The sequence below is a fragment of the Dactylosporangium salmoneum genome, from assembly GCF_039532525.1.
Lineage (GTDB): Bacteria > Actinomycetota > Actinomycetes > Mycobacteriales > Micromonosporaceae > Dactylosporangium > Dactylosporangium salmoneum.
The window spans coordinates 1-54,553 of sequence record NZ_BAAARV010000027.1 but is presented as its reverse complement, the minus strand read 5'-3'; the positions used below and the strand labels follow the sequence as shown (position 1 = coordinate 54,553).

Annotated in this window: 59 protein-coding genes and 3 pseudogenes (1 of these 62 cut by a window edge); 34 read left to right on the top strand and 28 right to left on the bottom strand. The window is 70.6% G+C overall.

Annotated elements, in window-relative coordinates:
• The 7 genes and pseudogenes from ABD352_RS18720 to ABD352_RS18690 form a co-directional block, all read right to left on the bottom strand.
• A protein-coding gene (locus ABD352_RS18720; RefSeq protein WP_344613684.1) for a sensor histidine kinase crosses the window boundary here: on the bottom strand, positions 1-51 show its beginning. It extends 294 nt beyond the left edge of the window; the window shows 51 of its 345 coding nt (coding positions 1-51); its start codon is at positions 49-51; its stop codon lies beyond the left edge, outside the window.
• Positions 52-59: 8 nt separating this feature from the next.
• Positions 60-2,228, bottom strand: coding sequence for a peptidase domain-containing ABC transporter (locus tag ABD352_RS18715; protein ID WP_344613683.1), 2,169 nt, complete (start codon positions 2,226-2,228; stop codon positions 60-62).
• Positions 2,225-2,428 (bottom strand): hypothetical protein, encoded by a 204-nt coding sequence (locus ABD352_RS18710; protein ID WP_344613682.1) that lies wholly within the window; start codon positions 2,426-2,428, stop codon positions 2,225-2,227. The genes ABD352_RS18715 and ABD352_RS18710 overlap by 4 nt, the downstream gene beginning before the upstream one ends.
• Entirely contained in the window at positions 2,425-3,399 is a 975-nt protein-coding gene (locus ABD352_RS18705; RefSeq protein WP_344613681.1) for a TIGR04500 family putative peptide maturation system protein, read from the bottom strand. Before ABD352_RS18705 ends, ABD352_RS18710 begins: the two co-directional genes overlap by 4 nt.
• A complete protein-coding gene (locus tag ABD352_RS18700) occupies positions 3,396-4,388 on the bottom strand; it encodes an MvdC/MvdD family ATP grasp protein (RefSeq protein WP_344613680.1) in 993 nt (330 codons plus the stop codon). The genes ABD352_RS18705 and ABD352_RS18700 overlap by 4 nt, the downstream gene beginning before the upstream one ends.
• Positions 4,389-4,424: 36 nt before the next feature.
• Positions 4,425-4,592 (bottom strand): hypothetical protein, encoded by a 168-nt coding sequence (locus ABD352_RS18695; RefSeq protein WP_344613679.1) that lies wholly within the window; start codon positions 4,590-4,592, stop codon positions 4,425-4,427.
• Between the two features lie 383 nt (positions 4,593-4,975).
• Positions 4,976-5,209 (bottom strand): annotated as a pseudogene (locus tag ABD352_RS18690) (MerR family transcriptional regulator); the annotation flags it as partial.
• A gap of 90 nt (positions 5,210-5,299) precedes the next feature.
• On the opposite strand from ABD352_RS18690, the gene ABD352_RS18685 reads away from it, so the two are divergent.
• The 4 genes from ABD352_RS18685 to ABD352_RS18670 all read left to right on the top strand — a co-directional run bounded on the left by ABD352_RS18685 (position 5,300) and on the right by ABD352_RS18670 (position 8,609).
• Positions 5,300-6,472, top strand: coding sequence for a HEAT repeat domain-containing protein (locus tag ABD352_RS18685; protein ID WP_344613678.1), 1,173 nt, complete (start codon positions 5,300-5,302; stop codon positions 6,470-6,472).
• A gap of 271 nt (positions 6,473-6,743) precedes the next feature.
• Positions 6,744-7,664 (top strand): ISL3 family transposase, encoded by a 921-nt coding sequence (locus ABD352_RS18680; RefSeq protein ID WP_344613677.1) that lies wholly within the window; start codon positions 6,744-6,746, stop codon positions 7,662-7,664.
• Positions 7,631-7,819 (top strand): hypothetical protein, encoded by a 189-nt coding sequence (locus ABD352_RS18675; RefSeq protein WP_344613676.1) that lies wholly within the window; start codon positions 7,631-7,633, stop codon positions 7,817-7,819. Before ABD352_RS18680 ends, ABD352_RS18675 begins: the two co-directional genes overlap by 34 nt.
• 49 nt (positions 7,820-7,868) lie before the next feature.
• Positions 7,869-8,609 (top strand): hypothetical protein, encoded by a 741-nt coding sequence (locus tag ABD352_RS18670; RefSeq protein WP_344613675.1) that lies wholly within the window; start codon positions 7,869-7,871, stop codon positions 8,607-8,609.
• 101 nt (positions 8,610-8,710) lie between these two features.
• Here ABD352_RS18670 and ABD352_RS18665 read toward each other — a convergent pair whose 3' ends face one another.
• The 3 genes from ABD352_RS18665 to ABD352_RS18655 form a co-directional block, all read right to left on the bottom strand.
• Positions 8,711-9,025, bottom strand: a complete 315-nt coding sequence (locus tag ABD352_RS18665; RefSeq protein WP_344613674.1) for a DUF4279 domain-containing protein — start codon at positions 9,023-9,025, stop codon at positions 8,711-8,713.
• A 130-nt stretch (positions 9,026-9,155) separates the two neighbouring features.
• On the bottom strand, positions 9,156-10,982 hold the full coding sequence (locus ABD352_RS18660; RefSeq protein WP_344613673.1) for a cellulose binding domain-containing protein: 1,827 nt from the start codon (positions 10,980-10,982) through the stop codon (positions 9,156-9,158).
• A gap of 237 nt (positions 10,983-11,219) precedes the next feature.
• Positions 11,220-12,560, bottom strand: coding sequence for a carbohydrate-binding protein (locus ABD352_RS18655; RefSeq protein WP_344613672.1), 1,341 nt, complete (start codon positions 12,558-12,560; stop codon positions 11,220-11,222).
• Positions 12,561-13,356: 796 nt separating this feature from the next.
• Between ABD352_RS18655 and ABD352_RS18650 the strand changes: the two genes are divergently transcribed.
• Positions 13,357-14,289, top strand: a complete 933-nt coding sequence (locus tag ABD352_RS18650) for a trypsin-like peptidase domain-containing protein (RefSeq protein WP_344613671.1) — start codon at positions 13,357-13,359, stop codon at positions 14,287-14,289.
• A 31-nt stretch (positions 14,290-14,320) separates the two neighbouring features.
• Positions 14,321-14,686 carry a hypothetical protein gene (locus ABD352_RS18645; protein WP_344613670.1) on the top strand — a complete coding sequence of 122 codons (366 nt, stop codon included), beginning with the start codon at positions 14,321-14,323 and terminating at the stop codon, positions 14,684-14,686.
• Between the two features lie 53 nt (positions 14,687-14,739).
• Here the strand turns inward: ABD352_RS18645 and ABD352_RS18640 are convergent, their stop codons facing one another.
• Complete coding sequence (locus tag ABD352_RS18640; RefSeq protein WP_344613669.1) at positions 14,740-15,342, bottom strand: LacI family DNA-binding transcriptional regulator; 603 nt, start codon at positions 15,340-15,342, stop codon at positions 14,740-14,742.
• Positions 15,343-15,398: 56 nt separating this feature from the next.
• Between ABD352_RS18640 and ABD352_RS18635 the strand changes: the two genes are divergently transcribed.
• Positions 15,399-16,319: a hypothetical protein gene (locus ABD352_RS18635; RefSeq protein WP_344613668.1), complete on the top strand. Its 921-nt coding sequence runs from the start codon at positions 15,399-15,401 to the stop codon at positions 16,317-16,319.
• Positions 16,320-16,410: 91 nt separating this feature from the next.
• On the opposite strand, the gene ABD352_RS18630 is transcribed toward ABD352_RS18635, so the two are convergent.
• Positions 16,411-17,751, bottom strand: a complete 1,341-nt coding sequence (locus ABD352_RS18630; RefSeq protein ID WP_344613667.1) for a condensation domain-containing protein — start codon at positions 17,749-17,751, stop codon at positions 16,411-16,413.
• Positions 17,752-17,915: 164 nt separating this feature from the next.
• Here ABD352_RS18630 and ABD352_RS18625 point away from each other — a divergent pair, with 164 nt between their 5' ends.
• The 3 genes from ABD352_RS18625 to ABD352_RS18615 all read left to right on the top strand — a co-directional run bounded on the left by ABD352_RS18625 (position 17,916) and on the right by ABD352_RS18615 (position 19,990).
• Positions 17,916-18,344: an RrF2 family transcriptional regulator gene (locus ABD352_RS18625; RefSeq protein WP_344613666.1), complete on the top strand. Its 429-nt coding sequence runs from the start codon at positions 17,916-17,918 to the stop codon at positions 18,342-18,344.
• A 35-nt stretch (positions 18,345-18,379) separates the two neighbouring features.
• Complete coding sequence (locus ABD352_RS18620; protein WP_344613665.1) at positions 18,380-19,585, top strand: globin domain-containing protein; 1,206 nt, start codon at positions 18,380-18,382, stop codon at positions 19,583-19,585.
• Between the two features lie 84 nt (positions 19,586-19,669).
• Positions 19,670-19,990: a GYD domain-containing protein gene (locus ABD352_RS18615; protein WP_344613664.1), complete on the top strand. Its 321-nt coding sequence runs from the start codon at positions 19,670-19,672 to the stop codon at positions 19,988-19,990.
• A gap of 21 nt (positions 19,991-20,011) precedes the next feature.
• Here the strand turns inward: ABD352_RS18615 and ABD352_RS18610 are convergent, their stop codons facing one another.
• Entirely contained in the window at positions 20,012-20,239 is a 228-nt protein-coding gene (locus tag ABD352_RS18610; RefSeq protein WP_344613663.1) for a hypothetical protein, read from the bottom strand.
• Positions 20,240-20,308: 69 nt separating this feature from the next.
• Here ABD352_RS18610 and ABD352_RS18605 point away from each other — a divergent pair, with 69 nt between their 5' ends.
• Entirely contained in the window at positions 20,309-20,596 is a 288-nt protein-coding gene (locus ABD352_RS18605; RefSeq protein WP_344613662.1) for a hypothetical protein, read from the top strand.
• A 30-nt stretch (positions 20,597-20,626) separates the two neighbouring features.
• On the opposite strand, the gene ABD352_RS18600 is transcribed toward ABD352_RS18605, so the two are convergent.
• Genes ABD352_RS18600 through ABD352_RS18590 form a run of 3 tightly spaced genes read right to left on the bottom strand, consistent with a single transcriptional unit; the run spans position 20,627 to position 22,973 of the window.
• Positions 20,627-21,670 (bottom strand): ABC transporter permease subunit, encoded by a 1,044-nt coding sequence (locus ABD352_RS18600; protein WP_344613661.1) that lies wholly within the window; start codon positions 21,668-21,670, stop codon positions 20,627-20,629.
• Positions 21,667-22,587, bottom strand: coding sequence for an ABC transporter ATP-binding protein (locus tag ABD352_RS18595; RefSeq protein WP_344613660.1), 921 nt, complete (start codon positions 22,585-22,587; stop codon positions 21,667-21,669). Before ABD352_RS18595 ends, ABD352_RS18600 begins: the two co-directional genes overlap by 4 nt.
• Complete coding sequence (locus tag ABD352_RS18590; RefSeq protein ID WP_344613659.1) at positions 22,584-22,973, bottom strand: GntR family transcriptional regulator; 390 nt, start codon at positions 22,971-22,973, stop codon at positions 22,584-22,586. The genes ABD352_RS18595 and ABD352_RS18590 overlap by 4 nt, the downstream gene beginning before the upstream one ends.
• A gap of 190 nt (positions 22,974-23,163) precedes the next feature.
• On the opposite strand from ABD352_RS18590, the gene ABD352_RS18585 reads away from it, so the two are divergent.
• From ABD352_RS18585 to ABD352_RS18565, 5 genes are all read left to right on the top strand, one after another.
• Entirely contained in the window at positions 23,164-23,580 is a 417-nt protein-coding gene (locus tag ABD352_RS18585) for a DUF6069 family protein (protein WP_344613658.1), read from the top strand.
• Between the two features lie 40 nt (positions 23,581-23,620).
• Positions 23,621-23,974 (top strand): YciI family protein, encoded by a 354-nt coding sequence (locus ABD352_RS18580; protein WP_344613657.1) that lies wholly within the window; start codon positions 23,621-23,623, stop codon positions 23,972-23,974.
• A 4-nt stretch (positions 23,975-23,978) separates the two neighbouring features.
• On the top strand, positions 23,979-25,166 hold the full coding sequence (locus tag ABD352_RS18575; RefSeq protein WP_344613656.1) for an RNA polymerase sigma factor: 1,188 nt from the start codon (positions 23,979-23,981) through the stop codon (positions 25,164-25,166).
• Between the two features lie 225 nt (positions 25,167-25,391).
• The gene (locus tag ABD352_RS18570; protein ID WP_344613655.1) at positions 25,392-26,858 is read left to right on the top strand and encodes a glutamate synthase subunit beta; all 1,467 of its coding nucleotides are present in this window, start codon (positions 25,392-25,394) and stop codon (positions 26,856-26,858) included.
• A gap of 377 nt (positions 26,859-27,235) precedes the next feature.
• Positions 27,236-27,448 carry a hypothetical protein gene (locus ABD352_RS18565; RefSeq protein WP_344613654.1) on the top strand — a complete coding sequence of 71 codons (213 nt, stop codon included), beginning with the start codon at positions 27,236-27,238 and terminating at the stop codon, positions 27,446-27,448.
• 21 nt (positions 27,449-27,469) lie between these two features.
• Here the strand turns inward: ABD352_RS18565 and ABD352_RS18560 are convergent, their stop codons facing one another.
• Together ABD352_RS18560 and ABD352_RS18555 are read right to left on the bottom strand one after the other, a co-directional pair.
• The gene (locus ABD352_RS18560) at positions 27,470-28,294 is read right to left on the bottom strand and encodes a class I SAM-dependent methyltransferase (RefSeq protein WP_344613653.1); all 825 of its coding nucleotides are present in this window, start codon (positions 28,292-28,294) and stop codon (positions 27,470-27,472) included.
• A gap of 103 nt (positions 28,295-28,397) precedes the next feature.
• Positions 28,398-28,580, bottom strand: coding sequence for a hypothetical protein (locus tag ABD352_RS18555; RefSeq protein ID WP_344613652.1), 183 nt, complete (start codon positions 28,578-28,580; stop codon positions 28,398-28,400).
• 173 nt (positions 28,581-28,753) lie between these two features.
• Between ABD352_RS18555 and ABD352_RS18550 the strand changes: the two genes are divergently transcribed.
• From ABD352_RS18550 to ABD352_RS18540, 3 genes are all read left to right on the top strand, one after another.
• Entirely contained in the window at positions 28,754-29,323 is a 570-nt protein-coding gene (locus ABD352_RS18550; protein ID WP_344613651.1) for an HDIG domain-containing metalloprotein, read from the top strand.
• A gap of 158 nt (positions 29,324-29,481) precedes the next feature.
• Complete coding sequence (locus ABD352_RS18545) at positions 29,482-29,877, top strand: DUF4247 domain-containing protein (protein WP_344613650.1); 396 nt, start codon at positions 29,482-29,484, stop codon at positions 29,875-29,877.
• Positions 29,877-30,548 (top strand): hypothetical protein, encoded by a 672-nt coding sequence (locus tag ABD352_RS18540; RefSeq protein ID WP_344613649.1) that lies wholly within the window; start codon positions 29,877-29,879, stop codon positions 30,546-30,548. The genes ABD352_RS18545 and ABD352_RS18540 overlap by 1 nt, the downstream gene beginning before the upstream one ends.
• Before the next feature lie 36 nt (positions 30,549-30,584).
• Here ABD352_RS18540 and ABD352_RS18535 read toward each other — a convergent pair whose 3' ends face one another.
• On the bottom strand, positions 30,585-30,794 hold the full coding sequence (locus ABD352_RS18535) for a hypothetical protein (protein ID WP_344613844.1): 210 nt from the start codon (positions 30,792-30,794) through the stop codon (positions 30,585-30,587).
• Here ABD352_RS18535 and ABD352_RS18530 point away from each other — a divergent pair.
• Entirely contained in the window at positions 30,787-31,002 is a 216-nt protein-coding gene (locus ABD352_RS18530) for a YciI family protein (RefSeq protein WP_425553567.1), read from the top strand. The genes ABD352_RS18535 and ABD352_RS18530 overlap by 8 nt on opposite strands.
• A gap of 93 nt (positions 31,003-31,095) precedes the next feature.
• Here ABD352_RS18530 and ABD352_RS18525 read toward each other — a convergent pair whose 3' ends face one another.
• Genes ABD352_RS18525 through ABD352_RS18510 form a run of 4 tightly spaced genes read right to left on the bottom strand, consistent with a single transcriptional unit; the run spans position 31,096 to position 34,751 of the window.
• Positions 31,096-32,277: a cytochrome P450 family protein gene (locus ABD352_RS18525; protein WP_344613648.1), complete on the bottom strand. Its 1,182-nt coding sequence runs from the start codon at positions 32,275-32,277 to the stop codon at positions 31,096-31,098.
• On the bottom strand, positions 32,274-33,611 hold the full coding sequence (locus ABD352_RS18520; protein WP_344613647.1) for an MAB_1171c family putative transporter: 1,338 nt from the start codon (positions 33,609-33,611) through the stop codon (positions 32,274-32,276). The genes ABD352_RS18525 and ABD352_RS18520 overlap by 4 nt, the downstream gene beginning before the upstream one ends.
• Positions 33,612-33,618: 7 nt before the next feature.
• Entirely contained in the window at positions 33,619-34,233 is a 615-nt protein-coding gene (locus ABD352_RS18515; RefSeq protein ID WP_344613646.1) for a M48 family metalloprotease, read from the bottom strand.
• Positions 34,230-34,751 carry a hypothetical protein gene (locus ABD352_RS18510; protein ID WP_344613645.1) on the bottom strand — a complete coding sequence of 174 codons (522 nt, stop codon included), beginning with the start codon at positions 34,749-34,751 and terminating at the stop codon, positions 34,230-34,232. The genes ABD352_RS18515 and ABD352_RS18510 overlap by 4 nt, the downstream gene beginning before the upstream one ends.
• 450 nt (positions 34,752-35,201) lie before the next feature.
• Here ABD352_RS18510 and ABD352_RS18505 point away from each other — a divergent pair, with 450 nt between their 5' ends.
• Entirely contained in the window at positions 35,202-35,579 is a 378-nt protein-coding gene (locus tag ABD352_RS18505; protein ID WP_344613843.1) for a hypothetical protein, read from the top strand.
• On the opposite strand, the pseudogene ABD352_RS18500 reads toward ABD352_RS18505, so the two are convergent.
• Positions 35,540-35,749, bottom strand: a pseudogene (locus ABD352_RS18500) (non-reducing end alpha-L-arabinofuranosidase family hydrolase); the annotation flags it as partial. The gene ABD352_RS18505 and the pseudogene ABD352_RS18500 sit on opposite strands and share 40 nt — an antisense overlap.
• 168 nt (positions 35,750-35,917) lie before the next feature.
• Here ABD352_RS18500 and ABD352_RS18495 point away from each other — a divergent pair.
• The gene (locus ABD352_RS18495) at positions 35,918-37,381 is read left to right on the top strand and encodes a sigma-70 family RNA polymerase sigma factor (protein ID WP_344613644.1); all 1,464 of its coding nucleotides are present in this window, start codon (positions 35,918-35,920) and stop codon (positions 37,379-37,381) included.
• A gap of 63 nt (positions 37,382-37,444) precedes the next feature.
• Here the strand turns inward: ABD352_RS18495 and ABD352_RS18490 are convergent, their stop codons facing one another.
• Together ABD352_RS18490 and ABD352_RS18485 are read right to left on the bottom strand one after the other, a co-directional pair.
• A complete protein-coding gene (locus ABD352_RS18490) occupies positions 37,445-38,122 on the bottom strand; it encodes a FadR/GntR family transcriptional regulator (protein WP_344613643.1) in 678 nt (225 codons plus the stop codon).
• A gap of 43 nt (positions 38,123-38,165) precedes the next feature.
• Positions 38,166-39,278, bottom strand: a complete 1,113-nt coding sequence (locus tag ABD352_RS18485; protein ID WP_344613642.1) for a C45 family autoproteolytic acyltransferase/hydrolase — start codon at positions 39,276-39,278, stop codon at positions 38,166-38,168.
• Between the two features lie 145 nt (positions 39,279-39,423).
• On the opposite strand from ABD352_RS18485, the gene ABD352_RS18480 reads away from it, so the two are divergent.
• Both ABD352_RS18480 and ABD352_RS18475 read left to right on the top strand, forming a co-directional pair.
• A complete protein-coding gene (locus ABD352_RS18480; RefSeq protein WP_344613641.1) occupies positions 39,424-40,386 on the top strand; it encodes an acetylxylan esterase in 963 nt (320 codons plus the stop codon).
• On the top strand, positions 40,383-41,327 hold the full coding sequence (locus tag ABD352_RS18475) for an amidohydrolase family protein (protein WP_344613640.1): 945 nt from the start codon (positions 40,383-40,385) through the stop codon (positions 41,325-41,327). Before ABD352_RS18480 ends, ABD352_RS18475 begins: the two co-directional genes overlap by 4 nt.
• On the opposite strand, the gene ABD352_RS18470 is transcribed toward ABD352_RS18475, so the two are convergent.
• Positions 41,278-42,882: an IS1634 family transposase gene (locus tag ABD352_RS18470; RefSeq protein ID WP_344613639.1), complete on the bottom strand. Its 1,605-nt coding sequence runs from the start codon at positions 42,880-42,882 to the stop codon at positions 41,278-41,280. The genes ABD352_RS18475 and ABD352_RS18470 overlap by 50 nt on opposite strands.
• A 377-nt stretch (positions 42,883-43,259) precedes the next feature.
• Between ABD352_RS18470 and ABD352_RS18465 the strand changes: the two genes are divergently transcribed.
• Genes ABD352_RS18465 through ABD352_RS18455 form a run of 3 tightly spaced genes read left to right on the top strand, consistent with a single transcriptional unit; the run spans position 43,260 to position 46,310 of the window.
• Positions 43,260-44,525, top strand: a complete 1,266-nt coding sequence (locus ABD352_RS18465; RefSeq protein ID WP_344613638.1) for an extracellular solute-binding protein — start codon at positions 43,260-43,262, stop codon at positions 44,523-44,525.
• Positions 44,526-44,529: 4 nt separating this feature from the next.
• On the top strand, positions 44,530-45,489 hold the full coding sequence (locus tag ABD352_RS18460) for a carbohydrate ABC transporter permease (protein ID WP_344613637.1): 960 nt from the start codon (positions 44,530-44,532) through the stop codon (positions 45,487-45,489).
• On the top strand, positions 45,486-46,310 hold the full coding sequence (locus ABD352_RS18455; protein WP_344613636.1) for a carbohydrate ABC transporter permease: 825 nt from the start codon (positions 45,486-45,488) through the stop codon (positions 46,308-46,310). Before ABD352_RS18460 ends, ABD352_RS18455 begins: the two co-directional genes overlap by 4 nt.
• On the opposite strand, the gene ABD352_RS18450 is transcribed toward ABD352_RS18455, so the two are convergent.
• Entirely contained in the window at positions 46,307-47,062 is a 756-nt protein-coding gene (locus tag ABD352_RS18450; RefSeq protein WP_344613635.1) for a GntR family transcriptional regulator, read from the bottom strand. The two genes, ABD352_RS18455 and ABD352_RS18450, sit on opposite strands and share 4 nt — an antisense overlap.
• A gap of 136 nt (positions 47,063-47,198) precedes the next feature.
• Here ABD352_RS18450 and ABD352_RS18445 point away from each other — a divergent pair, with 136 nt between their 5' ends.
• The 7 genes and pseudogenes from ABD352_RS18445 to ABD352_RS18415 form a co-directional block, all read left to right on the top strand.
• Positions 47,199-48,047: a cupin domain-containing protein gene (locus ABD352_RS18445; protein WP_344613634.1), complete on the top strand. Its 849-nt coding sequence runs from the start codon at positions 47,199-47,201 to the stop codon at positions 48,045-48,047.
• On the top strand, positions 48,040-49,005 hold the full coding sequence (locus tag ABD352_RS18440) for an ROK family protein (RefSeq protein WP_344613633.1): 966 nt from the start codon (positions 48,040-48,042) through the stop codon (positions 49,003-49,005). Before ABD352_RS18445 ends, ABD352_RS18440 begins: the two co-directional genes overlap by 8 nt.
• 86 nt (positions 49,006-49,091) lie before the next feature.
• Positions 49,092-49,520 carry a DJ-1/PfpI family protein gene (locus tag ABD352_RS18435; RefSeq protein WP_344613632.1) on the top strand — a complete coding sequence of 143 codons (429 nt, stop codon included), beginning with the start codon at positions 49,092-49,094 and terminating at the stop codon, positions 49,518-49,520.
• A 34-nt stretch (positions 49,521-49,554) separates the two neighbouring features.
• A complete protein-coding gene (locus ABD352_RS18430) occupies positions 49,555-50,595 on the top strand; it encodes a phosphotriesterase family protein (RefSeq protein ID WP_344613631.1) in 1,041 nt (346 codons plus the stop codon).
• Positions 50,596-50,606: 11 nt separating this feature from the next.
• The gene (locus tag ABD352_RS18425; RefSeq protein ID WP_344613630.1) at positions 50,607-51,272 is read left to right on the top strand and encodes a type 1 glutamine amidotransferase domain-containing protein; all 666 of its coding nucleotides are present in this window, start codon (positions 50,607-50,609) and stop codon (positions 51,270-51,272) included.
• Positions 51,269-52,009, top strand: coding sequence for an SDR family NAD(P)-dependent oxidoreductase (locus ABD352_RS18420; RefSeq protein ID WP_344613629.1), 741 nt, complete (start codon positions 51,269-51,271; stop codon positions 52,007-52,009). Before ABD352_RS18425 ends, ABD352_RS18420 begins: the two co-directional genes overlap by 4 nt.
• Positions 52,010-52,256: 247 nt before the next feature.
• Positions 52,257-54,553 (top strand): annotated as a pseudogene (locus tag ABD352_RS18415) (NAD-glutamate dehydrogenase); the annotation flags it as partial.

Sequence of the window (54,553 nt, the reverse complement as noted above, 5' to 3'; positions counted from 1 at the left end):
TCGCCGCTCTGCCCGGCGGTCGCGTCGGGCCCGGGCCGCAGGCGCGGGCACGCCCAGTCCTACACCCATTTGGGCACGGCGGCGAGGGCGCCCCACGCCCCCTGGAGTGTGGCGAGTTCCGCGTAACGGCCACCGAGGGCGAGCAGTTCGTCGTGGCTGCCCTGTTCCACGATGCGCCCGCCGTCCAGGACGTAGATGACGTCGGCGTCGCGGACGGTGCTCAACCGGTGCGCGATGACGATGCGGGTCTGCGGCAGCTCGGCCAGTTCCTGTTCGATGTACGCCTCGGTGGCCGGGTCGAGATTGCTCGTCGCCTCGTCCAGCAACAGCACCCGCGGCTCGGGCAGCAGCGCGCGGGCCAGGGCGATTCGCTGGCGCTGGCCGCCGGACAGGCCGCCGCCGTCGACGAGGAGCGTGTCGTAGCCCATCGGCATCGCCATGATGTCGTCGTGGATGCCGGCCGCGGCCGCCGCGGCGGCCACCCGGGACAGCGGCGCCTGCGGGTCGGTCAGGCTGATGTTCTCCCGCACGCTGCCGGTGAACAGCGTCGGGTCCTGGGTCACCACGCCGAACTGCCGGCGCAGCGTGCGCACGTCGAGCGTCGCCGTGTCGTGCCCGCCGTGGTACACGTGGCCCTCGGTCGGCCGGTACAGGCCCAGCAGCAGCCGGGCGAGGGTGCTCTTGCCGGAGCCGGAGCGGCCGACGAACGCGACCTTCTGTCCCGGCTCGATCGTGAACGTCAGCCCGCGCAGCACCCACGGCGCCCGCGGGTCGAACCGGAAGCTCAGGTCGCGCACGGACACCCGCCCGTCGTGGGCGGGCGCCTCCCGGCCGCCCTCCTCCGGCGCCTCGTCCAGGATGTCGTCGAGGCGGGCCAGGTGCGCGCCGGTCTGCTGCAACTGGTGCAGGTTGTCCACAATGGACGACAGCGGGGCGAGCGCCGCGGTGGCGAGCGCGCTGAGGGCGAGCATGGTGCCGAGGCTCAGCTCGCCGTGCAGGACGCGCTGGGCGCCGATGAGCAGCAGCAGGGCTGGCGCGAGGTACTGCAGTGCCCCGAGCGCGGTCTCCAGGCCGCCGCGCACCAGACCGTGCCGGGTGCCGGCGTTGAGCTGTCCCGCGAGCAGGTACGACCAGCGCTGGACGGCGCGTTCCTCGGCGCTGGCGGCCTTGAGCGTCTCGATGCCGCTCAGTGCCTCGATGAGCTGCGCCTGCGCCTTGGCGGAGGCGTGCAGCTCCCGTTCGGCGAGCTCGGCGACGCGGCGGCGGGTGAGCAGCAGCAGCGTCAGCTGGACGCAGGCGAGCGCGGCGAGGAAGCCGCCGAACACCGGGTCGCGCCACAGCACCAGGCCGAGGTACCCCAGCGCCAGCGGGGCGTCGAGCAGCGTCAACAACACGTGACCGGAGAGGATGTCCCGCAGCGCGGCGACGCTCTGGGTGCGCATCACCAGGTCGCCGCTGCCGCGCTCGGCGAAGAAGCGGTACGGCAGGGCGAACAGGTGCCGCACCACCCCGCCGGTGACGTCGTCGTCGGCGCGCGAGCGCAGGGTCAGCAGCAGCGCGGTTCGCAGGAAGCCGAGCACGACGTGTGCCACGACGGCGACCGCGACGGCGAGCGCGAGCGGGGCCAGCAGGTCGGTGGCGCCGGTGGGCAGCAGCCGGTCCACCAGGACCGCCGACAGGGCCGGCACCGCCAGGCCGAGCACCTGCAGCAGTACCGAGGCCAGCAGCACCTGTGCCAGCAGCCCGCGGTACCGGCGCAGCGCCGCGCTGAGCCACTGCCGCCGCCAGGCCGGCCGGTCCGGCTCGGCGTCGACGGGCCGGAAGTCCGGGCCCGGCTCGAAGCCGATGACGACACCGGTGAAGCCGACCTCGAACTCCTCATGGGTGAGCCGGCGCCGCCCGGAGACCGGGTCCAGCAGGTGCACCCGGCGGCGGCCCCAGCGCTCCAGCAGCACATAGTGATTGAAGTTCCAGTACAGCACCGCGGGCGTCGGCACCGCGGCCAGTTCCTCGGGGCGCAGGGAGAACGCCCGGGCGTGCAGGCCGTGCCGGCCGGCCTCCTCGACGAGGGCCAGCGCGCTCAGCCCGTCGCGGGACACCCCGAGGTCGGCGGTCATCTGCCGTACCGTCGTGGGTCGCCCGTGGTAGGTGAGCACCATGGCCAGACAGGCGGCACCGCAGTCGGCCGCCTTGACCTGTCGCAGCTCCGGCAGGCGCCGGCGGCTCACCGCGGCACCGGCCCGGTGCTCATCGCGAGCAGCACCGCGCCCAGCCCGGCGAGCAGCAGCGCGGCCGCCAGCCACAACGCCGCAAACAGTCGGCCGGGCAGGATCCGCAACCGCTCCGGCTCGACCCGGCCGGCGTCGGCGTGGCGGCGCACCGCGGCGGCCAGGAACACCCCGTCGCGGGTCAGGTTCGGCTCGCTCATGCCGGACCCCAGTTCCACTCGACGTGCGCCGCGGCCCGCCGCTCGGCCAGCCACTCGCCGAACAGCCGCCGCGAGACCGCGTCGCGGGTGGCGGGCTGCACGCCCAGCACCGCGGCGACGAGATAGCCGCCGCCGAACGGCACCGGCGCGTTGCCGGCGATCGCCTCGGCCAGCGCGGGATCGAGGTCCGCCCACGTGACCGTCATCAGCACCGGCGCCGGCCCGATCCCGGCCGCGAAGTCGGCCGCCGCGGCGGCGAGCAGGTCCGGTGCCGCGGCCAGCCGGGCCGCGGCTTCGTCGTCGGCGGTCTCCACCCGAACGAGCCGCAGCTGGTCGTAGCGGCCCGGGTCGGCGGCGAGCTCGGCGTCGACCCGTCCGGCGGTGACCCGCTCGCGGAGCCTCGCCACCCGGGCCTGGTGCGCGACGAGGTCCTCGAACTGCTGGTCGCTGAGCCGCTCGCGGGACATCCAGGCGCGGGTGTCCTCGAGGGTGAGCAGGCCGCGCGCCCGCCGGAACGCGTCGGCGGCCTCCTGCAGCGCCGCGTCATCGAGCTCCGTGCCGTCGGCGTCGAGCTCCAGGCGCACCAGGCAGGTGTCGACGAGCCGGTCGCGCAGCGACGCCTCCCGCCACAGCACGTCGAGGAAGCCGATCGCGTCGGCCACGCCCAGCTCGAAACCGTTGACCCGCACCAGCAGCATCTCGCCGCCGCGCTGCACGCCGCGCAACGGCCACGGCAGGGCGTCGTCCGGGCACCACGACAGCGACACCACGCCCGCGTCGGCGGCGGCCTGCCGGATGAGCAGGTCGTAGTGCAGCGACCCGTCGTACTCCTCGCGCTGCCACAGCAGGCGAACGCCCGCGTCGGGGTGCCGGGCGCGCAGCGCGTCGACCAGGGCCCGGGCCTCGGCCCGCTCGGCCTTCCCGGCGCTCGCCGCGCGCAGCAGCCCGACCGCCTCCATCAGCAACGTCATGACGGCACCTCGACCGAACCGGTCAGCAGCAGGTCCGCGACCGCCGCGGTGATCGGCAGCCCGGTGGCCAGCTCGAGCCAGTCGTACTGCCCGTTGGGGTTGATTTCCAGGAACACGTATTGCCCCTCCGGGGTCAGGATCAGGTCGATCGCGCCGTAGCTCAGGCCGAGGCGGTCCACCAGCGTCCGGCAGCGCTCTGCCACGTCATCGGGCAGCGCGTGGACCTGCAGCGGGGTGTTCTGGTGGTCGTAGCGGCGCCAGTCGTACCGCGTGTGGCGGGTCGCCTGGGAATGGATCTCGACGGCGAAGACGACCGCGCCGACGACGGTCACCCGCAGCTCGACGTCCTTCGGCACGTACGCCTGGACGATCATCGGCGCCAGCCGCAACGCCGCGAGGTATCCGAGGTCGCGGGTGCTCACCGGCTCCGTGTAGCGGCCCATGGGCGCCTCGGCGGTGCCGCGCGGCGAGCGGTGCAACGGCTTCGTGATGATCTTCCCGTCGTGCTCGTCGTAGAAGTCGAGCAGCCGGTCGGCGTCGGAGGTGATCAGCGTCGGCGGCACCGCGAACCCCAGCTCGACGGCGGCCGGGAGGTGGTACGACTTGCGGTCGGCGCGGTCGATCACGTCGCGGGTGGCCGGCACCTGGCGGCAGGCCAGCGCCCGCCACACGCCGTCGAGGTACGTCTTCACCTCGCCGGACAGGTGGGCCCGCACGTCCGGGTCGTCGACGGTGTGAGGTGGCACCGGCGCCGTCGGGCGCCGGTGCCACACACACGTCAGACCGTCCAGATCGACGTCCCGGCCGCCGAGACGCAGCCACCGGCGAACGCGTCCGGTGCCGGCGGCGGTCATCTCGACCTGTGCACCGGTCGGCACGGCTCCCGGATCGAGGAGCAGTACCTCGGCTCCGCGGGAAGTGAGCAGCGCCGCGACCCGCTCGGCGGTGACGTCCTCGGCGTCCGTGAGGACGAGGATCTGTTCAGTCATGGCGATGTGTCAGGAGTGCGTCGTCCGGTTACCCGGTCAGTCGCTCATGCCGTCGCCGGAGCACGACCAGCTGCCGCCGCCGCTCTTCGTGCAGACCTGGCTGCGCATCCCGGCGCTGATCTGCCGCAGCTCGTCCTCGCGCAGCTCCACGCCGGAAGCGGCGATCTGGTCGAGCTTGATGCGCGTTGTGGCCTTCTTCAACATCGGCACAACTCCTTTTCTGATGAGCCGGACCGTGCGGTCCGGCGAACACCATTCAGCCCGCACCGACTTGCTTTTGAGTTAAAGCCGGCTTGCTATGTCCTGTCACCAATTGGACGGCAACCAAGAGCATTGGATAACGGTCGCACCTCTGGCTTTTTTCCGTATCCGTGCCGCGGCGTCGCCTGGGGCTGTGTCGAAGGCTGCGGCGCACTTGCGCCCACAGTGTATAGTATCCCGACATTCAAAAATGTCGATAAAATTGCACAGCGTTCTGATTTCGCGAGGGGAGCCCGGATTTGCCCGGGGCGCAATGGTCTCAACGGCCCGCCCGAAAACATTCACACGTGGAAATCGGGCGATTTCCTGCGGGTGTAACCGCAGGTTCAGGCGATAAGCAGGCGAAGGCCGAGCTCTGCCGCGTCGAGATCGGCGAGGTGGCGGTTGCGTTCTGCCCACCGGCCTGAGGCGAGGTCGGCACGGAGGCCGCGCACGGCCCTCTGCTCGGTGCCCGGCCCGACTCTGGCTCAGACCGACACCCCGCGGCGGACGTGCTCGTCCAGGTACGCCTCAGGCCGGCACCAGTAGGCCTCGAAGAAGCCGTCGGCTGGCTTCGTCGGTGACTTCGGGACCCGTTTGTCGGTGAACCCGGGTCCCGCCGGTCGGCGGCCGATTCTTGTGTCCGGCAGTTCGGGACCCATACTCGGGCGATGCGTTACGAGGATCTTCTCGCGGAGACCGATTGGTCGGCGGTCGAGCATGCGTGCGGCACGGCGCCGGGGGTGCCGCAGACGCCGGAAATCCTCGCGGCGCTGGTAAGTCAGGACGTCGCAGCGCAGGTCGGGGCGCTCGGCGATCTCTACCAACTGGTTCACCATCAGGACACCGTCTACACGGCGACGCCACCGGCCGTGGATTTCGTGGTCGCCGTCCTCGGTGATCCGCGGACGTTGACGCCGGTACCGGCCGATCCGGGGCGCGGTGCCAAGCTGGTGCCGTTGCGGGCCGAGCTGCTCGGCTGGCTGACCTCCGTCATGGAGGCCGCTGCCGAGCACGACCAGTGGCCTCCGGCGGGCGAGCCGGCCGAGATCGCTGCCTGCCGTGCCGCTCGCCCGCGCGTGTACCACGCCGCACGCCTGTGGTGCGCGGACCCCGATCCCGAGGTCCTCTTCGCAGCGTTGGGGACGGTCGCGTGCCTGCTCGATGCCCCAGAACTCAATGATCACCGACACGAGACTGCCGTGTGGCTGCGCGAGAACGCCCTGGCGTCGCCCGATCGGGGTGTGCGTGTCATGGCGGTCCTGATCCTCGCCTCATGGGGCTACGACACCGCATCGGTGCTGCAGCACGATTCGGATCCCGTCGTGCGCGCGACCGCCGCGCTGTCCGCCGCGAACGTCCGAACGCCGGCCGGCACCCAGGCGATCCTCCAAGTGCTCTCGACCCCGATCGACGCCGCCTGGTGTCAGCAGGTGTTTCCGCATTTCGGGCGGCTCTTCCCGTTCCGGCTCCTGCCCGCCGCCATCGACCGTGCGACGCTCGACGAACTCATCGCGGCGCTGACGCCGCTGCTGGCCGACGCGCCGGACGGCACCTACGCCGGCGACTGGGGCGCACGACTGCGCGCGAAGGCCTTTCCGGACGGCTTCCCGTCAGCACGGCCACTCGATCCCGCCCAACGCGCACTGCTGCAGCTGATTGCCGAGCGCTGTTTCGGCCCGGCCGCTCCGCCCGTCCGGTTCGACACGGACACCAGAAGAGCACTGCGCGACCTCATACCCGACGGTGCGGTCCGCCGCGGACCGGCAGCCGGGCAATGGCCGACACGCCAGGTGAAGCCGGAAGAAGCCCACCTTTCGAGCACTCAGATCGACCTCGGCTGACGGGTCGGTACCCCGCTCATAGATCCGTCGGCGGCCACCGGCGCGCACCACCCGTCGCCGCCGAGATGACCTGCACGCGACATTCGCCACCTTCCATCCATCGACGCCGTCATCATGCCGCCGCAGCATGCTGCGAGGTGGGCCCCAAACTCACAGACAATGATCAAGGCGAGGTGACCCGCCCGGGCCCAGAACTCGCGCACATCTGGGTCCCGTTCTCGGCTCTGGTGCGAACTGTGTGATGGATGTCGGACGATGAAATGTTGCCCGGGTGCGCGATGCCGTCGGACTACTACTCCCTCATCTGAACGGCATCGAGATCGACGAGGTCGTAGATGCCGAGTCCGGGTTGGTCATCGTGGCTCGGGTCCACGGCAGTGAGGCCGGTTGTCAGGCGTGTGCGGTGCCGTCGTCTCGGGTGCATTCGCGGTATCGCCGGACGTTGGCGGACGCTCCGGTCGCCGGCCGACCTTTCCGGATCTTGTTGTGGGTGCGCCGATTCTTCTGCGGCAACACGGATTGCCGGGCGAAGACGTTCACCGAGCAGGTCGATGGGCTGACACGCCGGTGGTCGCGGGTCAGTGAAGGGCTGCGGCAGATGCTCACCACGGTCGGGCTCGCGCTGGCCGGCCGAGCCGGCGCTCGGCTTGCCGCAGCGCTGGGCATGCCGGCCGGCCGTCACCGCCTGATCCGACTGGTGCGGGCACTGCCAGATCCACCGGTCGGTGTGGTCGCGGTGCTCGGGGTTGATGACTTCGCGATCAGGCGTGGCCACCACTACGGCACCGTGCTGATCGGCTGCGAGACCCACCGGATTGTCGACCTGCTGGCCGGCCGCGACGCTGGCCCGTTGACCGCGTGGCTGCAGCAGCATCCGCAACCTCGGGTGATCTGCCGGGACCGGGCCAGCGCGTATGCCGAGGCCGCACGCACTGGCGCCCCAGAGGCCGTCCAGGTCGCCGACCGGTTCCACCTGTGGCAGAACCTTGCTGCGGCGGTGGAACGCTGCGTGGCTACGCACAAGTCCTACCTCAACGAGCCTACCGAGCCCTGCGAACGCGCGCGGGCGCCGAGCTGGTGCGTTCGTTCGCTGAAATGCTCACTCGCCTGCGCGGTCAGCGGCTCGGTGCCTGAATCGCCGCGGCCGAAGAGGCGGCGTTGCCCGGCATCACAAAGTTCGCCACCGGTCTGACCGCAGACCTGGACGCCGTCACCGCCGGCCTCAGCCTGCCCTTCAGCTCCGGGCCGGTCGAGGGCAACGTCAACCGCATCAAGATGATCAAGCGGCAGATGTACGGCCGGGCTGGCTTTGACCTGCTCCGCAAGCGTGTACCGCTTTCCACCTGAGCCACTGACGTCGCTTCGCCCACGAACGTGCGGGAAAGACGCGTCACCTGTGGCCGCGGCCCCCTTCGGCTATCGTGCTCCGATGATCCTTCCTGGTTACGCGGACACGTTCCCGGACGAGGTGGACGTCGCGGCGCTCGCCGTCGACGGGTGGCACCTCGCCGAGCGGCCCGGCTTCTGGGCGGCGCACTGGCGGGAGCAGTTCATCGACGATGATAACTTGCTGTCGCGGGCATGGGGCGTGTCGGAAGCGGTTGTGACCGAACGAATGAACGATCTTTACGCCCCCCAAGCGTGGCCGGTGTTCCGGATCGAGCTTCGCGGCGATGCCGAGCTCGCGGTGGTGTTCCGTAACTTCGCCGACGACGGCGGGGTGGACTACCTCGTCCTGCCCGGATCCGGCCGGAAGGTGATCGAGATCGCCGGTTTGGAGGGGCACCAGCGCGGACCTGGGCTGTCCTGGCCGGAGCTGGTCGCCGTCGCCGACCGGCAGCCCGGCCGGGTCCGGCGAGCGCAGACCTTGCTACTGCTCGCGCCGGCGTTCGGTGACGAGGCGGCCGACACGCCGGACGCGGTGTCGGCGCTCTCGGATGCGATGCGGACGCTGGGAGCCACGGGCGACACCGCGAAGCTGGCCGCGCTGGCCGTCTCCGACGAGGTTGTGTTCTGGGGACACGTGCCGTGGGTAGCAGGCGTGCCCGACATGGACTACGCACCGCGCAACCCGGCCAGCCCGTTCGCGCTCTCAGTGGCCGAGCGGCAGTTGGTTACAGAGTTGCTGGCGTCCTGAACACTCGGCCTCAAAACGATGCGGCGAGCAGACCTCACCCGACATTCCTCAAGCCCGCTTGACCGTCCAGGCTTCACGGAAAGCGCGCCAGAACCCCGTTCTCACCGACGAAGCCAGTCGGCGCAGTCCCAGGGGATGGGCACCGGCTCCACGCGGGCTCCGATCGCGCCGGCCAGCTCGGACAGCGAAGGCCGGCCGGCGAGGACGGCCAGCAGCCGATTCAGCTGAGTGACCAGCTCGATGCCCGGGCTGGAGCTCAGGAGCCACACCGAAGACTCCCGAATGCGAGCCGACCGGCGGCTCACCGGTTCGCCCGCCTCGATCGCCGTCGTCGGCTGCAAGCCCAGCTGCTGCGTGACCGCCTCGGCGGTCAGCCCCGCACTGCCGAGCATCCGAAAGGTCACACTGGTCTGCACGCCGACCAATGTGCGGGCCCCGCCCGATCCGACCTCGTCGCCGGGCCGGTTCGGCGTTCGGTGCTTGGGTGAAGGGTGCGGCCCGCTGTCCGGGGGGACGGCGGGCCGCGGGCGGTGTGACGCGGTCCGGTCAGGGGCTGGTGCAGGCGATCGCGGGTGTGGTCGGCGAGCCGTTGGCGGTGAAGCCGAAGGTGGTCGAGGCGCGGGCGCCCAGCGATGCGTTCCAGGAGACGTTGCGAACGGTGGCGGTCGAGCCGCTCGTGGTCAGTGTGCCGTTCCAGAGCTGGCCGATGGTCTGGTCGCCGGCCAGGGGCCAGGTGGTGGTCCAGCCGTTGATCGCCGAGGTGCCGGCGGTGACGGTGACCTCGCCCTGGAAGCCGCCCGGCCACGAGTTCACCGTGCGGTACGAGGCGGTACAGGCACCGGTGGGCGGCGGCGGGCTCGACGGCGGGCGGCTGCTCGACGGGGGCAGGCTCGACGGCGCCGGGCTCGACGGGGGCTGGCTGCTGCCGCCGGCCCGCAGGTGGACGGTGACGAGGGAGTACGGCGGCACGGTCTGGCTGTTGGCGGTGCCCTGCGTGCCGGTGACGATGCCGGTGCCGCGGTTGGCGAAGCTGTCCACGGTGACGCTGCTGGCGGGGCTGTACCCGGTGTAGGACAGGTTCACCTGGTAGGAGTTGTTCGGGTCCTTGTTGAGCAGCAGCACGTCGAGGTTGCCGTTGGCGCGCTTGGCGGCGTGCACGGTCAGCTTCGCGTCGCTGGACGTGGCGCGGACCATCGTGTCGCCGGGGCCGGCCACGCGGCTCACCATCTGGATGCCGTAGTAGGTGGCGAACGGGGTGCCCGCGGGTGGTTCGCCGCCGGACCCGCTGGAGATGATGCCTCCGTCGCCGTAGTCGGTGGCGCCGGTGACATCGGTCGAGGTGGTGCCCGCGCCGTTGCGCACGTTCCACCAGTCGACGTTGGTGACGCCGTTCTCGGCCGCTGTCAGGTACGTGTCCGCGGCCCACAGCGCCTGCATCTGCGTGTCCGACGGCGGGGCGCCGCTGTTGGTCTCGGTGATGAACACGCCGGGGTTGTTGGTGGCGTACCTGGCCATGTCCGCCTTGAACTGGCTCACGGTGGAGGCGAGCGTCGGCGGCTTGGTGAGCTGGTCGGCCTCGCTCGTGCCGCCGGGGTAGTAGTGGAAGATCCCGAAGTCGGCCGAGTTCTTCACGACCGACATGACGGTGTCGTTCCAGTCGGCACTGTCGCCGGAGCCCACGATGCCGTCGGGCCAGTAGCCGGGCGTGGTGAGCACGACTCCGATCTTGATGGTGGGGTCGACGGCCTTCATGGCGCTGACGTACTGCAGGAAGTTCGTGGCGTAGCCGCGGGGGCTCTTGTCGGCGTGGTTGTCGGTCTCCCAGTTGGCCCCGTAGTGGCCGTTGCCGTAGACCTCGTTGCCGATCTCCCAGTACTTGACGCCGTATCCCTTGGTGACGTTGGCGTAGCGAACCCAGTCGGCGGCCTCCTGCGGCGTGCCCGAGCCGTAGTTCGCGATGACGATAGGCTGCGCGCCCGTGCTCTTGACCATGCTCATGTAGTGGTCGAAGTCGGTGTTGGGGGCGACGTACCCGCCGGGGGCGGTGTTGGTCTGCCAGTGGTAGATGTCGCCGTACGAACCGCCCGGGTACCGCACGAACGACACGGCGGCGTTCTTCAGCAGGGTGCTGGTCTGTGGGTCGGCCAGCATGCCGTCCCAGATCGCCACGTTCGCGCCGACCAGGCCGGAGCCGAAGGTGGCCAGGCTCTGCCCCGCGTTGACGCTCACGGTGACCGTGTTGGTGGCGGCCGACGCGGTACCTACCGTGAGCCAGACAGAGCCGGCGGCGAGCACGCCGACCGCGCCGGCGGCCAGGCCGGCACGCCAGCGCTGCCGCCGCGGCGGCGCGGAAGCTCTCACATCGGGATGCATGACGGGGGTTCTCCTTGTGGGGGTGCCAACCGGTCCGTGCGGTCGACGACCGCCCGCAGTGATCGGCACGAATATGGCCAGGAAGGGGTGTCGGGTGTCAATCGGCTCGTGCTCCGCGGCCGGGAGGGCCGTCCGCCGGCGGCCCGTCCCGACGCGGCGACGTGCTGAGCAGGAGATCCGACGTTCGCGGCGGCCGGCTCGAGCACCGATCCGGACGATGAAAGTTTCGAAAACGCCTCAGGACACGACGATGCGGTCGATGTCCGGCGCCCAGCCGGTGGTGTTGCCGAGCTGGATGGTGTTGCTGCCGGCCTGCAGGGTCACGGTGGCGGTGACCGAGCCGACCGTGTCCCAGCCGCCGGTCGATGGCGTGCTCACCGTCGGGCCCACGGTGCCGTTCACGGTCAGCGTCATCGAGCGGGCCTCGCCGGCGGCGTAGTAGACGCGCACGGTCCGGCTGCCGGCCGCGGCCGCGGTGACGTTGTTGAACCGCAGGAGGTTCGCCGAGCCGTTGCCGACGTAGCCGACGAGCGCGCCGCCGGAGGCGCCGGCCGAGGAGCGGACGGCGGCCTGGCCGCCGAGGGTGTTGGCGGACGACTCGGCCTCGTAGGAGGCGCCGGAGGGCTGGGTGGCGCCGATCTGGGCGAGCCAGTGGTCGTTGGCGTTGACCATCGTGAACGTCAGCGCCGGGCAGTCGTACGCGCTGCCGGGCGGGATGCTGCGGTGCGTGGTCGAGGTGTTCGACGGCGAGGCCGCGACCCAGGCGCCGCCGACGGAGACCTGCACGCCGCTGCTCTCGAACCCGCGGCCGGCGAAGGTCTGGCAGTAGTAGCCGGCGCCGGTGGCGGGGTTGACCGAGGTGTAGATCTCGAACATGTTCCAGCCGAAGTTGAACTGCGGCAGGTCGTACGTGCCGGAGCTGGTGAAGTACGTATCCCAGGCGTGCGTGAGGTAGTTGTAGAGGTACACCGTCCAGGTATTGCTCGTCGTCGACGTCTTGTGCTCGTCCATGCTGTAGGCGCGCCGGCCGTTGACCGTGGTCGTGTACGTGTTCAGGAAGTTCGCGTCCATCGGGGTGAGCTTGCCGACCCCGTCGCGGCCGCCGCACCAGTCCCACGCCCACAGGTCCGGGCCGCTGGGTGTGTACGCGGTGGTCAGCTCGATGCAGGCGCCGCCGCCGGGCAGCGCGGTCGGTGCGTATACGTAGTCGCCGCCCGACGTAGTCGTTGGTGCGGTGTTCAGCACGCTCTGCGTGGCGTGGATGCCCTGCGTGGTTGCGCTCGGCAGGTTGACGCCCCAGTCGGTGTGCAGCTGTGCGGCCTGCACCTGCGCCGCCTGTGCCGGCGCTCGGCGCTGTTGCCGGGTCTGCGCGAAGTGGTCGAGGGCCGCGCCGCCGGCCGCGCGAGCCGCCGCGCCGGTCAGGCCGGGGACCGTGCCGCCGATCGGGGCGTGGCCGCCGCCGTCCGTCGCGGGCCGGGCCAGCCATCCGGCACTCGCGGCGCTCGCCGCCGGGGCCGCGACCAGCGCGGTGGTCAGGGTGGTCGCGGCCGCCAGGGCCGCCGCCCATTTCCGATGCATGAGGTGTACCTCCAGTGCTCACCCGGCCGGCACCGGCGCACGCGGCAGCGGCACGGCAAGGGGTGGTGACGGCCCCGGCGGGGCCCGGAAGCGAGCGGCGAGATCGTCACTCGTCTATGCATTGGGGTACACTGTGAACGCCGAAAACGTTTTCGGCAAGAGCCTGTGCAGACGCAAAACAAATGACCCGTCGGAGGGCGAAAGCCGCTCGTCGATCTTCCGGTCACCGGCCGGGCGTCGCCGTGCAGCCGAGGGGCCGCGGTGTCCGCGTCGCCATTGAAGCGACCCCCGTCCGCCTTCGTCGGAGTGTGCGCCATGTGAACAGGGGCGGCGGCGCGTGCTCGATGGTCGTAGCGTCCCGAAGTGCGAGAGAGCGCTCTCTGGTTCAGGCCATCACCGTCACCTCTCGAATCGGGGGATCTATGCGTCTACACATGTTCGGCGGCGTAGCCGCCGGCACCGTCGTCGCGGCCATGCTTGTCGCGACACCGGCGCACGCCGCGCCGGGCGACGGGCCGGGGAGCTTCCGGCACCGCAGCGGGCTGCTCGTGCTGCCGGCGGCCGACAAGACACCGCGCCCAAGCAGCTGCCGGAGGCTACGGCGCAGCGTCTCAGCGACGCCCGCCACCTTGCCGAGTCGGCCCCGGGGGACTTCGCGTACCCGTGGCTCGACGCCGCGACCGGCGAGGTTGTCATCGATACGACCACCGAGCGGGGCGCCGGACTCGCCGGCGCCTGGCGGGCCGATGCGCGCTCGGCCGGCGCGCGGCAGCGGCTGCGCACGGTGCGTACCAGCATGGCCCGCTTCGAACAGCTGCGCGACGACATCACTCGGCTGACCCCGGCGGCGGTTGCCGGGACCGGGCACATCCGCACGATCGAGCCAGACAGCGCCGCCAACCGTCTCGTGCTCACCGTCGACACGCTGGACGACGCGCTGCTCGACGGGCTCGCCAAGCGCTACGGCTCCGAGCTCGTCGCCGTGCGGTACGAGCCGGACGCCACTGCCCTGAGCAACCAGGGCCGGCAGAACGACACCTCGGCCGGGCCCGGCTTCTACGGCGGCGCCGACATCAACTCCGACAACTGCACGTCGGGCTTCTCCTGGTACGGCGGCACCACGCAGTACATGCTGACCGCCGGTCATTGTTTCCCGACCGGCGGCGGCGCGTGGGTGCCCACGGAGAACATGGGATTTGTGACGCAGAGCTCCCGGGAGAACTGGAACAGCGGCGTCGGCACCGTGCCGTTCAGCGGCCAGAGCGTCAACCGCGGCGACCTGGCGCTGATTCAGCTCGACTCGCCGAAGCAGGCCGGTGGGTACATCTACCGCGGGGACACCAACTCCAGCACCTCCGCGCCGGTCAAGGAGATGTGGTCGCGTTCGCCGGCCTCGGGCGACCAGTTCTGCAGCGGCGGCCAGCGCACCGGCGAACAGTGCGGCTGGGTCGTCACGAGCGTCGGCATCGATGAGCACCTGACGACCGGCGAATGGAGCCGCAACACCAACAAGGCCACCAAGCAGGGGCAGTGCACCATCGGCGGCGATTCGGGCGGTCCGGTGTACACGGTGCGTGGCGACGGTGGCATCGCGGCCAAGGGCATCTGGAACTATGGCGGCGGTGGCGGCAGCGACAACTGGGGTGGCGCGCTGGACCCGTGCAGCGGCGGCTTCACCGACATCTGGCAGGCGTTCTATGGTCTGCCCGGTCAGCTGAAGACGGTCTGACCGGCGTCATCCCGACACCTTGGAGAGCACCATGCGCAAACGGTTCACGCTCGTCGTCATCGTGGTGCTCCTCCTGGTCGCGGCGGCCGGCACCGTCTTCTGGCTGGCCAGGCCGGGAGACGGACCGGTCGCCATCGACGGCTATCGTCGCCCGGGTTCCGACGACCGGCGGCTGACGGTGCGGTTCACGCTCGGCGTGGGCGACACAATCACGCTGGCGCGGTTCGAGGAGCGGCCGGACGCGGTTGTCGTCGCGGTGCGGACCCGTGCGCCGAGCGGCAACGGCCCGGACGTCGGCTTGCCGTATGAACTGACCGCCACGCTCTACGCACCGCTCGGTACCCGCCGGGTCGTTGACGCCCGGACAGGCGACCCGCTACCCGAGCTCACGCCATGAGCTGAGCCGTTCGGTGGCGCCCGCGCGTGTGTCCGCACCGTTCACCCTCACCGTCAAGGGCGGACCGCAGGCCCGGCTCCGACGGCCGGCCGCGGCGCTGGGCCGGTGGAGGCGCGCACGATCAGACGGGTCGGCAACGAAATGCGTGAGCCGCCCGGCCGATCGCGCTCGTTGAGCGGGTCGGCGAGCAGGTCGACGCCGGCCCGGCCGCACTGGTCCTTCGGCTGGCTGACGGTCGTCAGCGCGGGGCTGACGAGGGCCGAGGCCGGGATGTCGTCGAAGCCGATGATGCTGACGTCGTCGGGCACCTTGACGCCGCGGGCGGCGAAGCGGCTGATGAGGCCCAGTCCGATCATGTCGTTGTAGGCGACGACTGAGGTGACGGAGGCGGCCAGGACCAGGTCGGCGGCGGCGACGCCGCCCTCGAAGTCGGGTGACACGTTGCCCGCCTCGGCCACCTCGAGGTCCATGCCGGCCGCGACGGTTCGGATGGCGCGGAGCCGTTCCCGGTTGACCCACGAGGTGCGGGGGCCGGCGACGTAGGCGACGCGCCGGTGGCCGAGCGCCGCGAGGTGGGCGAGCGCCTGGCGGATGCCGTCGGCGTTGTCGAAGATGATGCACGGCAGCTGGCCCACCCGGCGGTTGAGCAGGACCACCGGGATGTCGTCGCAGCGGGGAGACGTTCTTCGCCGACACGCGGTACGAGATGGTGGTGCCCGCCAACCACGCGGGCATGGGCGGCAGCCTGAGCGTCAGCGACTCCGGCACCGCCCTGACGATCGTCACCGGCGCGGCGGACGGCATCCGGATCGTGCTGCAGAAGAACCCGCTGCGGCTGGAGTTCTACCACCGCGGCAGCGGCGCCCTGCTGGCGAGGGAGGACGCGACCCGCAGCATCACCTGGGGCGGTACCAACAACAGTGTCATCACCGAGGCCTTCGTCCCGCCGCCCGCCGACGAGCACTTCGTCAAGGCGGGGCACGGGTTCTACGGGCGCTCGCCCCGGCTGGACCGCACCGGCGACGTGGTGGCCCACAACTACGGCGCCACCGGCGGCGACCAGGCGCCCGCGATCGTGCCACGGTTCCTGTCCACCAAGGGCTACGCCGTCTTCTTCAACACGACCTTCGACGCCACCTTCTCCTTCGCCAGCGGGGCCAACCGGGACTACGCGTTCGCCGCGGACGACCACGCCACGGCCGGCGTGCGCCCGCAGATGGACTACTTCCTCATCAACGGGCCGGAGTTCGCGAAGCTGCTCGACCGCTACACCCAGCTGACCGGCCGCCCCCGCCTGCCCCGGCTGGCCATCTTCGGCCTGCACATGACCGACAAGAACTTCCCCGACGTCAGCGACGAGAACTGGTGGCGCACGAAGATCACCCAGCATCGCAACGCCGGCTTCCCGTTCGACCACCACGTCAACGACAACCGGTGGCGGGCGGCGGCACCAACCGCCCGCTGGCGATATCGGTCAACGGCACCGCCGTCAACGGCGCCCTGCCGTTCAACCCGACCGGCTCCTGGGACGCCTGGGGCACCACCTCGTTCACCGCCTCCCTGCCCGCCGGCAGCCAGATCGCGGTCCGGGCGACCACCACCGGCGCCAACGGGGCGAACATCGACAGCCTGACCGTCACCTGACCTCGGCAACCTGACGCAGGGCGACGACCCGGTCATCGCGGCGCCGTTCGCGCCGCGATGACCGGGTCGTCGCCGGCAGGCTAGGCGGTCACGGCGAGCGCGCCGAGAGCCTCCGTCACGAGCAGCGACTCGATGCCGCGCAGGTGCTCCTCGACCTTCGCGGGGTCGAAGACGCTGGTATCGGCGAAGAGGGTGAGGTCGAGCACGCCGGGCACGGCGTTGACGTGCAGGAAGTAGCGGGCGCCGTAATGGTCGACCGGCTCCCAGGTGAGCGTCGTGCGCGGCAGTGCGTCGCGCAGCCCGTCGGCGCTCACGCCCGGCGCGGCGGAGACGGGGGTCTGCATGTCGAAGCGGCGGTCGTTGAACGAGCAGGACAGGTCGACGTCGCCGAGCTGCGCGACGAGCGCATCGAGGGCGACCGGGTCGTACTGCGCGTGCAGGTACGCCTGCATCGAGGCCCGCATGGCCCGGCCGATGACCGGGCCGAGCTCGTCGTCGCCGACCTCGATGACGCACAGCCCGTCCTGCGAGGCGGGCCCGACCGAATCGGCGAGGCCGGGGCGGAAACGGTTGCTGACGATGACCTGCAGGACGGCCTCGCGGGTGCCGGTCTGGCGGGCGAGCTGCACGGCGGCGGCGGCGAGGATGACCGCGGACGTGCTCACCCGCTCGCGGTCGGCGAGCAGGCTGACGGCTTGGTCGCCGGCGGGTGAGCTGAGGGTGGCGCTGACGAACCGGGGCTCGCCGTCGGGCTCGCCGAACCGGCTGCGGGGTACGGCGCGCAGGTGACGCTGCCAGTACCGCAGCGCCTTCTCGCTCTGCCGTCGCCCCGCGTCGGACTGCTGGTGCAGCGCCTGGTCGTACGGCTGCCGGTCGGGCGGATCGACGGTGGGGCGGCCGGCGAGGCCGGCCAGGACGTCGCGCACGAGCGCGGTGAGCCCGCCCCGGTCGGTGACGAGGTGGCAGATGGCGAAGACGGCGTGGGTGACAACGTCGCCGACGCGCACCGCACCCACCCGCAGCGGCCACTCGTTCGGGTAGTCGAACGGCGGCTCGGTGAGTCTCCGCTGCAGTTGCCGGGCCGCGGCGGCGGCACCGTCCCGCTCCGCGTCGACGAGCTCCAGCTCGATGACGCCGTCCCGGGCCAACACCTGCCGCGCCTCGCCGGCCTCGTCGAGCCGGACCCTCGTGCGCAACGACTCGTGGCGGGCCATGGCGTACGCGACCGTGTCGGTGATCCTCGACAGCGGCGTGTCGACGGAGATGCCCTCGTCCTCGAGGGCGGTCACCCAGCTCATGTTGAGGCTCGCATCGTCGGGCACGAGGCGCTGGATCGCGCGCCAGATCGCGATCTGACCCCAGCTCAGCCTGCATTCGCCGCCCCGCGCACCGGTGAACCCGATGGGGATCCGTTCCGTCATCGCTGCCCCGCTTTCGTCAGGCGGTGACTCCGGCGCCCCATTGAATCGGGGGCGTTCAATGCCTGTCAATACAGTGGCAACCCGACCATCGCGGGGCGTCCCGGCCTCCGTGATACACCCCATAAAACAGGAATCTGAGAGTCCTCTTTGGGTAGGGTCGGCTTGTGCGCCTCAACCGCTCCACGGACATCAGCCTGCGCATCCTGATGCTGGGTGCCGCTCGGGAGGGCCTGCTCACCATCGACGAGCTGGCCGACGCGGTCGCCGTGCCGCGGCACCATCTGGCCAAGGTGGTGCAGCGCCTGCAGCACCTCGGCCTGCTGGAGACCGTGCGCGGACGCAGCGGCGGGGTGCGCCTGGCCGCCGCGGCCCGGACGGCGTCCGTCGGCGGGCTGGTGCGTGAGCTCGAGGGCGAGACGGAGGTCGTCGAGTGCACCGGCGACCCGGCGTGTCCCCTGAGCCAGGGCTGCCGGCTGCGCGGAGCACTGCGGCGCGCGCAGGAGGCCTTCTACGCCACCCTCGACCCGATCACGATCGATGACCTCACCGCGCCACCCGTGCGGCAGGTGCTGTTGAGCCTGGGCCGCACCTGACCGCGCGACCCATTCCCCTCATCTGGAGAACAACCATGCTGTCAGCCACGAATCTTCCGGTCGTCGAGGCGACCCTCCCGGTCGTCGCCGACCACCTCGACGCCATCTCGGACGCCTTCTACGACGCGATGCTGGGCGAGAACCCCGACCTGCTCAACCTGTTCAGCCGCAGCGCGCAGGCCACCGGCCAGCAGCGGCAGGCACTGGCCGGCGCGGTGGCGGCCTTCGCGGCGCACCTGGTCGGCGCGGGCCCGGACGCCGTGGCGTTCGAGCACCTGGTGAACCGGATCGCGCACCGGCACTGCGCGCTGGGCATCCGCCCCGAGCAGTACATCATGGTCGGCCAATACCTGCTCGGAGCGGTCGGCGCGGTGCTCGGCGACGCCGTGACCCCGCAGATCGCGGCCGCCTGGGACGAGGTCTACTGGCTGTTCGCCGTCCGGCTGATCGGACGCGAGACGCGCATCTACGCCGAGGCCGGGACGGACGGCGAAGACCCCTGGCGCGAGTACGTCATCGACAGCAAGACCGCCGAGGCGGACGACACCGTCTCGTTCGTCCTCACCCCGGCCGACGGCCGCCCGGCCCCCGGGTTCCTGCCCGGGCAGTACGTCACCGTCGCCGCCGATCTGCACGACGGCACGCGCCAGCTCCGCCAGTACTCGCTGTCGCAGGCCGCCGACGACCGGACCTTGCGCATCACCGTGCGGCGCGTGCGCGGCAACGGCGGGGCGCCGGACGGGGTCGTCTCCAGCTTCCTGCACGACCACACGGCCCCCGGCGACCGGCTGTTGTTGAGCCAGCCGTACGGCGACCTCGCCCTGACTCCCGGCGACACGCCACTGCTCCTGGTCAGCGGCGGGGTCGGCGTCACGCCGATGGCCGCCATCCTGGACCACGTGGCCCGCACCCAGCCGGCCCGGCACGTCACCGTCGTACACGCGGACCGCAGCCTCGACCGGCACCCGCTACGCGCCCACATGCACGCCAGCGGCGCACGGCTGCACTCCTTCGACAACCTCGTCTGGTACGAGCAGCCGGCCCCGGACGCGTTCACCGGCCTGGTCGACGTGGACGCCATCCCGGTGCGCCCCGGTGCCGAGGTGTACCTGTGCGGCCCGGTCCCGTTCATGCAGGCAGTCCGCGCGGGCCTGCGCCGCCGCGGCGTCCCCGAGGAGCGGATCCGCTACGAGGTGTTCGGCTCCGAGCAGTGGCGTTCGGCCCCGGTGCCGGCCCGCTGACGCCGCGGCATCCCCTACCGAGGTCGAGCCGTTCGGCGGGCACCCCTTCCGCGATTAGGCTTGGGCTGGAGGGGGTGATCTCTAATGCCTAGATTCCTTTTCGAGGCGACCTATACGCTCGACGGACTCCGCGGGCTGTTCAAGGACGGCGGCAGCGGACGCGTCGAGGCGGCCCGGAAGATGGCCGAAAGTGCCGGCGGACGACTCGAGTCGTTCGACTTCAGCATGGGGGAGCCCGACACGTACGCGATCTGCGAACTGCCATCCAGCGAGTCGGCGGCCGCGGTCGCTCTCACCATCGGCGCATCCGGTGGAGCCAACATCAAGACCGTGCCGCTGCTGACCCCGGCAGAGATCGATCGGGCGGTCCACGAGACCGTCGACTACCGCGCGCCCGGCGCCTGATCCATCTACTGCCCCGATCGTTCAGGGGGTGGTGATTGACTCCAGGGCCTGGGCGCAGGCGTCCAGCCACGTCTCGTCCTCGGCGACCGTGCGGTTCTCGAGGTCTTCGGATCCCTGGCGCAGGGGCGAGGCGAGCAGCACCGGGAGCGCCTCGGCGGCGGGCGGGCCGATCTCGGCCAGCGCCGCGGCGGCGACGATGCCCTTCGCGCCCCGGCCGAGGTGCTCCACCAGCAGCGGCCCGCAGCTCACCCTCCGCCGCCGCGATCGGGCTCGCACCCGTCGCGGCGGCGGTGACGCGACCATCTCGCGGGCCTCGGGGTGGAGCTGCCGGAGCCGTTCCGTGCCGAGCTGACCGGCGGGCACGAGGTGTTCGGGTTCGCCGTGCCGGGCGAGGCGCACGACGGGCTGTGGCAGCGGCTGCGGGAGCTGTACCCGGTCACCGGCTGGTGGCCGTTCCTCAGCTCCGAGAGCCCGGCCCAGCTGGCGCGGTGGCCCGACCGGCCGGTGCCGGTGCCCGACCCCGATGCGCTGGTGGCCGAGCTCGTCGAGGTCCAGCGGGTCGAGGAGCAGGCGCCGGCGGACCAGTGGTACATCTGGTGGGACTGAGCGCAGGCCCACGCTGTTCAAGTCGAACCGTCAGTTCTGCCGGCGCCGGATCCACCAGAAGCAGGTACCGGCCAGCGCCCCGGCGAGCGCGAGGAAGATGCCGGTTTCCATCCACTGCAGCGGCCAGTAGTGGCTCGCGGGATGGTAGGTGACCGTCTCGTGGAGGTTGGCCTTGGCGAGGCAGGCGCCGATCTGGCCCAGGTCCGGGTCGTCGCCTCCGTTCAGACTCGGGAAGCAGTCGGGGTAGTCGTCTATGCGGACCACCTGGCCGGACGAGTTCTGCACGGGCGGCTGGGACGTCAGCCACGCGCCCGGCGGGGTCGGCAGGTCGAAGTGGAAGTCCGTCTGCGAGCCCCGCAAGCCGTGGAACTGGCTCGTGCTGACCTGGTTGATCGGGAAGGTGGTCGTGGTCGATGGCAGCAGGTGGGGCCGGATGAGGGCGGGCACGAGAATCTGGACGGCGACGAACACGGCGAGGGTGATGGCCATGGCCGGCAGGGTGCGGCGCAGCAGCAGGCCTAGCGTGGTACCCAGGGCGAAGGCGAACGCGGCGTAGCCGAGCGGGACGATGTCGCGTGAGGCGAAGGTCATCGCCGCCCACCGGTCGCCCGTGAGGTCGTCCAGCGGCCCGGCCCACCAGGTCATCAGCCAGCTGAGGAGCGCGGCGGTGGCGATCGCGGCGGCGCCGATGCCGATGAGCTTGACCGCGAGCCACCGGGTGCGCGTCACGGTCTGGTTCCAGGCGAGCTGGTGCGTGCCGGTTTCCAGCTCACGGCCGATCAGCGGCGCGCCCCAGAAGATGCCGACCAGCGCCGGTACGGCGATCACGAGCAGCTGGAGGAGCTGGATCATGGGCTCGTAGCTTCGCTGCAGCTGGCTGAACTGTGCCCCCAACGCCCGCGCCGCGGGGGTCGAGCCGTCGCAGGCGTTCGGCACGGCGCACGCGGCCATGTCCGCGGCGTAGCTGTGGTGCATCCGCAACCCGGTGACCAGGAAGAAGATCGCGGCGGCGGCGAGAAGGACCAGGCCGGTGAGGGCCTGGGCACGGAACTGCCGCCAGGCTACCCAGATCATCGCGCTTCTCCCGTCGGTTGCATCGTGGTGCGGCCGCCGGGACCGGCGCCCCCGCGGCCGGTATCGACGGCCCGCTCCATGTAGGCCAGCACGAGGTCCTCCAGTTCGAGGTGTTCGGCGGACCAGTCCCCGGCGGGCAGTTCGCGCTCGCTTCGCACGACGAACGTGGACTGCCGGTCGGTGTGCTTCGCCCAGACGACCTCCAGTCCCGCGGGCAGGTCGGACTCCTGCCGCCGCGTGCACACGATCCGGTGGTGCTGCGCGAGCAGGTCCTCGGTCTCGCCGGCGAGCTGCACGCGGGAGGAGACCAGCACGACCAGGTAGTCGCAGACGCGTTCGAGGTCGGAGACCAGGTGGGAGGAGAGCAGCACGTTGGTGTCGTGCTCGGCGACCGACTCCATCAGGTACCGCAGGAAGTCGCGGCGGGCCAGCGGGTCGAGGCTGGCGACCGGCTCGTCGAGGATGAGCAGCTCGGGTCGCTTGGCGACCGCCACGGTCAGGGCGAGCTGGGCGCGCTGCCCGCCGGACAGCTTGCTCACCTTCTGCTTCGGGTCCAGGCCGAGCTGCTCGACGCGGGCCTGCGCGAGCTTCGCGTCCCAGCCCGGGTTCATCTTGGCGCCGAACTTCAGGTGGTCGGCGACGGACAGGTTCCCGTACGTGGGGGTGTCCTGTGCGACGTACCCGACCCGGGCCAGTTGCGCGGTTCCCCCGTTGGGCTGCTCGCCCAGCACCTCGATCCGCCCCGTGGTCGGCGCGAGCATGCCGCAAGCGATCTTCAGTAGCGTGGTCTTGCCCGCGCCGTTGGGCCCGACCAGGCCGACGACGTGGCCCGGCGGGATCTCCAGGCTGCAGTCGGCCAGCGCCTGGCGCTGACCGTATCGCTTGCCCAGCGCGTGGGCCTGCAGTATCGCGTTCATGTCTCCCCTTCGGCGCTCTCGCGCAGGGTGTTCTGGAACATCGCCTCGATGCCCGGCTCGGTCAAACCCGCTGCGCGGGCCTTGTCCACCCAGGCGCGCAGTTCCTGTCGCAGCGGACCGTGCTCGGTGAGCGACGCGTGGCCGAGCGATCGGGTGATGAAGGTGCCCACGCCCGGCTTTGCCGCGGCCAGGCCCAGGTGTTCGAGTTCGCGGTACGCCTTGCTCACGGTGTTCGGGTTGATCGCCACCTTGGCGACCACCTCCTTCACCGTGGGCAGCTTGTCGCCCTCGGCGAGCAGCCCCAGCAGCAGCGCTTGGCGTACCTGCCTGACGATCTGCAGGTACGGGGGGATCCCCGAGCGCGCGTCGAGGTGGAAGTCGATCACCCGTAATTCCGTTTCACTAGGTTACTAGTAGAACTAGGGTGCTCGGGGGCCGGGCGCGTGTCAAGCAGCCGGCGAGCGCTGTATCCGGTGGAAAAATTTCTGGGCGGGCTTGTCGATCGGGGCCGGTTCCTTTCGTCGCACTGGTGAGAGGCCGGCACGGAGCCGGTCCACGCAACCGCCGGAGGGCATCATGACCACCACCGTGAACACGACCCGCGTCGCCGCCACCCCGACCTTCGGTGCGCTGATCGGGACCGGCGTCGCCGCCGCCGTCGTCGCGAGCGGCGCCACCATGGCCGTCGCCGCCGCCGGGCATGCGGCGGGGATCAGCCTCGACATGAGCGGTGAGCCGATCCCCGTCATCGGGTTCGGCGTGCTGACCGTCATCTTCTCGCTGGTCGGCGTGGGCCTCGCCGCGACGCTGGCCCGGGTCGCCCGGCGGCCGCGGCGCGCGTTCGTCCGCACGACGGTGGTGCTCACCGCCCTGTCGCTGGTGCCGGACGCGATCGCCGACGCCGCGCCGGCCACCAAGGCGCTGCTGATGCTCACCCACCTGGTCGCGGCCGCGATCGTGATCCCCGCCGTCGCGCGCCGCCTGGCCGCCTGACCTCGCCGCCATCACACCATCGAGCTATCGGAGGACCATCATGAGGCAGTACCTGATTTCCGTGCACAGCGTCGAGGGCGAGCCGGTGCCGTCCGACGACGAGATGCAGATCGTGTTCCGGGAGACCGCGCGGATCAACGACGAGATGCAGGCCACGGGCGCGTGGGTCTTCGGCGGCGGGCTCCTGCCGCACGACAGCGCCACCGTCGTCCGGGTCGACGGTGGCGCGACCACCATGACCGACGGGCCGTTCGCCGAGACGAGGGAGCACCTCGCCGGATTCTGGGTCATCCGGTGCGCGGACCTGGACCAGGCGCTGGCCTGGGCCGAGAAGTGCGCGACGGCCTGCGGTCCGGTGGAGGTGCGGCCCTTCGACGACCTTTCCCAAGACTGACGTCATGGATCTGGCGAGCGTCTACCGCGCGGAGTACGGCCGCTGCGTCGCCACCCTGACCCGCCTCCTCGGCGACATCAACCTCGCCGAGGAGGCGGTCCAGGACGCCTTCACCACGGCATTGGAGAAGTGGGAGACCCTCCCGCCGAATCCGGGCGCGTGGATCGTGATCACCGCGCGCAACCGGGCCGTCGACCGGCTCCGCCGTGAATCGACCCGCGAGGCCCGCCACGCGCAGGCCCTGCTGCTGTACCACCAGGACGAGCCCCAGGAGGTGGGACCGGTGCGGGACGACCAGCTTCGCCTCATCTTCACCTGCTGCCACCCGGCGCTCGCGCCCGACGCGCGGACCGCCCTGACGCTCCGCCTGCTCGGCGGCCTCGAGGTGCCGGAGATCGCACGGGCGTACCTCGTCCCGGAGGCGACCGTCGCCCAGCGGATCGTGCGCGCCAAGAAGAAGATCCGCGACGCCGGCATCCCGTACCGGGTGCCCGAGGCCCACGAGCTGCCGGACCGGCTGCCGCCCGTGCTCACCGTGCTCTACCTGATGTTCACCGAGGGGTACGCGGCCACCGCCGGGCCGCTGATCAGGACGGACCTGTGCGCCGAGGCCATCCGGCTCGCCCGCGAGCTCGCCGCGCTGATGCCCGACGAGCCCGAGGTCCTCGGCCTGCTCGCCCTGCTGCTGCTGACCGAGGCGCGCCGGCCGGCCCGGCTGGGCCCGGCCGGCGAACTGGTGCCGCTGCCCGACCAGGACAGGTCGCTGTGGAACCGGGCGCTCATCGCCGAGGGCCACGACCTGGTCCGCCACTGCCTGCGACGCAACCGGCGCGGGCCGTACCAGATCCAGGCGGCGATCAACGCCGTCCACACCGACGGCGACGCCACCGACTGGCCGCAGGTCCTGGCCCTCTACGACCAGCTCCTCGCGCTCGTGCCGACCCCGATCGTCGCGCTCAACCGCGCGGTCGCGGTCGCCGAGGTACACGGACCGGCGGTGGCCCTCGCCGCGCTCGAGGGCGTCGACCTGCCGGGCTACCACCGGCTCCCCGCCACGCGGGCCGAACTGCTGGCCCGGCTCGGCCGCGACGCCGAGGCCGGCGCCGCATACGACGAGGCCATGGCCCTGGCCACCAACGAGACCGAGCGTGCCTTCCTGCAGACCCGCCGAGCCGGCCTGAGGAGCGCCTGACGACCGCGGATGGGCCTCGGGGCCAGGCTCAGCGCCGTCGTCGCGGCGGCGGCCGGGTGGCGCCGCGGTGGCGGGTGTGGCGCACTTGGCTCTTCTGGCTCTTGTGAGACACCCGGGCAGTTCGGTTAGGGTGGCGATTCACAAAAGTGGAACGGCCGTCTCACATTTCGGGCCAGTGTTGTCCCGTCGCGATCCGGATGCACCGCCAGGCAACGGAGGTCAGTCATGCCTGATCCGATGGGGTTCATGAAGTACCGCCGGCAGCTGCCGCTGCTGCGTCCGGTGCCCGAGCGGGTCGCCGACTGGCGCGACGTGTACCAGCGCGTCGAGGAACGAGTGATCCACGAGCAGTCCAGCCGGTGCATGAACTGTGGCGTTCCGTACTGCCACAACGGCTGCCCGCTGGGCAACCTGATCCCGGACTGGAACGACCTGGTGCGCGTCGGCGACTGGGAGCGCGCCGCGGACGCGTTGCACGCCACGAACAACTTCCCCGAGTTCACCGGGCGGCTCTGCCCGGCCCCGTGCGAGGCGGCCTGCGTCCTCGGCATCGGTGACGACCCGGTCACGATCAAGCAGGTAGAGGTCGAGATCATCAACCGCCTCACCGATGACGGTCCGCTGCGGCCCTTCACGGTCCCGGCGCGCTCCGGTCGCAGCGTGGCCGTCGTCGGCTCCGGACCGGCCGGTATGGCCGCCGCGCAGCAGCTGGCGCGGGCCGGACACGCGGTGACCGTGTACGAGCGCAACGACGCCGTCGGCGGCCTGCTCCGCTACGGCATCCCCGACTTCAAGCTGGAGAAGCGCCACATCGACCTCCGGGCCGCTCAGCTCGCCGCCGAGGGAGTGGAGTTCGTCACCAGCTGTGAGGTCGGCGTCGACGTCTCGCTGGCCGAGCTGCGCGAGCGGCACGACGCCGTCGTCCTGGCCTGCGGCGCCCTCGACCCGCGTGACGTGCCGAGCACCCCCGGTCGTGAGCTCGCCGGCATTCACCAGGCGATGGTGTACCTGGAGGGTGCGAACCGGGTCGTCGCCGGCTCGCTGGACACCCCGCCGATCGACGCGGCCGGCCTGAACGTCATCGTCGTGGGCGGCGGCGACACGGCCGCGGACTGCCTCGGCACCGCGCACCGGCAGGGCGCGGCCAGCGTGCAGTTGGTGGAGGTGGCACCGCTGCCCCCGCCGCGGCGGGACGGCGGCCGCGACCCCTGGCCGACCTGGCCGACCATGCTGCGCAGCGGCTCGGCGCACGAGGAGGGCGGCGAGCGCAACTTCGGCTGCGCGGTGCGCCGCTTCATCGGCGACGACGAGGGGCGGCTGCGCGCGGTCGAGCTGGTCGACGTCCTCGTCGGCCCCGGCTTCACGTTGAGTGAGGTCGAGGGCACGGTACGCGAGGTGCCGGCCGACCTGGCGCTGCTGGCGATCGGGTTCGGCGGTACGCAGCCCGGACCGCACCTGGCCCAGGCGAAGCTCACCCGCAACGGGCGCGGCACGATCGACGCCGGCGCCGACTGGCAGACCGAGGCGCCGGGCGTCTTCGTGGCCGGCGACGCCCGCCGGGGGCCGTCGTTGATCGTCTGGGCGATCGCGGAGGGCCGCTCGGCTGCCGCGGCGGTCCACCAGTACCTCGGGGACGGTGGACGCCTGCCCGCCCCGGTCACCCCGGCCTCGATGCCGCTCAGCGCAAGGTAGGCGGCTCGGCCCGGCACGTGCGCGGCCAAGGTTGCCGAGCTGACCGCGTCTGCCTGCTGGCCGCAGGCCATCTCCGGATGGCCCGCGGCCAGCAGGGGTCTCGCCCAGGTTGGCCCCTGGCAGTGGCGTATGCGCGGCCGGCCCGCTCCTCCAGCCGTGCGCCGGTCAGGGTGACCGGACGGCGTGCTGATCCTGGGATACGACGGAAGGTCGGCCCCCCACGCTAAGCTCGGACGCTCCATCGGCGAAGATCGACGGCCGGGCGACATCTCCGGCTCCGGCGTTTCCCGTGTCGGCGTCTCCGGCTCCGGTCCGGCCACCCGGCGGGCGTCGAGGAAGCGCCTTCGCCCAAGGCCTCCGCCCGGTGGCGCCGGCCGGTGTGGGCGGCGGCCGGGGTGGCCGGGCTCGTGCTCGTGCTCATCGCGGGCCTGGTCCTGTTCGACCGGTGGTCGCCGCCGGCCGATGCCGAAGGCGGCAAGGGCGGCCGGGGCATCGCCACGGCCACGATCCAGTCGTTGCAGGTGACCCTCGACGGCGTGGTCTGGAAGGGCGCGCCGGTCACGGTCACGACCGCGTGCATCTCGCTGTGACGCCGCTCCTTGCTGCGCGCTTCAATCATTCGATGCCGGGCTGCCGAGTTCTGGGTTGCGGCCCCAGCAGATCGCTGTAGCGAAGGCGAAATCGAAGAAGTCCGGAACGTCCAGGAGACGCAGCGTTTCGTCGACCGCGGGTAGCGCTTCGGGCGTGTGGTCAGCGATCCGGGGGCGTAGCTGGGTGAGGGTGTGGGACCAGCATTGAGCCGAGGCGTTCCGGCCACCGGTTGCCGGGATGTGCACCGAGGCTGAGACCTGTGCGAGTCCATGCTGTTGCAGGGGCGCGGGGAAGGTGCGCGACCATGCGGAGTCGGTGCCGATGGTCGCGGCCAGAGTCGATTCGATGGCGCGCATGGCGTCGCGAAAGGCCGGTGTGGCGGATGAGTCGACGGGGAAACTGGCGATGGACTCGATCACCAGCAGGCCACCGGGACGCAACGACCGGCACAGCTTGGCGATGACGGTGTCCCGTTCGGGGAGATGTTCCAGTACGAATCTGGCATGGATGAGGTCGAACGCCGATTCGGGTAGCGGGTCGAAGACGACGTCGTGCTGCGAGACGCTCAGGTTGGGCGCGGTGGTGGGTTCAAGCCATCGGGTGTCGATGTCGGTCGCCAGGACGCTGCCGTCGGTGACCTGTCCTGCCAGCCACGTCGCGACTGTGCCGGCACCTGCGCCGATCTCCAGACAGTGCCAATCGGGGCACAGACCGAGTTCGTGGAGAACCCGCGTGGTGGTGCGGTCGGCGACCTCCGCCATCGCGATGAGTCGCTCTCGCTCTCGGTGCCAGTCGGGACTCAGGACCGATTGACCGTAACGTTCCGGGACCGTCATGGCGATCATTCAACCTTATCGACCAGAGCGGGCCGTTTACCTGGGACAACGCGACGTCGACGGCTCTTTCTTGCGGTCGGGAAGCTCCGCGCTCTGGCGGTCACCGTCCATTTCAGGGCGGGTTGCCCTGGCCGCCGGAGGTATCTCGGTCTTCCCCGGTCGGAGCCTGCTGCGCACGGGTCCGTCGCCGTTGCGCCGCTTCATCCAGGCAGCGAAACAGGACCATCGGGCCGAAGACCGACACCATGAAGGCAAGGATCACCACGAACGGGCGATGGAACACGTAGTACTGCATGAGGGCCAGGGTCAGGATCGCGGTGGCCGCAATGAGCATCCGCAGCGGCCGCGAGCTCCGAAATCGCATCCGCAGCCCCCCGCCATGTCGGTGCTTCGATGCTATGGCGTGGTGGCGTCGCCGGCTACAAGCCGGGCGCCGGCCGCGCCCGGTCGTGCGGCAGGATCTTTCTCGTGAGGATCCCTGGCGACGACGAGATCCGGGCGCTGCACGAGCGGCTCGCCCCGACTCCGGCCGCGTTCGACCTCGTGTACGTCCACTGCGAGATAGTCGCCCGAATAGCTGAGCAGTTCATGGGGCCGGGCGTCGACGCGGCCCTTGTGCGGGCCGGGTGCCTGCTGCACGACATCGGCGTGTACCGCCTGGCCCCAGTGGACGCGTACATCCGGCACGGGCTGCTCGGCCACGAGGTCCTCGCCGAGCTGGGCTTCCCCGAGCCGCTCGCCCGGTTCTGCTCGCACCACACCGGCGTCGGCCTCACCCGCGACGACGTGCGGCGGCAGGACCTGCCGCTGCCGCTGGGGGACTACGTGGCCGAGACCGCGGAGGAGCGACTCGTCATGTACGCCGACAAGTTCCACAGCAAGTCGACGCCGCCGCATTTCGTGTCGGCCGCGGCGTACACCGCGGCCGTGGCCCGCTTCGGCGATGGCAAGGCCGCGGCGTTCAAGGCCATGGTCGCCGAGTACGGCGAGCCGGACCTGGCCCCGCTCGCCGCCGAATACGGGCACCGGATCGTCTAGCCGGTCCGGTCGACGTCCCGACCCAGCTGGCCGTGGCAGGCCGGATACACCCGCAGGTACCTCTCGGCCGCAGTCGGCTGCCCGACGATACGGCGACGCCGTCGAACCGTGCTTGGTACGGTCGTTGGCCGAGTCGCGACCCGGCCCCGAAGGAACCCATGAACCGCATCTGGTACCTCATTCCCGCCTGTCTCGCCGCCGCCGGCCTCCTGCTGTTCGGCGTCGCCGTGTGCTCCGGCGGCGGGCTGTCGCCGCGCTCGTACGTGGCCGGGCACTACCAGCGCGCCGCCGCGCGCGACATCGGCGGCGAGGCGCTCGCGTACACCAGCGACCGGCCGCCCAGCAAGGTCGCCCAGGAGATCTCGTGGGCCTGGTCACCGGCCGGGCGGTACGCCGACGGCTCCGGCGTCTACCTGCGCTACTCCACCGACTCGGTCGTGCTGCGGCCCGACGGCACCGGCACGCTGATCCTGGTGGAGCCGGTGCGTACCGCCTACCCCCGCTACGCGGGCACGCTGGGCGACAGCGGCTGGTCGAACCGGAGCGGTAGCTGATGCGCCGCCAGAAGGTCATCGACATCGTCTGGGTGAGCGTGGTGGGCGCCGTCATGGCCGGCGCGATCGCGTACTTCATGACGCACGCCTCCGGCCACGATGACGGGTCCGCGCACCATGCCGCCGCCGAGTCCGTCGCCGACGACCTCACCCGCGCCGCGGAGGCGCACGGCATCTGCTACGGCTGGTACCTGCTGGACGACGAGACACCGGTCAGCTCCGGGTCCAACCTCGGCGTCGGGGTGCGCGTCGCCGAGCACCCGGACCGTTGCCCGAAGTGGATCGAGGTACGCGGTACCTACCACGACTACCCGGACAACTCCCAGTTCGAGGACTATGCCGAGTACGCGATCGCGGTCAGCGCCGGGCTCGGCAAGGGACTGGACCCCGCAGGTCTTGAGCGGGTGGACGCCGGGACCAACCGGCTGCTGGACGACTCGCGCGGCACGATCCTCGACGCTGCCGAGGCGCTGCCGCTGCTCGCGCTGGAGGCGGGCATGACCGCCACCCCCGTGCCGGAGCGGGCCGCGACGGGCACCCCGCGACCGGTCGCCGAGGGCGGCAGCGACTTCCTGCGGGACCGGTGGGTGCTGCTGCTGATCGGCGGCGCGCTCCTGCTCGCGGCGGCCGGCACGACGGTACTGCTGCGCTGGCTGTCCCGGCTCTGGTGACCGCGATCAAGTCACACCGTCCCCGCCAGTCCGCGGCTACCCGTGCCGGAGGAGCAGGGCTCGGGTGACCTCGGCCACGGCCGGCAGGTCGTTGAGGGTGTGCAGGCCGCCGTCCGGGCCGGTGCGGGCGCACACCGCGCGGCCGTAGCCGGCGCCGATGACGACCGCGACGAACTCGTCGGCAACCGGCCGGTCGAGCAGGATCACCGAGCGGGCGCAGCGCCAGAGGGCGAGCGTCGTGGGCACGGACGGGCTGGTCACCGACGGCCCATACCCGGAGACCAAGGAGGTCGTCGGCGGGTTCGTGGTCCTCGACGTGGCCTCACGCGAAGAGGCGCTGACGTGGGCTGCCAAGTTCGCCGCCAGTTGCCGCTGCGCGCAAGAGGTCCGGGAGCTCATGCCCGACCCCGAAGTCGACGCGATGATCCGCCAGGCCCAGGTTGCCGCCAAATAGAGCTTGGTAGATGGGATCATGTGTCGTAGAGTGATCGGTGGGACCGGCGTCTTCCCCCGTGGATGCCGGTCCCCTTTTGGGGTACGGCCCGTTTCAGCCTTTCAACGTGACGCGCAGTGTCGACAGGGACCGGCTGCGGAACGAGCGGCGCCACGCGGGACCGTCAGACGGCTCCGCCAGGGTCAGGCGCGGGTGGCGTCGAAGCAGCTCACCGACGGCCACATCGGCCTCCAGGATGGCCAGAGCCGCGCCGAGGCAGTGGTGCGGACCGTGGCCAAGGCCCAGGTGCGGCGCGCTCGGGCGGCGCAGGCGGAACGCGTCCGGGTCGTCGACGACCGACGGGTCGCGGTTCGCGGCCGCCAGGCTCAGCAGGACCGTGGCGCCCTTGGGGATCGTCACCGGGCCGTAGGCCAGGTCTTCCAGGGCGAACCGCCGGATCGAGAGCTGTGCCGCGGGCTCGTGCCGCAGGGTCTCGTCGATCGCGGCACGGCGCAGGTCGGCATCGTCGCGGACGTCGTCGAGCAGGTGCGGGTGCCGCAGCAGGGCCAGGACGCAGTTGCCGATCAGGTTGATCGAGTTCTCGTAGCCGGCGAAGATCGTCAGGAAGGCCAGCGACGTGAGCTCCTCCTCGCTGAGGTGGTCGTCGGCGTCGTGAGCCGTAATCATCGCGGTCAGCAGGTCGTCGGTGGGCTCGGCGCGTTTACGGCGGATGAGCTCCACCAGGAACTGTTCGATCGCCATGACCGAGCGGGCCGGGGCCTTCGGGTCGTCGGGCGGCGGGCTCATGAGGGTGTTGGTCCAGACGCGCATCTGGTCCACGTCGGCGTCGGGCAGGCCCAGCATGTCGCAGATCGTCGCGATCGACAGCGGCGTGGCGTAACCGCTCACCAGGTCGGCCTCGGTGTCTGCGGCGAGGCGGTCGAGCAGGTCGTTCGCGGTTCGCTGGACACGCGGGCGGAGAGCCTCGACCCGGCGCGGGGTGAACGCGGGTGCGACCAGCCGACGGATCCGGGTGTGGTCCGGCGCGTCCATGTTGAGCAGGTTGGCGTCGAGCCGCGGCGGGAGCGAGAAGCCGGCCCAACCGCCGCCGGAGTTGCGCTTGTCGAGCGAAAGCCGTGGGTCGGCGAGCGCGGCGCGGACATCCTCGTAGCGGGTCAGCAGCCAGACCGGTGAACCGTCGGGCAGCGCCAACTGGTGGGCGGGCCCGCCGGCGCGCAGTTTCCCGTAGAACCCGTGCGGGTCCGCCAGCAGCGCGTCCATCGCGGCGGTGGTCATGTGCTGCTCCCGATCTGGCTGGTGCCGGCCGGGTCGCCGGCTGCTGGATTACATGATTCACGCAGTGCCCTGGCGACGTCGACGAGCCGGCGCACCTCCGCTGCGAAGTCGTCGTGGTCGGCGCTGGACGCGGGCGGCTGCGGACCCGCGTCGGCCGGGGTCGCCGAACGAAGGCCGGTGGCCGGCAGCGCGGCACGCCAGGCGTCCCAGCGGGCCCGCCGCTGTTGCTCGTCGGCGCGTTGCGCCCCATCGGCGGTACCGTCCGCCACAGGCGTGTCCAACCGTGCCCGGCGCTCCGCCTCGTACGCGAGGCAGGCCGCCAGGATCTGCGCGGCGCGCACGGCGGCATCCCCGGGCCGGCCGGTGCGGGCCCGCGGGTCGGCGGTCGTGGCCACGGTATCGCTCATGTGGTGGCGCAACTGGCGGATGCCGTCGCCGATCTCGACCACCCGCCGCCGCAGCCGCCGGTCCACGTGGCGCAGGATGCCGCGGTCCGGCGAAGCCGACGGGTCGAGCACGACCTCGGGGACGGTGACCGTGATCGCTTCCCACAGCGGATACATCTGACGGTACGCACGACGCTGCACGTGCCATGCGGCAATGCGCGACAGCCGCGGGCCGAACGACGGCAGCGTCAGGCCGACGATGACGAGCATCGCGCCGAGCGCGGCGAATATCGGTACGAGCGCTTCGAGCCGCTCCGGGTCGGTGCCGAGCAGGCCCTCGACAAGGGTCGCCGCGCGGACCGCGCAGTACAGCAGGCCGAGGCCGGCGCCGGTGGCGGTGAGCCGAAGGCCGCGGCTGAGCCACACGCGGCCGGCGGCGCGCGCGTAGGGCAGGCACAGCCGGACGATGTCGGTGAAGCCGAGCGACACCATCGCGATGTAGCAGCCGAGGTAGGCCGCGTAGACCGGGTCCCGGGCGTAGGTCGCCGCGGCGTCGGTCGGGTGCTCGCCCTGCCGGCCGGCGGCGGTGAACAGCACCGTCATCGCGATCAGGACGCCCAGCACCCAGGCGATCCGCCAGCGCGCCCGCCGCCAGCCCTCGACGTACGGATGCGTCCAGAAGATGATGATGCACTGGATCGTGCCCGAGAAGGCGATGACGCAGCCCTGGCTGATGAGCAGTGACAGGTTGGGGATCGCCGCGGCATGGTCGATCCGTGCCCACACCGCGGGGGTCGACACGGTGAAGATGACGCCGAGCAGCGCGAACGCCGTGCCGACGGAGTACAGCGACGGATCCCGCGGATCCTGCCGTAGGCCCCGCACGAGCCGGTAGGCCAGCGCCATCCAGGCGAGGGCGGCGGCGAGCGGATACAGCACGCCGTTCACGCCGGCCTCATTCCTGATCTCCGAGTGCCCGTTCGATGCGGGTGATGACGCCGGCGGCGCGCTCGGGCACGTCCCAGCGCTGTTCACCGCGCCACGGGTTGAGCAGTTCGAACAGTTCGGTGCCGAGCTCCTCGGCCTCGCGCTCGACGGCACCCTCGAAACAGGTGCGGGCGAGCGTGCCCTCGACCGGCTCGCCGAGGGTGGTGCGCACCGCCGCCGGATCGAGGCTGGGCAGCAGCCGCCGGATGGCTTCGGGATCGTCGAGTTCGAGCAGATGGTGGCCGTGGACCAGATGGGCGAGTTCGTGACACAGCACCATGTCGCGCAGCCAGCGCGGCGCGGCGGCGTCGATGATGATGCTCAGGCTCGTCGCGCGCACCGCGACCCAGCCGCTGGGCAGTTCGGGCGGCATCGCCACGTAGAGCCGGTGGATCGGCTTGCCCACGCGCTCGCTGACGACGTCGCAGAGGGAGTCCGGGGTGACGCGCCTCGGCAGGGACAGCCCGGCGACGACGCTGCTGCGCCAGCGCAGCCGTGCCCATCTCATCCGTCCACCGCTTCGTTCATCCTCCAAAACGGCACGTGGCGGTCGCGCCCACACCGCGACCAGGTGCTGGGTCACGCCGGCGTCCCCCGCGAACCCTGGCCGGGCGAATCAGGATTCTCGATGCCTTCCAGTTCGAGCAGTTGCGCCAGCACGGAGTTGAGCGCGTGCTGGCTGGCCGAGGACAGCCCGGTGCGGCCGATGACGTCACGCAGGACGACCTTCTGCACGTTCAGCTCGCGCATGGTACGCAGGCGCGAGAGGTCGCTCTCGACGTCATCCAGCGCCGGATCGTCGTCGGCGGAGACGAGGTACGTCGTCGGTACGCCGAACGCCAGAGCGAGCGCCTTGAGGTGGCTCAGCCGCGGGTCGGTGGCCTTGCCGCTGCGCAGCTCACCGATGTAAGCCCCGCTGATGGTGACCGGCGCGTCCATCTCCTGCTTGAGCCGGTCGGCAAGCGCTCCCTTGTTGATCCGCTCGGCGATCTCGCTGTTGAAGTACTCCCCGTCGGAGCGGGCGCGGTTGGCGCCGTCGTTGGGCTTGAAGGTCGCGAAGAGCAGATTCAGGCGATCTGCCAGGGAGCGTCGTCTCTCCATGGCTGGCTCCTACCGTCCTGGCCTGACGCTGCCAGGTCAGGCCACGTCTGCGTCCGCACAGACGATCTTCGATCAACAGCTGTGGTGCCCAAGTATAGGGCAACGTCAGTACGTGGACCGCCCCGCCGATCTACTCAACACGAGCGCAACTTGCACCGCACCGACAAACACACGTTGACAGACGCCTATCGATGCGGCGTATCCTCGGACCGTGGCGCGAAACGCACGTTGAATGATTTCGCGGAACGCGCAACGTGTGTGAAGCGGCCACCGCGGCGGTGGAAGGTGCGGCACGTCGGTGCCAGCAACAGGGGGCACCTTCCACTCATACGCCGGCCTTCTCAACAGCACACCCCGACGCGGTACGCGATGTGGATGCGTAGCGCGTGATCTCGACGCGGCGCGCTCCGTCCTTGAGAACCCGGGCCTCATATGCGCACAATCCGGGACGTGTCCGTGGAGGCTGAGCTGTACCCCGAGGTGGTCGCGCACGGCACCCTCGCGCGGGCGGTGTCTGCCGCCGCGGCACGCCGTGGCGTCGACGTCGGGAACGTCTCGACACCGGCCGGCTACGAACACCTGGGCGCGTGGCGGTTCGCCGTCATCGAGTGCGGGGCACAGCGGATGTCTGCGTACTTGAGCCCCGCCGAGCGCCAGTTCGGCATCGGCATCGCAAGGGGTCCTCGCATCCGAGGCGAGGGCACCGCAGGCAGCCTCGATGCCGTCGTCGACGTGGCGGCGGCGTGGTGCGCCGGCATGCCGCTGCGGCAGGCGCTGCGGCGGTTCCCGTTGCCCGGGAAGTTGCCGATGGGCATGGACGCGCGGTAGATCTTGCCGTTGTCGCCGGCGAAGAACAGGTACATGTTCGTGGCGTCAGCGATGAGTGCCTGGTCGATCGGTCCGGTGCCGGAGCCGGTGATGGTGCCCGAGAACAGCGGCTGCGCCGATGACCAGCCGTTGGCGTTCGTGGGGTCGCTCGACGTGCGGTAGGAGAACGCGGCGCGGAAGGTGTTATGCCGCGCCGACGGAACTGGTCGCGGGAGCCGGGTTGCTTGACAACGTTCCCGGCGATATGCCGGAATGGACGCCCGGCTCCCACGACCGCGACGGTCCCCGCTCGGCCGCCGCGCCATCGGCGGAGTCGCTCGACGGGCCGGTGATGGTAATTGGGAACAACGAAGACCAGCCAGGCGTCGCTGGTCGCTGCGGCGAAGGCCGGGGACCGGCGCGCGCTCGGCGGGCTCCTCGCGGCGCACCTGCCGCTGGTGTACACGATCGTGCGGCGGGCCCTCGCCGGGCACCCGGGCGCCGTCGACGATGTGGTCCAGGAGACCATGCTCCGCGCGCTGCGGCAGTTGCCCGCGCTGCGCGCGCCGGAGAGCTTCCGCGCCTGGCTCGCCGCGATCGCCGTCCGGCAGGCCGGCACCTACCTGCAGCGCGAGCGCATCGTCACCGGGCGGCGGGCACGCCTGGACATGCTCACGGACGCGCCGGACGCCCACGACTTCGAGGACCTCACCATCCTGCGGGTGGAGCTCTCCGGACAGCGGCGGCAGGTCGGGCAGGCGGTCGGCTGGCTCGACCCGGACGACCGGGTGCTGTGGTCGCTGTGGTGGCTGGAGATCGGCGAGGAGCTGACCCGCGCCGAGCTGGCCGCCGCGCTGGGCGTCAGCGTCGTACACGCCGGGGTGCGGATCCAGCGGATGCGCAACCGGCTCGAACAGGCCCGCCTGCTCGTGGCGGCCCTGGACGCGCGGCCCCGCTGCTCGTGGCTGGACACGGTCGTCACCAACTGGGACGGCATCCCCAGCCCGCTGTGGCGCAAGCGGGTCACCCGGCACACCCGCTCGTGCGTGGCCTGCGCGCGCGCAGCCGAGGAGATGGTCGACACCGAGCGGCTGCTGACCGGCTTCGCGCTGCTGCCCGTACCCGCCGCGCTCGCCGGCGCCCTGATGGCCCACGACACCGTCACGACGAGCGCCGCCGCGCTCGGCCACGTATTCCCGTCGGCCGCCGGCAGTGCCGCGGGCGGGACGGCGCAGACCGGCTGGCTGGCCGGCGTCCCGGTCGCGAAGCTCGTGGTCGCGGGCTCACTCGTCGCCGGGGTCGCGGTCACCGCGGCGATGTGGCCGCATGACGACTCGCCGCCGCCGTTCGCGGCGACACCGGCGGCCGTGGCGCCCTCGTCATCGGTACCGCCGGCGTCCCTGCGTCCCGGGCCGGTGTCGCTGGAGTTCGAGGCCACTCCCGGGCGGTACCTCGGCACCGACGGCCAGATGGGCATCCTCGTCACCGCCGGCACCGCTTCGGCTCGGCAGCGGGCGACGTTCGAGGCGGTGCCGGGTCTGGCCGACGCGAACTGCTATTCGTTCCGGGCCGCCGACGGGCAGTACCTGAGGCACTCCTCCTGGCGGCTGCGGCTGAGCCACAACGAGGGCACCTGGCTGTTCCGCGGCGACGCCACCTTCTGCCCGCTCGGCACCGGCGGCGGCGACGTGATGCTGGAGGCGTCGAACTATCGCGGGTACTTCATCCACCGCGAGGGGGACCAGCTGTGGGTGCGGCAGGCGGACGGCACCGTGACGTTCCGCGCCGACAGCACCTTCCGCGTCCGCCCGCCGCTGACGTGACGCGGCGCGGCGCGGCGGCGGACTGCCGGTTGGCCCCACCCAGGCAGTCATACAGCTGGACGGCTATTTCCGGCGTCCGGGCGCGGTCACGGTGTCCTCCACGGCGGCCAGGTGCAGCTTCATCGCATCGGCCGCCGCAGTGGCGTCGCGCTTCGAAATGGCGGCGAGGATGGCGTCGTGCTCGTCGGCCGCCTGGGCCGCCCGGCCCGGTACGGCTGCCGCCGCGATGGCCTGCTCCTGCAGGACCGAGCGGAGTTCCGAGACGAGCCGGGGGAACAGCGGGTTGGCGGTCGCGGTGGCGATGGCCACATGGAAGTCGGCATCGATGCCGACCCGGATGGAGGGGTCCTGCTCGTCGCGGAACCGCACGAGCAGCGCGGTCATCGCCTTGAGGTCGGTCCGCGAACGGCGCTCGGCCGCGAGGGCGGCCAAGGGCACCTCCAGCGTCCGGCGGACCTCGTGCAGGTCGCGGGGGAGGTACTTGCCGGTCAGCAGCTGGGACGGCGCGAACTGCGCGTCGACGAAGGTGCCCTTGCCGGCATACGAACGGGTGAGACCGAGCGCGTTCACGCTGTGCAGAGCCTCACGGATCACCGAACGGCTGACCGCGAACGACTTGGACAGCTCGGCCTCGGAGGGCAGCCGCTGACCCACCGCGAACTCACCCGACTCGATGAGTTCGACAAGTTGCGATCGCACGTGTTCCGCGGCGGTGCGCTGCGCGACGGGGATCACCTTCACGGCTGCCAGGTTAACAGCCTGTCGGGCAGCCGGTCGGTCAGAATTAGGCATCGATGCGCACCGGCGCTGACCAGGTCGACTCGCACGGGCTGCCGGCGGCGTACACCAGCGAGCGAGCCGGAAGATCCATCACGATCCCCGCGATGGTGCAGGTGCGCTCGGCCACGGGCTGGGCCGCGTCCGGGTGCTGGCACACGCTGTACGGCGCGTCCGCGTGGTCGGCCAGCGCCTCCTGCAGGCTCCCGATCGTGTGCGTGTCGTGTTGCTGCACGCGCGCGGTCAGGTGGTGCAGCCGGTTGCGCGTGTGCGCCTTGCGCTCGAGATAGCGGTCCACCCCCGTGAGGCCGTCGACCAGGAAGTGGTTGGCGTGCGTGACCGCACCGTCGACGGGAGTGATCACGCCGCACGGGCCGTCGCCCGGTCCGGTCTCTATGTCCGCGCAGAACCCGCCCGCGTCGGCGATGAGATAGTTTGCGGAGTTCGCCCGTGATGTGGACTGGATCCGCTGGGCGGCCTCCGCACCGCTGTCGCTGTCGAGCACCGATCGCAGCAGCACGTGGTACGGAACGCCGAACCGGCCTTCGTCCCCGTCCGAGATGAGGGTGTTGGTGCACAGGCCGACGCCGCTGGAGTTGATCCCGACCTTCGCGAGCATCCCGGCCTCGACCACCGTGACGAAGTTCGGGCCGTCGTCCCGGAGCACCTGCAGTACGATCGCGGTTTCCCGGGCCCCCTCGATCCAGTCCCAGTTCTGGCCCATCAGCGCGCTGCCGGAGGTCGTGCGCTCGGGGGTCAGCGCGAACGACGTGCACTCGGTGGACGCCACGGCCCGGGCCCGTCCCGGAGCGGCGAACATGATCTCGCTGCGGGTGTTCAGGGCCAGGATGTCGGCCACCTCGACGCCGGCCCCGCGGGCGATCGCCCGGATCTCCCGCGCGGACGACGGCGAGAAGTCCTCGATGGGACCGGCGAACCCGAGTCCGTGTCGCCGCACGGTTGCCCAGTCCCACGACGCGTAGTGCATGAACACGTCGGCGTAGGTCCGCAATGCGTGCTCGATCCGGGTCCTCGCGGCGAGCCCGTACTGGTATCCCCGCTCTTCCGGGTCGCCCGTGACGGTCACGATGTCGTACCCGGAGGCGACTGTCCGCGCCATGCCCGCACCTCCTCTTGTAGCTCCTGCACGTGTAGCTCCTGGCTTCGCCGCCTGGCAGGCTATCAGGTTGCATGACAAGTTGTCCTTCCCCGGCGAGGCCGCCATTGCTTAGACTCCTGTCGGGCTGTCGGACAGGAGTCGTGCAATGCAGGTGGACCTTCCCCTCGATCAACTGGTGCGGTACGAGTACCCGCACCCCGAGCCCGGGGACTTCGACGCCTTCTGGAGCCGGACCCTGCGCGAACAGGGCGCGCATCCCCTCGATCCGCGGTTCGAGCGGGTGGACGCCCTGGTTCGGACCGTTGACGTGTACGACGTCACCTTCGCCGGATACGCCGGGGACGAGGTACGGGGTTGGCTGCTGCTGCCGCACGAGCGAACCGGCCCCCTGCCGCTCGTGGTGGAGTACCTGGGCTACGGCAGCGGACGCGGGCACCCGATCGAGTCGCTCGCCTACGCCAGTGCCGGCTTCGCGCACGCCGTCATGGACTCCCGCGGCCAGGGCAGTTCCGTGCGGGCCGGCCACACCGCGGACCCGCACGGGGCGGGCCCGTCCGCACCGGGGTTCATGACCCGGGACATCCTCGATCCCGAGCGGTACTACTACCGCCGCCTGTTCACCGACGCGTACCGGTTCGTCGATGCCGTGGCGACCCACGAGGCCGTGGCGCGCGACCGGATCGCGGTGACGGGACGCAGCCAGGGCGGTGCCCTTGCGCTCGTGGCGGCCGGCCTGCGTGACGATGTCCGGCTGGCGATGCCGCATGTGCCGTTCCTGTCCGCCTTCCGGCGCGCGGTACAGGTGACGGACCACAGTCCCCACGGGGAAATCGTCAAATGGCTGGCCGCCCACCGCGGCTCGGTGGAGCGCGCCTTCGAGACGCTCGCCTATTTCGACGCCGTGTCCTTTGCCCGGCGGGCCGCCTGTCCCGGCCGGTTCTGCGTCGCCCTGCACGACGTCGTGAGCCCACCTTCCACCGTTTTTGCTGCATACAATGCCTATGCTGGGCCCAAGGAGATGACCGTGTGGCAGTTCAACGGCCACGAGGCGGGCGGGCCCGAAGACCTCTTGCGAACCATTCGCGCCGTCCGAGAGCTGGTGTCATGAGCATCGTCGACTTCCACCACCACGCGCCATTGGCGTCCTATGTCAGCCGATTGACGGCGCTGGGAATCCAGGCTCAGCCGGGCGCCCCGTTCCCGGTGTGGGAACCGGCGGACTCGGTCCGGATGATGGATCGGTTGGGCATTGACCTGGCCGTCCTGTCCGTCGCCTCGCCCGGGTTCTATTTCGGCGATCAGACATTCACCACGGCCCTGTGCCGGGACACCAATGACGAGCTGACCGAAGTGGTCCGCGACGCCGACGGGCGGTTCGCGGCGGTTGCCTGCCTGCCGCTGCCCTCGGTCGATGCCGCGCTCGCCGAGGTCGAGCGGGTGTTCGACCGGCCGGAGTTCGTCGGCGTCGGCCTGCTCACCAGCTACGCCGGGTCGTACGTCGGCCATCCCAAATTCGACGGCCTGCTGGAAACCCTGAACGACCGCGGTGCGTTCGTCCACGTGCACCCGGTGCTGCCCGCGTGGTGGCCCGAGGGCGAGATCCCCCTCCGGCCGTCGGTCCTGGAGTACCTCTTCGACTCGACGCGCCTCATCACGAACCTGCTCATCACCGATGTGCCGCGCCGATTTCCGCGAATCCGGTGGGTCTTCTCGCACTGCGGCGGCGCGATGCCGGTCGTCGCTCCGCGCATGGTGCTGGCCGAAGGCATGCCCGAGCTTGCGGCCGTCGCTCCGCAAGGCGTCCTGCGCGGGCTGGCGGCGTTCCGCTACGACACCGCTCTTTCCCACACCGCGGCCGACCTCGGCGCGCTGCTGTCCTTCATCGACGACACGCGGGTCGTGCTCGGCACGGACTTCCCGTTCTCGTCGCTCGACGAGGTGGCCGAGCGTTTCGCCCTCTTGCGCGAGTACCTCGGCGACGCGCATCGGTCGGCCGTGCTCAGCGAGAACGCCCGCGAGCTCCTCGGCGACCTGGGGAGGACGCGGTGACCCGGGCCGGCGGCTGGATGGACAGCGCCTGGTAGATGGCCGTCTGCTCCGGGCACAGCGGCGTGGTCTGCGCGACGGAGCCGGCCGGACCGGCGAGGGTCACCTGGGCCACCCGCCCGAGCTGCCGGTTGATGGTCTGCCAGGTTTGACCGCTGGCGTGCTCGGCGACGCGGGTCAGCAGCAGGGCCAGCCACCGGATCTGCACGTGCGCGCGGATGCGGTGTTCCGAGCGGTGGCCGGCCGGTCCGGTCAGCAGCTGTGTCTTGAGGTCACGAGCGTTCAGGAGGTGCTTGTAGCCCAAGGTGACGTCCTGGGCGCTGATGTGCGGGTCGGAGGTGGCGATGACGTACTTGCCGTCGAGCCTGGCCTCGGCCTTGACCTTCGCCGGGTCCACCTTCAGGCGTCCGTCGGGCGGCCGGATCAGCCAGCGGCCGAGGGTGGGGTGGTCGAGTAGCGCGCACTCGGCCCGCACACGGGCGGCTTCGTTCCGGGCGCACCGGTCGGCGATCCGGGCCAGTTCGGCTTGGATGTGGACGATGGTCTCGTCGCGCTGCCGGTGGTCGCGCCGTGCCTGGTCCGAGTCGTGGCAGACGACGAACCGGGCGTCCTGACCGTCGAGGCGGACCTCCCGGATGCGCAGATTGTCGCGGACGTACCGGTAGCGGCCCGGACGGGACAACACCGCCTCGACGAGGCGATTGCCGTCGCGCATACGCATCCCGGCGAGGTAGTGCCCGCCGGCGCGGCGCAGGCGCGCCAGGTCGTCCACGCTGGAGAAGCCGCGCTCGACCACGGTGACGACCCGGCCCGGATGCCGGTCCAGCAGGTCGCGCACCTCGGCCGGGACGGGGTCGTCACCGGCGCCACCGGGCCAGCACCAGCAGCGGACCGGGATGCCTTCCTTGGTCATGGCCAGGCCGACGACGATCTGCTCGCCGCCGTCGCATGCGAAGTGGATGGTATTGAAAAACAACGGGTCGAGCCGGTCGGGCACGGCGCGGAACAGCGACTCCTGAACCCGCGCCTGCGTGTCCGCGTTCTCCAGCAGATCCATCGCCCGGCGAGCGTGTTCATCGTCCATCGTGGATAGTCCGGGTACGGCGGCCTCCTCGCGCACCCATTCGGCGGCCGACAGCCCGCTCATCGGGGCCACCGCCCGGTGGGCGACCAGCGCGAAGAGCACCCGCTCCAGGTCGGCGGTGAACCGCCGCGCGCCGATGGCCGCTCGCAGCGCCGCGCCCACGTCGAGGCGGTGCCACACCCCGTCGAGCAGCCAGGTGACCCCGATGGCCCGGACGTCGACGACCTCCGACGACGCGGTCCGGCCGGCCGCACCCGGCGGCGCGGCGCCGGTCAGCTCGTCGCAGCCGCCGAAGTGCTTGTTGATTGACGCGGCCAGTCGCTGCAGCCCAGCCACGTCAACCTGGTCGACCCGGCCCAGGCTCATCAGCACGTCCGGCTTGACCCGCCCGTCCACCCGCCGGTTGTGGGCCAGGGCGACATAGCGCACCACCGCGCCGTCGGCGTTGGTCCGCGACGTGAACCGCAGGAACATGCCTACGACCAAACCATCCTTGACCTGCTAGCACAAGGTCAAGATACTGAGTCGTGTTACTACAATTTCAGCCGTCCGAGCCGCTTGGTGAACCGGCCGACACCCCCTGACCAGCGGCAATCTGAGACCAATCACTCCCGCGTGTGTACCAAATCGTGGGACCAAGGCGTAAGGAAACTTCGTAACGAACCGAGCGGAGGCCCTTGCGATCCACCCGACCACGGTGCACCCTGAGGGACAACCTATAGGGCTGTCAGACAGCCGGGCAGGTTGACAGGTCCGGAGGCGCCGCGTACCCCGCGCTTGGCAGGTCTTCGGTCCCCCAGCAGAGGAGAGCAGCGATGCGTGCAAGGAACTTATGGCGCGGCCGTGTCGCCGTGGCCATCGGGCTGGCGGGAGCCCTCGCCCTCGCGGCCTGCGGTGGCGCAAGCGACTCGGGCGCAAACAACTCGGGCGAAATCAAGGGAAACATTGACTTCTGGATGGGCGACCCCATCGGGGACGCCCAGCAGCCGATCATGCAGAAGCTGGCGGACGACTACGCCGCCGCACATCCGGGGACCAAGGTGAACCTCCGGTTCCTCGGCAAGGACGCACATCAGACGTACCTCACCTCGATCGCCGGCGGCAGCGTTCCCTGCGTCGCACTCATCGGCAACACCTGGACTCCGGAATTCGCGGCACTCAATGCCCTCGACGTATACGCCAGCGACCCCAAGACGCTCCAGGGCGGCTACGTGCCCGGCATGATCGAGTCGACCATCTTCAAGGGCAAGTCGTACGCGATCCCCTATGACACCGGTGTCCGCGCCCTGATCTACCGCAAGGACATGCTCGAGGCGATCGGCAAGACCTCGGCCCCCGCCACCTGGGACGAGCTGCGCGAGGACGCCCTGGCCATTCAGGCGAAGAACCAAGGCGTCAACGGGTTCGGCATCATCGGCGGCGCGCACTGGTACTACCTGCCGCTGATCTGGAACTGGGGCGGGGAGATCGCCAAGCAGAGCGGCGACAAGTGGGTCTCCGAGGCCGGATCGACGCAGTCCGTCCAGGCGTTCCAGTTCTACTCCGATCTGCTGACCAAGGATCACCTGTCGCCCGCCGGCGCCTCGGCCTGGACGGGTGCCGACGTCGACAAGTCGATGGGCCTGGGCCAGACGGCGATGATGGTCGGCGGGTCGTGGGACCTGCGGACCATTCTCAAGCAGAGCCCCGATCTGGAGGGCAAGCTGGGCACGGCCGTCCTGCCCAAGGGGCCGGGCGGGAACAACGACACGTTCGCCGGCGGCAGCAACCTCGCCGTGTTCCGCGAGTGCAAGAACAAGGCGGTGGCGAACGACTTCGTGAAGTTCATGATGAGCAAGGAAAACCTCGTGCCGGTCACCTCGAACCTGGGTCTGCTCCCGGCGACGAACGACGCTCTGGCCCAGGAGAAGGCCACCGGGTCCTTCTCCGCCCCGCTGTTCAAGGCGTACGCCGACCAGGCCGACCACACCCGTTCCATTCCCCCGGTGGCCAGTTGGGGGAAGGTGGAGGGGGCCAACTCCATCGTGAACGCCATGCAATCGATCATGAGTGGCAAGAAGACGGCCGACGCCGCCATGAAGGAACTCGCGGACCAGGTGAACCAGGCAATTGGTTGAGAATGTGAAAACCACAACCCGTCGCGCAGCGTCCTCGGCCACCCCGGGGGCGCTGCGCGAGCGGCGCTTGCTGCGCGGACAGCAAGGCTTCGAGAAGCGATTCCTGCCGTGGGCCTTTCTGGCGCCGCTGCTCGCGGTAATCGCCGGCGTGGTCGGATATCCGGTGGTGCGAACGATCTGGCTGTCGTTCCACGACGGTGAGTACCTGCAGAGTGGACCGTTCGTCGGGCTGCAGAACTACCGAGACATCTTCGCCGACCCCTACTACACCGCCGCCCTGGTGCGCACGACCCTGTTCGCGGCCGCGGTGGTCGTCACCACAATTCTGCTGAGTCTGGCCATCGCCCTGGTCCTCGACGCCGCACCCCGCGCGGCCAAGGTGCTCAGCGTCATCGTGTTGCTTCCCTGGGCCATGCCGCGGGTCGCGTCGGGCATCGTCTGGAAGTGGATGTTCGACGACCAGTACGGCGTGGTGAACTGGCTGCTGGTCCACTGGTTCGGCCTCGACTCCTTCAACGGCTACTCCTGGTTCAGCACGGGCACGCCGGCCATGGTGGCCATCACGGTCGCCGTCGTCTGGCACTCGGTACCGTTCGTGGCGGTTTCCCTGTTCGCCGGGCTCCGTGGCACCCACGGTGAAGTGGTCGAGGCGGCCCGGGTCGACGGCGCCAACGCCTGGCAGATCCTGCGACGCATCCGGCTGCCCATGATCCGTCCCCTGCTCGTCGTGATGACCACGATCTCGACCATCTGGGCGTACCAGTCCTTCGACCACTTCCTGGTGATGACCACGCCGCCCGGCGGCCCGGACCATTCGACCGAGGTGTTGTCCCTGCTGACCTGGCTCGAGGCCTTCGCCCAGCTCGATCAGGGCTCCGCCGCGGCCATGGCCGTGGTCCTGTTCCTGATGCTGGCCGCGGTGAGCGTGCTGTACGTCCGGCTGAACCGAGAGGACGTTCGATGACGTCACTGTTGCGCCGTGGTGCGCTGTTCCTGCTCGTCGCCGTGATCGTGGTGAGCAGCCTGTTCCCGTTCTTCTGGATGCTGGTCACGTCGATCAAGCCCGACAGCGAGCTGTTCACCCGCACCCCGCGCTTCATCGTCACGTCACCGACCGCGGAGCGATACACGCACCTGCTCGACGGCAACATCCCCACCCAGTTCCGCAACTCCCTCATCGTCGCCGTGGCGACGACGGTGCTGACCGGCCTGATCGCCCTGCTGGCGGGCTATGCCCTGGCCCGCTATCGGCTGCGGACCCGACATATCCTCACGGTCGTCATCCTCGTCACGCAGCTGCTGCCGCAGACCATCCTCGTCATCCCGTTGTTCACGCTGTTCCGCAACGCCGGCATGCTCAACACGTTTCAGGGGCTGACCCTGAGCCACCTGGCCCTGACCGTGGGCCTGTGCACGTTCATGCTGCGATCGTTCGTCGTGGAGATTCCGTACGAGCTCGAAGAGGCCGCCCTGGTCGACGGGGCGAGCCGGATGCGCGCCGTCTGGTCGGTCGTGTTCCCGCTGGCCTGGCCGGGGCTGGCCGCGAGCTCCGTCTACGCGTTCATCACGTCGTGGAACGAGCTCATGTTCTCGGCGACGTACATGCAGCGGCCCGAGATCGAAACGCTACCCGTCGCCCTCCAGCAGTACTTCTCCAGCTACTACACCGACTGGGGAGGCGTGATGGCGGCGAGCGTGGTCTTCACGATCCCCGTGGTGATCTTCTTCCTCGTCGTGCAGAAGCGGCTGATGCAGGGAATGGCCTCGGGCGCGATGAAGGGCTAGAAGCGGAACAGCGACGCCTGGAACCGGTAGGCGTCGCCGCGGTACAGCTGGCGGCCCACGTCAAAGCACTGGTCGTGCTGGTCGAAGGTCTTCTGGTAACCGACCAGCACCGGATCGCCGGGCTCGAGGCCGAGCAGCTTGGCCTCCCGCGCCTTGACCGCCTCCGCCGCGAGCTCGTAGTCGCACCGGCTGGCCGCGATGTCGTACCGGTCGCGCAGCACGTCGTAGAGCGACCGGTCGGTGAAGTCGACGTCCTCGATGCCGGGAACGCGCGCGGCATCGAGGCACGAGTGGTCGACGCTGAGCGGCGACCCGTCCAGGTACCTGACCCGGCGCAGGTCGACCACCGGCTGGTCCGTGCCGATGCGAAGGACCTCCGCCTCGGCCAGGGTGGCCGGGCGAACCGTGGCCCGCATGACCCGGGACGACGCTTCCATGCCGCGCTCGCGTGCGACCTCGCTGAGCCCCCGCAGCCGGTTGGGCTCGTGCACGAGCCGGTTCTCGGCGACGAACCAGCCGCGCTGCGGCGACGGCACGATCCGTCCGGCATCGGCCAGGGCGCTGAGCACCTGTCGCAGCGTCGCCCGGCTGACCCCCAGCTCGGCGGCCAGGGTGCGCTCCCCGGGCAGCCGGGTGCCGGCCGGGAACTGCCCGACGGTCAACGCTTCCTGGAGGGCACGGTAGGCCTCGACAGCGTTGTTGCGGCCCTCCACCCGGGCCGGGGAGACCTTGAGGTCGAGCGCCTTCACCACAGCTGCCACTCCTTGGTTTGTTCGTGTGCGCTGCATCCTAACGCCCTTGTCACGCAGCCCGAACCGATTGACACGCTCGGCCCGGTCCACCAGACTGGTCCATATTGCAGACCAGTTGGCGTCACGAGAGGGCGACATGACAGACGAGAGCATCCGCGAGCCGCAGGTTCTTCGGTACCGAGACCTCGAGCGGCGCACGTGGGGCGACGAGACCACCGGACGGCTGTGTGACTGGTTCTACGCCGACGACGCGACGATGAACCTCAACATCGTCGGCATGCCGCCGAACGGTTCCGCGATCTCCTCGCCCGCCAACCCCACCGTCTTCGGCGCGGACGAGCTCTTCTACGTGCTCGAGGGCCGCATGGTCCAGAGCAACCCGGTCACCGGCGAGGTCTTCGTCGTCAACCCGGGTGAGGCCATCTTCTTCCGCAAGGACACCTGGCACTACCAGTGGAACCACAGCAACGTACAGCTGCGGATGCTCGAGTTCTTCCAGCCGGCCCCCAAGGCCGGAACGGGCGGAGCCTACGCGCGCGCCCAACCCCCGCTCGACGGTCCGCCGAAGCAGGGGCAGGACGAGCTGCTCGGCAACTGGCCGATGGCCCGCGACACCCCGCGCGAGCGGACCACCTGGATGATCCGGGAGGCCGACATCCTCTGGCGCATGGAGGGCACCACCCGGGGTCGCGAGATCCTCGTGGGCATCCTGGCCAGCACGGAGCACCTCACCGCCGGAAAGATGTCGTTCCTGGGCGGCCAGCGAAGCGACGTGTACAGCCACGGCGCCGACAAGGTGATCTTCGTGGAGTCGGGCAACCTGCACGTCGAGCTCACCGGCACGAAGAAGTGGGTCGAGCTGGACCCCTGGGACGGTGTGCGCATCCCGGCCGGCACGCCGCACTCGTTCTACAACATGAGCCACGAGCCCGCCTCGTGCCTCTTCTCGGTGGCCGGCGAGTACCGGCCGGGCTGCGTTGACTGACACCGCGGTCGACGGCGGTCACGACACCCTCGTGGCCGCCGTCGACTGGGGCGGGACCTGGATCAGGGCGGCCGCCGTGTCGGGCGGCCGCGTCGTGCGCAGGGACCGTCGCGCCAAGCCGTCGAGCCTGGCCGAGCAGTACGCCACCGTCGCCGGCATGGTCCTGGGCGTCACCTCGCACCTCGCCCAGGCGCCGGCCGCGGTGGGCGTGGGACTCGCGGGCGTGGTCCAGGAAGGCATCGTCGGTACCGCCCTCAACCTCGGTTTCACCGACGGCACCGACGTCGCGGCCGCCCTGCGTCCGCACCTGCCGCTGCCCACCTATCTGCTCAACGACGTTCAGGCCACGGCGCTGGGCGTGGCCGCGCGCTGGCCGCACGGGACGACCGCCGTCCTGACCATGGGTACCGGCATCGGCGGAGCGGTGGTCAGGGACGGCTCGCTCGACGCCGGGCTCGGTGGGGCCGGGGACTTCGGCCACGTGGTGATCGATGTCGACGGACCCCGCTGTCCCTGCGGCGGCACCGGATGCCTCGAGGCGCTGGTCTCCGGACGGGGCTTGGCCGAAGCCGCGAACGCACTCGCGGAGGAGGGGTCGAGTCCCCTGCTCGCCGCGCGCGCACGCGGCGGGCGTGTCCTGCACGGCGGAGACCTGCAGGACGCGGCCGAGGGCGGCGACGGCCGGGCGGCCGACGTGCTCGACCGGTCCGCGGTCGCCTTGTCCGCCGGCTTGCGCACGATCGTCGCGACGCATGATCCGCAGCGCATCGTCCTGGCCGGCGCGGCCCTGGCCCCGGACACGTGGTTCGGCCGGGCGGTGCGAACGCACTGGGATCGCACCCGGCCGCGCTGGGCCCGGACGGAGCTGCACCACGTGGGCGATGACGAGGACGCGGCACTGCTCGGGGCCGCGTCGCACGCACTCGACAGGTTCACCGCGGCCCGGTCCGGCTCCTGACGACCTTCCCAGTCAATCAATCGTGTGGCAAACTGCAACTGGTTCATCTAATAGACCAGTTCTCTCGAGAGGCCAGGTCAGTCCTCATGGCGTTGTCCAACCGTTCGATCGTCGTCTTCGCCTTCGACGGCTACCAGGAGCTCGAGTTCTGGTACCCGGTCCTGCGTGCCCGGGAGGAGGGGGCGGAGGTCAAGGTCGTCGGTCCGGGGGAGGGGCCGTGCGAGAGCCACCTGGGCTACCCGATCCTCGGGGACACCGTCGCGGACGAGGTCGTGTCCGAGGACGTGGACGCACTGGTAGTGCCGGGGACGGTGACCGGTCGCCCGGCGGTCAGCGACGAGCAGGTGTTGCTCCTGCGCCGGCTGCGCGCCGCGGGGGTGCCCATTTTCGCGAGCGGCTCCGGCGCCCACCTGGTCCGGGAGCTCGTCCTCGACGTCGATCCCGACCGCGTTGCGGTGGACGCCGATGCCCTTCCCTCCCTGTTCACCCGGCTGCGGACCGAGCTGGCCGGCTGAGCCGCCGCTCGTCGACGTCGAAGGAGAGTTCGTCATGCAGATCTTCCGTACCGTGCTCGGTGACGTCCCGGCCGAGGAGTCGGGCCGCATCCTCACCCACGAACACCTGCTCTACGGGTATCCCGGGGCCGAGCTGGACCACCGGACCGTGTTCGACCACCCCGCCGCCGTCGAGCGGGTCAGCGGCCAAATCATCGACGGCATGATCCCCAACGGGTACAACACCCTCATCGACATGACCCCGGCCGAGGTCGGCCGCCACCCGCAGTTCATGGTGGACGTCGCCAAGCGCACCGGCATCAACGTCGTGGCGATCACCGGGTTCTTCCCGGAACGCATGGGCGTGCCCTACTACTGGCGCCGGCAGACCGTCGAGGAGCTCACCGAGTTCTTCGTGCGCGACCTCACCGAGGGCATGGTGTTCGCGTGGCAGCAGACGCCGTACAAGGCCGGTGCCATCAAGATCGCCACCGGTCAGGAGAGCGTCTTTCCCAAGCCGAGCCCGGTGGGCGCGTACGGTCGCCACGTCCACGAGGTGGAGGACCGCCTGATCCGGGCGGCCGGCAAGGCGGCGATGGAGACCGGCTGCGGCATCAACACCCACATCGACCCGATGGACTTCGAGGTCACCAACCCCGGGCGTGAGCAGCTCGAGATCCTTGACGAGGTCGGCATGGACCTGTCCAAGGTGATCATCGGCCACGCCTTCGTACCACCGCAGGTCGACATGATGCGCGAGGTACTCAGGATGGGCGCGAACGTCCAGCTGGACCACATCGGCATTCCCTGGCGCGTCGGCAGCGCGGAAGAGCTGGACGAGGCGATGGCCAATGCCCTCGTCGAGCTCATCGAGTACGGCTACCTGGATCGCATCGTCCTGTCGTTCGATCGGTGGTTCTTCAACCCCCGGGCGACGGTCACCGAGTCCGACCCGCAGCTGGAGAACGAGAAGGTCAATCTCAACTACATGTTCTCCAGCTGGGTCCCGCGCCTGAAGTCCAAGGGCATCACCGACGAACAGCTCGACCAGATCATGATTCACAACCCTCGACGCATCCTGTCGATCGAGGTCTGACGGAGGACTGGATGGAACTGCAGAAGGCTCGAGTCGCTGTCCTGGCCGAGAACCTGTACCAGGAGCTGGAGCTGTGGTACCCGGTCCTGCGGCTGCGCGAGGCCGGCGTGAAGGTCACGATCGTGGGCGCCCGCGCCGGCGAGGTGTACGCCAGCAAGCTGGGCTACCCGGCGGTGGCCGAGGTCGGCATCGCGGACGTGTCGCCCGACGACTTCGACGCGGTGATCGTGCCCGGCGGCTTCTCGCCCGAGTACCTGCGCCGGGAACCGAGCTTCGTCGAGTTCGTCCGCGCCCTGAACGATCGGGCCGCCCCGGTCGCGGCGATCTGCCACGCGGGGTGGCTGCTGGCGACGGCGGACATCGTGAGGGGGCGGGCCGTCACGTCGGTCCCCGTCATCAAGGACGACGTGATTCACGCCGGTGGCGACTGGCGCAACGAGGCCGTCGTGGTCGACGGCAACCTCATCACCTCGCAGCTGCCCAACGACCTGCCAAAGTTCCTCGCACGGATCCTGGACGCCCTGGCCAACAGCGACGCGAAGGGCGGCGACGTCCCGGCCGTCGTCCGTGATGCCACGCCGAGTTCGGCGGTGTACCGCGCGGCCGCCGTGGTGAAGAACCGTGCGGCCGGGCCGGGATCGGCCAACTACCGGGCGTACGCGGTGGCGGGCGAGTGACCGTCGCGCTGGTCGCCGGCGGCGCCACCGGCATCGGACGGGCAACCGTGCGAGCCCTGCGCGCCGCCGGGACCGACGTCTACCTGGCCGACGTCAACGACTCGGCGGCCCGGGAGGTGGCGGCGCAGGAGGCCCCGGGACGGATCGTCGTGGGGCACCACGACCTGGCCGACCGGCACGCGCCGAAGGCCGCCGTGGACGCCGCCCTGGAGGCATTCGAGCGGCTCGACCACGTCGTCGTGACCGCCGGTCTGCACGTCGTCGCTCCGCTGGAGTCCTTCGCGTACGAGGCGTGGGAAGCGACCATGGCGGTGAACGTGCGGGCGCCGTACCTGCTGGCCCAGGCGGCCGTGGCGGCGCTGGCGGACACCCGCGGAAGCATCGTGTTCACGGGCTCGACCGCGGCCCACCGCGGCAGCCCCGGCACGTTCGCGTATGCCGCGTCCAAGGGTGCACTCATCAGCCTGACCCGATCGTTGGCGGTCGAGCTCGCGGGCCGTGGAGTTCGCGTCAACAGCGTGTGTCCGGGGTGGATCGACACCCCGTTCAACGATCCGTACTGGAACGCCCAGGCCGACACCGAGGCCGCCCTGAACGGCATTGTCGCGCGGGTGCCGCTGGGCCGGCAGGGCGATCCGGAGGAGGTGGCCGCCCTCATCGTGTACCTGCTCGGTCCGGGCTCGGCCTACCTGACGGGACAGTCCGTGATCATCGATGGCGGCCTGCTCTCGGCCTGACCTACGACAGGCAGGGAGACTCACGTACGAGTGGAGTCAGGACGTCCTCCACCGACCCCGGACCTCGCCACCAAGCTGTCCGCCGTGCTGAACCTGTACCTGGGTGGGCCGTTTTCGTGCGCAACGGCAGCGACCACCGAACCCACTACGAACACGACCGATTACCCGGCCTTGGCCGGGTAATCGGGATGCTAGTGAGGTTGTCCACGGACCACCCACAGCGTCGTGGGTGAGGGGAGCACAACCGATGAACCGGCCTGCGGCGACCCGGGTGAGCGACAGCAAGGTCAAACCTGCGGTCGAGGACGACGAGTTCGAGCGGCACGTGCCCGATGCGGAGCATCTGGTCGCGGAGGCGGTGGTCCAGGCGACCGCCCAGGATGTCGACCCCGAGCTGGTCGCGCAATACTGGCACCTGGTGCCGGACGAGGAGCTCGCCGGCTGCGAGGTGGCGAAGATCGTTGCCGCCACGCGGTCGCATGTGGAGCTGGCCCAGCAGCGGGTGCCCGGCGAGCTGAAGCTGCGCCTGGGCATGAGTGTTGCCGGCGGCACGTCGCTGGAGATCGTCACCGACGAGATGCCGTTCCTTGTCGACTCGGTCACGAGTGCGCTGGAGGCGCGCAATCTCGACGTGAACATGCTGGTGCACCCGCTCGTCGTGGTGCGGCGGGCGCCGCTGGGCGCGTTGGAGGAGATCCGCGTCGGCCTGGATCCGGAGGACGCCGCGCCGGGTGACATCGTCGAGAGCTGGATCCGCATCGAGGTGGACCGGATCCGGGATGAGGCCGATCTCGAGGGGCTGCGCAACGACCTGGCCCGGGTGCTCGACGACGTGCGCGTGGTGGTCGAGGACTGGCCCAAGATGCGCACGCAGGCACTCACCCTGGCCGACGGGCTCGGCAGCGCGCGGCTGCCGGTGCCGGACAAGGACATCACCGACTCGGTCGAGCTGCTGCGCTGGCTGGTGGACGACCACTTCACGTTCCTGGGCTACCGGGAGTACCGGTTGACGAAGGGCGACGACGGGGAGGAGCAGCTGCAGGCGGTGCTCGGCACGGGCCTGGGCATCCTGCGGTCCGACCAGAACCGTCCGCGCGTGCTGAGCTCGATGACCGCTGAGGCCTACGCCAAGGCGCTGGAGAAGCGTCTTCTCACCATCACCAAGGCCGACTCGCGGGCCACCGTGCACCGCGCCTCCTACCTGGACTACATCGGGTTCAAGCAGTTCGACGTCAACGGCAACGTGATCGGCGAGAAGCGCTTCCTCGGGTTGTTCTCGTCGGCGGCGTACCGGACCAGCGTGCGCGACCTGCCGGTGGTCAAGCGCAAGGTGGCCGAGGTGGTCGAGCGCTCCGGGCTGTCCCCGCGCTCCCACTCCGGCAAGGACCTGATGGAGACGCTGGAGACCTACCCGCGCGACGAGCTGTTCCAGATCACCACCGACGAGCTCTACCGGACCGTCATGGGCGTCCTGCGCCTTGCCGGCCGCCGCCAGCTGCGGCTGTTCCTGCGCCGGGACGGTTACGGCCGGTTCATCTCCTGCCTGGTCTACCTGCCCCGCGACCGGTTCACCACCGCGAACCGGCTGCGCATCCAGCAGATCCTGCTGGCCGAGCTCAACGGCATCGGGGTCGACTACACCACCCGGGTCAGCGAGTCGAAGTTCGCCCGCGTTCACCTCATCGTCCGCACCGAGCCCGGCAACCCGCCCGGCGACATCAACGTCGACCGTCTCACCGAGCGCCTCGCCGACGCCACCCGGCTGTGGGACGACGACTTCCGCCTGGTGCTGGAGCGCAAGCTCAACGACGAGCACCAGGCCAAGCAACTCCACCGGCGCTACGGCGGCGCGTTCTCGGACACGTACAAGGACGAGCACACGCCGAACGAAGCGGTGAACGACGTCGCCAAGCTGGAGCTGCTGGACGAGCCGGGCCAGCTCGTGATGCACGTCTACCGCCGCCGCCAGGCCGAAAGCGACATCCGGTTCAACGTGTTCCGCTACGGCAAGCCGATGATCCTCTCCGCGGTCCTGCCGGTGCTGCACTCCCTCGGTGTGCGGGTCACTGACGAGCGGCCCTACGAGATCGTCCGCTCCGACGGCACCGTCTACCTCTACGACTTCGGCCTGCAGCTGCCGGCCGACTCGCGGGCGATCGTCGATGTCCGCCCCCACCTGGAGAACGCCTTCTTCGCCACCTGGCACGGCGAGGCCGAGGTCGACAACTTCAACGCCCTCGTGCTGAAGGCCAGGTTCACCTGGCGCGAGGTCGTCATCCTGCGGGCCTACGCGAAATACCTGCGCCAGGCCAGCACGGTGTTCTCGCAGGACTACATGGAGACGACGCTCCTGGCGTACCCCGCGATCGCCGCGAAACTCGTGGACCTCTTCACGGCTCGCTTCGACCCGAGGCTGCACCTGTCCGCGACCGCGCGGTCGGAGTGGTCGAAGATGATGGTCGCGGCGATCAACGAGGACCTCGACCAGGTGACCAGCCTCGACCAGGACCGCATCCTGCGCTCGTTCCTGCACCTGATCCAGGC

What these genes read in the sequence shown, in the direction of transcription:
- ABD352_RS18710 (WP_344613682.1), bottom strand. Translation starts at nt 2,428, where the DNA reads ATGAGCGAGCCGAACCTGACCCGCGACGGGGTGTTCCTGGCCGCCGCG.
- ABD352_RS18705 (WP_344613681.1), bottom strand. Translation starts at nt 3,399, where the DNA reads ATGACGTTGCTGATGGAGGCGGTCGGGCTGCTGCGCGCGGCGAGCGCC.
- ABD352_RS18700 (WP_344613680.1), bottom strand. Translation starts at nt 4,388, where the DNA reads ATGACTGAACAGATCCTCGTCCTCACGGACGCCGAGGACGTCACCGCC.
- ABD352_RS18695 (WP_344613679.1), bottom strand. Translation starts at nt 4,592, where the DNA reads ATGTTGAAGAAGGCCACAACGCGCATCAAGCTCGACCAGATCGCCGCT.
- ABD352_RS18685 (WP_344613678.1), top strand. Translation starts at nt 5,300, where the DNA reads ATGCGTTACGAGGATCTTCTCGCGGAGACCGATTGGTCGGCGGTCGAG.
- ABD352_RS18660 (WP_344613673.1), bottom strand. Translation starts at nt 10,982, where the DNA reads ATGCATCCCGATGTGAGAGCTTCCGCGCCGCCGCGGCGGCAGCGCTGG.
- ABD352_RS18655 (WP_344613672.1), bottom strand. Translation starts at nt 12,560, where the DNA reads ATGCATCGGAAATGGGCGGCGGCCCTGGCGGCCGCGACCACCCTGACC.
- ABD352_RS18650 (WP_344613671.1), top strand. Translation starts at nt 13,357, where the DNA reads ATGGCCCGCTTCGAACAGCTGCGCGACGACATCACTCGGCTGACCCCG.
- ABD352_RS18645 (WP_344613670.1), top strand. Translation starts at nt 14,321, where the DNA reads ATGCGCAAACGGTTCACGCTCGTCGTCATCGTGGTGCTCCTCCTGGTC.
- ABD352_RS18630 (WP_344613667.1), bottom strand. Translation starts at nt 17,751, where the DNA reads ATGACGGAACGGATCCCCATCGGGTTCACCGGTGCGCGGGGCGGCGAA.
- ABD352_RS18620 (WP_344613665.1), top strand. Translation starts at nt 18,380, where the DNA reads ATGCTGTCAGCCACGAATCTTCCGGTCGTCGAGGCGACCCTCCCGGTC.
- ABD352_RS18615 (WP_344613664.1), top strand. Translation starts at nt 19,670, where the DNA reads ATGCCTAGATTCCTTTTCGAGGCGACCTATACGCTCGACGGACTCCGC.
- ABD352_RS18600 (WP_344613661.1), bottom strand. Translation starts at nt 21,670, where the DNA reads ATGATCTGGGTAGCCTGGCGGCAGTTCCGTGCCCAGGCCCTCACCGGC.
- ABD352_RS18595 (WP_344613660.1), bottom strand. Translation starts at nt 22,587, where the DNA reads ATGAACGCGATACTGCAGGCCCACGCGCTGGGCAAGCGATACGGTCAG.
- ABD352_RS18585 (WP_344613658.1), top strand. Translation starts at nt 23,164, where the DNA reads ATGACCACCACCGTGAACACGACCCGCGTCGCCGCCACCCCGACCTTC.
- ABD352_RS18580 (WP_344613657.1), top strand. Translation starts at nt 23,621, where the DNA reads ATGAGGCAGTACCTGATTTCCGTGCACAGCGTCGAGGGCGAGCCGGTG.
- ABD352_RS18575 (WP_344613656.1), top strand. Translation starts at nt 23,979, where the DNA reads ATGGATCTGGCGAGCGTCTACCGCGCGGAGTACGGCCGCTGCGTCGCC.
- ABD352_RS18570 (WP_344613655.1), top strand. Translation starts at nt 25,392, where the DNA reads ATGCCTGATCCGATGGGGTTCATGAAGTACCGCCGGCAGCTGCCGCTG.
- ABD352_RS18560 (WP_344613653.1), bottom strand. Translation starts at nt 28,294, where the DNA reads ATGATCGCCATGACGGTCCCGGAACGTTACGGTCAATCGGTCCTGAGT.
- ABD352_RS18555 (WP_344613652.1), bottom strand. Translation starts at nt 28,580, where the DNA reads ATGCAGTACTACGTGTTCCATCGCCCGTTCGTGGTGATCCTTGCCTTC.
- ABD352_RS18545 (WP_344613650.1), top strand. Translation starts at nt 29,482, where the DNA reads ATGAACCGCATCTGGTACCTCATTCCCGCCTGTCTCGCCGCCGCCGGC.
- ABD352_RS18540 (WP_344613649.1), top strand. Translation starts at nt 29,877, where the DNA reads ATGCGCCGCCAGAAGGTCATCGACATCGTCTGGGTGAGCGTGGTGGGC.
- ABD352_RS18525 (WP_344613648.1), bottom strand. Translation starts at nt 32,277, where the DNA reads ATGACCACCGCCGCGATGGACGCGCTGCTGGCGGACCCGCACGGGTTC.
- ABD352_RS18510 (WP_344613645.1), bottom strand. Translation starts at nt 34,751, where the DNA reads ATGGAGAGACGACGCTCCCTGGCAGATCGCCTGAATCTGCTCTTCGCG.
- ABD352_RS18485 (WP_344613642.1), bottom strand. Translation starts at nt 39,278, where the DNA reads ATGGCGCGGACAGTCGCCTCCGGGTACGACATCGTGACCGTCACGGGC.
- ABD352_RS18480 (WP_344613641.1), top strand. Translation starts at nt 39,424, where the DNA reads ATGCAGGTGGACCTTCCCCTCGATCAACTGGTGCGGTACGAGTACCCG.
- ABD352_RS18475 (WP_344613640.1), top strand. Translation starts at nt 40,383, where the DNA reads ATGAGCATCGTCGACTTCCACCACCACGCGCCATTGGCGTCCTATGTC.
- ABD352_RS18470 (WP_344613639.1), bottom strand. Translation starts at nt 42,882, where the DNA reads ATGTTCCTGCGGTTCACGTCGCGGACCAACGCCGACGGCGCGGTGGTG.
- ABD352_RS18455 (WP_344613636.1), top strand. Translation starts at nt 45,486, where the DNA reads ATGACGTCACTGTTGCGCCGTGGTGCGCTGTTCCTGCTCGTCGCCGTG.
- ABD352_RS18445 (WP_344613634.1), top strand. Translation starts at nt 47,199, where the DNA reads ATGACAGACGAGAGCATCCGCGAGCCGCAGGTTCTTCGGTACCGAGAC.
- ABD352_RS18435 (WP_344613632.1), top strand. Translation starts at nt 49,092, where the DNA reads ATGGCGTTGTCCAACCGTTCGATCGTCGTCTTCGCCTTCGACGGCTAC.
- ABD352_RS18430 (WP_344613631.1), top strand. Translation starts at nt 49,555, where the DNA reads ATGCAGATCTTCCGTACCGTGCTCGGTGACGTCCCGGCCGAGGAGTCG.
- ABD352_RS18425 (WP_344613630.1), top strand. Translation starts at nt 50,607, where the DNA reads ATGGAACTGCAGAAGGCTCGAGTCGCTGTCCTGGCCGAGAACCTGTAC.